The following is a 57,671-nucleotide window of genomic DNA, read 5'->3' as shown; positions in this document are numbered from 1 at the left end:
TTAAATGCAGGAGTCCGCTTTTTGGATATTAGGTGCCGGCATAAAGACAATAGCTTTTTTATCCATCATGGTGTAAAATATCAAAACTTAACTTTTGATGATGTTCTAAATATGTGCTATTCCTTTTTAAACTCAAATCCTACTGAAACAATTATCATGAGTATTAAAGAAGAGCATACAGCAGATAATAACACACGCTCATTTGAAACTACCTTGCAACAATACATCAATAAGAAGAGTAACAAATGGTATTTAAATGATTACATCCCAAAGCTAAACGAGGTGAGAGGTAAAATAATATTATTTCGACGTTTTAATGCCAACTCTAAAATGGGGATAAATGCTAATAATTGGAAAGACAATACCGTTTTTACCATAAATAATGGTAGCGCAAGTATTAAAGTTCAGGATAATTACAAGGTAAACAACAATAGTAATAAGTGGGATAAGATAAACACCTTATTAAACGAAGCAAGAACTACTAACAATAATACATTGTATTTAAATTACACTAGCGGTTATAAACCAGGGTTATTTGGCATACCAAGTATTCCTACAGTTTCGAATTACATGAACCCAAAAGTTGAAAATTATTTTAACAACACATCAAAAAACAGATTTGGCGTAGTTATTATGGATTTTGTAAACCTTAAGAGAAGTGAAAATATTGTAGCTACTAATTTTTAACAATACGGCTACAGTATCTTTAATGATAAAAAGATTAAAGCGTGCATCTATAAAGGTGCTCGTTTAGTTTTTAGTAGGCACCTCCGCTTACAATATAATTGCTAAAACTTCATTTTCAATTTAAAATCATACTTGGGTTTAATTATTCAATTATTCAAATGTATTACAGATACAATATTACTCATATCCTGGCAAAAATAAACGAGATGCGAGTTTTTTAAATTCTCTAACAAACTGATAATATAGTCGCTTTCAACAGCTTTATTCGTTGCAGTGAGTTTAGCATACAACTCTTCGAAGGAGTGGGTTTTATCTTCAAGTATTTGTAAAATTTGTATGTACTCGGGCTTACCCAATACCATGTTCTCAATCTCTTTATCGTTACAATACTCGGTATAATAAAGTACCTCGTTGTGAGTTTGTATTTTATATCTAAAGGTATTCTCTTTATAATAATCCTCAATGTCAATTAACTTATTCCACTCCTTATTATTAATAGGCACATCGGCCTTAAACCTAAATAAATGGAAGCGTTGCTCGTTATTAGAGTATTTATCAGGCATTAAATACGATAAATCATCATCGTTATAAGTGGCCACTTGATCTTGGAGCAACTCGGCATAATACTTCGACATGGAAGACAGAACCAACTCAACGTAGGTATGCGAAAAGGATACCGTGCTATCGTTATAAAAGAAACGCAGGTAATGCAAATTATCAATACACTCGCGCACATCATCTTCAGTTTCGCCGGGTACATGTTTAATTACATTTACTAAGGGAGCAATTCCATTTTTAATGGAGTGTTTCACAAAGAATAGATTATCGGCAAAATCGTTCTTCTTATTCATCTTTTTCAAGAGCGTATCCGACAAGCCATCGTAACCTATAAATATATTCTTTAATCCAGCAATGGTCATTTTCTTAAGCAGGGAAGCGCTAAACTCCTTATTGGGGATAATCTCAGCCCAAAACACATAATCCACTTCGTTTTGGTAGCGCAAATCAATAATTAAATCTAACAACTTCTCAAAATGAGCCAAGTTGCCAAAGGTGTCACTATCCACAAAGTTGTACGATGAAATACCATACTTATTGGTATAAAACTCTATTTCGTTTAGGATACATTCGGGGGTGCGCATCCGTAATTTATAACCTTTATTAAAATCGCAAAACTTGCACTTTAACCAGTGGCACGATCGAATGGTATTAATAGGAAAGTTAACCTGATCCAGTTCATCCGGCTCGGGATAACTTGCCATATAATCGCTGTAATCAGGATATAAGTACGATTTAAAATCGAGATACTCACTTTTAACCAAGCCCGACTTCTTTATCTCCGCTCCTTCTCTATAGGCTAATCGCGATACTTGAGAAAAATTGGGATGCTCCGTCTGTACCTCTTCCATAAAATTGAGCAAGGGATATTCGCCTTCGCCCCAAGTGGTAAAATCAAAATCGGCACAAAGATTCATGGCTTCCTTAGCTACCTCAAAATTTCCAAATCCACCCACTATTATTTTCGATTGCGGAGAACGCTTTTTAATTTCGGCAGCCAACACCATTCCCGGAATCCACTGATTATATTTGGCACTAAAGCCAAACACAGTAGGTTCTGATAAATCCATTTTATCTAATTCGGCATTAATTACCGCAAAAATCTCCTTTTTCTTCTCCTCCAAAAAATTGGAATAGTACTCCGGATCGTAAAACTTCTCTTCGGGTTTTAACTGATATAATAACGATTCTATTCTTTTGTTGCCTTTGGCATTTCCTTCCATATCATTTAATATGGATAAGAAAGGTAAAATCTTCACCTCTGTTTCTTCGTCAATAGCCTCTTCTTCCGATTCGATATAATCAGACATCACTGAGAGCATAAAATTCCAATACTTAAGCTCTACTTCCAAGCCCTTTTGCTGAAGAAACGATTTTAATATGGATAGCGAAATTGATGGACTTTGCGTATCTACTGGAGGTAAGCAATTTAAAAGTATCTTCATTTTTAATTATGCTATTTTGTAACTATTGAGTGTTGATTTACTCAGGATATTAACTTGGATGCGCCACAAAATTAAACTTAATTACCCTGAATGATAGTTTTTAATCCGAAAAGATGAATACTTATTTGTCCTTCTCAGTAATTACCCCCTGATACCCCATAAGCACACTAATTAACTAAGCTTTTACACCCGATTATTTTAGGGTATAAATTCTAATTTCATCTTCACTATTAAATTCAATCAATCACCAAGTAAAAATAGATATGAAGAAACTATTCCTCTTTATAATTAGCGCATTAATAATTACGAATTCAGCATTTGCACAAAATAGCAAACCCAATATACTTTGGATTATAACCGACGACCAACGTGCTGATGCTTTAGCTTGTTTTAATCAAGCCAATATTGGAACAACAGAAAGTAAACTAGGATATGTTGAATCGCCCAATATTGATGCGCTGGCTAAAGAAGGCGTTATTTTCACCAAAGCCTTCTGTAACTCCCCGGCCTGTGCCCCATCTCGCGGATCAATGCACACCGGAAAATACCCACACCACTCAGGTATTTATGGTTTTGAGCAAACGCATACCAAAGCCAAACACTATAATCCGGTAATTCCTGAAGTGATGAAAACGCAGGGCTACAATACCGCTCGTATGGGTAAAAGTGGTATTTATATTTTTGAGTGGGAAAATGGTTTAACGTGGACATCGCCCGATTTTTATAACACTGTGGTGGATGCTAAAAACAACTTAAAGCGCAAAGGGCATACCGACTTTTACAATGCCACAATTAACGGCAAAGGGGCTAATGCCGGTAAAGCCGAAGTTTGGTATTTCCCCGATGGGTCGAAAAAAACAATTTACCACGAGCGTAAGAATGCAGCTTTAACTGATGAGGATAAAGCATTAAAGAAAGAAATAGATAAAGATCAGGATGTACTGCGAGCTTACACCCGTTCACAATCTAATATGATTTTAGGAGGAGTGAGTCCGCTTACGGGCGATAAAATGCTCGATGGGCAAATCACTGCTGCTTTCCAAAATTATTTAAGCAATGCCAACAAATCATATACGGCCGTTGATGGCACAAATTTACAAGGTCCAAAAACTAACCAACCTCAATTTATTCATTTAGGTTATCACTTCCCGCATTCTCCTATCCTTCCTCCGCATTCATTCCGCGAGCGTTTTAAAGATAAAGTATATCAGATACCTGATTTTGATAAAGCTGAATTAAAGAAACTACCGGCTCAACTTCAGAAACTTTACGATAAAATGAAAGTGGATGATATGAATGATGATGAAAAGCAACAGTTAGTGAGGGACTATTACGCATTTTGTGCCTATGGCGATTCTTTAATTGGAGAATCGGTAAAATCGTTTAAGAAATACTGTGCCGATAATAAGCAAGAGTACCTTATTGTAATGGCTTGCGGCGATCATGGCTGGCATTTAGGTGAGCAAGGCATAAGTGCCAAATTTGGACCGTACGATAAGTCGAACCACACCACGGTAATTGCAGTTGCATCAGACAAAAAGAAATTCCCTGCTGGTAAAGTGGTAAATAACTATGTTGAGTTTGTTGATTTTGCGCCAACCTTCTTTGCCGCCGCAGGCATCGATGTAAATACAAAAACGTACGACTATTTAGATGGATACGATTTGGCAGAAACCGTAAACGGAAAGAAAAAACCGCGCCAATATATTCTAGGTGAGATGAACCACGTATATGGCGACAGAGCATACATACGTTGCGAAGATTTTGCCTTTTCGATGCGCGTAAAAAAAACAAATGGCAAACCCAATACTAAAACCATGGGTGTAAATTTAAAATGGGCATTAACAGCCGATGCCAAAGCTGTTGAAATGGCACTATACGATTTAAGAGTGGATGCTAACGAACAATCTAATGTGGCCTACGAAAAAGAATACAAACAACTGGCTAGTTTCTTCCGCAATAAATTGGGTAATATTGTACTGGGCGATGGCCGAGTAGAATGCGATTGGAAAAAAGAAAATCAATGGGTAAAAAGTGATTTTGCATTAGGTGCCGATGATAAAAAACTAAACATCCCAAAGAAAATCATCCCTAAAAAATAAACCCACCTAAATTAATAAATAGACTATTATGAAACGTATTTATATAGCAATCTTTACTTTATCCCTATTACTAAATGTATTAAGTGCCCAAGATAGGCCAAACATTGTATTTCTTTTATCCGATGATCAAACTAGTGCTGCCACAGGATGCTATGGTAACAATCAGGTAATTACACCTAACATCGATAAAATGGCTAGCGAAGGCGTAATGTTTAGTAATTACTATAATACCACTTCAATATGTATGGCTAGCAGGGCTTGCCTGATAACAGGTATGTATGAGTACAAAACGGGTTGTAATTTTATGCACGGCCCCTTACATAAGGATAAGTTCGAAAAATCCTTTCCTGTATTAATGCGCAAAGAAGGTTATTTTACGGGTTTTGCAGGCAAGTTTGGAATGGCAGTTTCTGATGGCGATAGTTGGGACGATAAATCGTGGGAGGTAATGCCTGTTGATGCTTATGATAGATGGGGAGGTGGCCCTGGACAAACCAATTACAAAACTGCCAAAAACGAACGTATTGCACAGTACGCTGATGAATACCCGCATAGTACTAGAGCTTATGGCGCTTGGGCAAACGATTTTATAACGGATGCCAAAAAATCAGGCAAACCCTTTTGCATGTCCATAAGTTTTAAGGCGCCACACCTTCCATTTACTCCTGATAAGTATTTTGACGATGTATATGCCAATAAGGTTTTTGAGAAACCTGCGAATTACGGTGCCGAAAATGCAACACACCTATCTCCTCAAGCTAAATCGGGGCGTCAATACAATGCTTATAATTTTTGGCGCGAATCCGAAGAATCGTATCAAAAAGCTATGCGCACCTATAATCAATTAATACATGGTGTAGATTATGCTTTAGGCATGATTAGAAAAGCCTTGGAAGAACAAGGTGTGGCTGATAATACCATAATTATTTTCACCAGCGATAATGGTTATAGCTGTGGTGCCCATAATTTTGGTGGCAAGGTTTTACCTTACGAGGAGGCTTCTAAATCGCCTTGTGTTATTTACGATCCGCGTATTCCTGAAAACAAAAGAGGTATGAAACGTGAAACGGTAGCTGCCAATATAGACATTGCTCCTACCATATTAAGCTACGCCGGCATAAAAGCTCCTGATAATATGGACGGCAAAGATTTAAACCTATTAATTAATAACCCCAATAAGTTTAAGCGCGAAACCATAACCTTAACTAACATGTGGGGCAATGATGAGATTCAATCCATGTCTGTGGTTTCAAAAGATTGGAAATACATTTACTGGCAATACGAGAGTGAAAAGATGAAACCCACCGAAGAACTCTTTTTTGTGGGCAAAGATAGACTTGAAATGAAGAATGAAGTTAAGAATCCTGAATATAAGAATCAACTTAACTCCATGCGCAAACAATACGATAAACAAGTGCAGGAAATAAGCAAGGGGGCTGTTACTTATAACGACTACCAAAAGTACAGCATCCTATTTGATAGAAATGCAAGTGCTGAAGAAAAAAAGCCCTACCTAACGGGCGATTATGAACAAGTGCTTAAAGAAGCAACTCAAAAAAGAAAAGAAAAACAGAAACAAAATAAACACTAGAAATAATAATCGATAAATATGATGCCGCACTATTACAGTGCGGCATTTGTTTTTTTAAGGCAATTTGTATTATAAATGCACTAAAAATCTTTTCGGGCTATTGCTATGTCTTTGTGGAATAAAATAGGGCTCCAAAACCCTGCATCTTTGTAATGTAATTAAAAACAACATTTAAACACAAAACATATTACGTCATGAAAAAGTTAAATTTATTATTCGCAGTTCTTATTAGCATGTTCACTCTAGGAGTAACAGCACAAGAAATTATTCACGATGCAGATCATTATGTATTATTAAAACAACATGGTGACGATTGGGAAAAGCAAGACAAAGAAATCGACAAAAAGCTAAAAGCTTTAGAGAAAAAACATGGTACTAAACCAAACATTATCCACATTATGTGGGATGACACAGGTGTTGGTGAAGTAGGTATACCAGAAATACAAAAAGTAAGAGGTTTTGAAACGCCTAACATGAACAACATGGCAAAAGAAGGTATGAACATGATGCGTATGTATACCGAACCAAGTTGTACGCCAACAAGAGCTGATGCCATGACAGGGCGTTACGCTGTTAGAACTGGGATGCACACAGTAAGTTTCCCTATAGAGAATTCAGGAATAGATGGTGATGAAGTAACCATTGCTGAAGTTTTATCAGACGCAGGTTATTCAACAGCATTCTACGGAAAATGGCACTTAGGTGATACCGAAGAGAGTTATGCTCATAATCAAGGTTTCGACGAAGCATTCTTTACTCCTTACAATCAAGTACCTAGTATGTGGGTTCGCGAAGCTGAAGCTAATAATGTAGTAACTGGGTTATATCCGGAATTATATGGTGAGGATATTTACGATATAGACAACTCGTGGCAACCAATTGGATACGTTTGGACTTTAGAAGGAACCAAAGGCGGAAAAACATATGAGTGGGGAGCTCCTCCAGCAGTACCAAACTTCTGGGATATTGATAAAGAGTGTGAAAAACGTACCATCGAATTCATCAGAAAAAATGCAGCTGAAAAGAAACCTTTTTACACAGCATATTGGCCAACAGTAACGTCATTTATTCCTGATGTAAGATCTCCAGAAAAGCTAACAGCAAACAAAAATGTATTGCAAGAAGGTTTAGTAAAAGTGGATGAATTTATTGGTGAGTTACATGAAGAGCTTGAAGCATTAGGAATTGCTGAAAACACCTTAGTTATTATAATGGCAGATAATGGCCCATTTACCCACCACGGACCTAGAGGAATGGTAGAAACATTATATACTGGAGGAAAAGGTGATTTAACTGAAGGTGGCGTAAGAGTTCCTTGTATTGCAACATGGCCAGGTATGATTGAAGAAGGACAGATTGTTGGAGATATTATTCATGTAACCGACTTATATACCACATTTGCAAGTATAGGTGGTGCTACAGATTATATACCAAGAGACCGAGTAATTGATGGTGTTGATCAAACTTCTTTATTAGTGAATGGTGATGGTTATAGCCGCAGAGATTATGTAATGATTTACCAAGGACCTAATTTAGCTGCTGGTGTAAAAGGCCGATTCAAAAAAGATTATAAAAATGCTGAACCAGGATTATCAGGAGCTGAGTTTTACGACTTATATACTGATCCAAGAGAAGATAACCCTGAAATGATTCAACAGTTCCATACTAAAAGTATGTTCCAACGTCAGAAAGAACGTCACTTAATGTTTATGGAGAAATATCCGAACAGACCTGATGCAACTAGAGGAATTCCTTTACAAGGCATAGAAAACGTAAGACCAGAAACAGAAGCATTATATCACGCTCCGTTTAATGAAAGCGATTTACCTTTCGATATTAACGAAGTAATAGAATTTGAAATGCCATATGTGGATACTAAAAAATAATAGTAGTAAGTAGTGTTAAAGTGTAGGAAGGGCCAGCTCATCAGAGCTGGCTCTTTTTGTTATTAGATTTCTAAAGCACTGATTAGTACTAATACCATTGTATGGCGAAAAACACCCTTAAATCAGCGCCTCAAACCTTAATTAAAACGCTTCTCTCAGACTCTAACCAACAAGTAAAAGTGCATATCAAAATACTCTATTAAGGTATAAACTAAACTTCTTATTATCACAAAAATGCACTAAAAATCTTTTTGGGCTATCGCTATGTCTTTGTGGAATAAAATAGGGCTTCAAAACCCTGCATCTTTGTAATGTAATTAATCACAGAGATATAATCGCAAAAATAAAACGTCATGAAAAAGTTAAATTTATTATTCGCAGTTCTTATTAGCATGTTCACTTTAGGAGTAACAGCACAAGAAATTATTCACGATGCAGATCACTATGTATTATTAAAACAACATGGTGACGATTGGGAGAAGCAAGACAAAGAAATAAACAAAAAGCTAAAAGCTTTAGAGAAAAAACATGGTACTAAACCAAACATTATACACATTATGTGGGATGACTCAGGTGTTGGTGAAGTAGGTATACCAGAAATACAAAAAGTAAGAGGTTTTGAAACGCCTAACATGAACAACATGGCAAAAGAAGGTATGAACATGATGCGCATGTATACCGAACCAAGTTGTACGCCAACAAGAGCTGATGCCATGACAGGCCGATATGCTGTTAGAACTGGGATGCACACAGTAAGTTTCCCTATAGAGAATTCAGGAATAGATGGTGATGAAGTAACCATTGCTGAAGTTTTATCAGACGCAGGTTATTCAACAGCATTCTACGGAAAATGGCACTTAGGGGATACAGAAGAGAGTTATGCACACAACCAAGGTTTTGATGAAGCATTCTTTACTCCTTACAACCAAGTTCCTAGTATGTGGGTTCGTGAAGCTGAAGCTAATAATGTAGTAACTGGATTGTATCCTGAATTATATGGTGAAGATATTTACGACATAGACAAATCGTGGCAACCAATTGGGTACGTTTGGACTTTAGAAGGAACCAAAGGCGGAAAAACATATGAGTGGGGAGCTCCTCCAGCAGTACCAAACTTCTGGGATATTGATAAAGAGTGTGAAAAACGTACCATCGAATTCATCAGAAAAAATGCAGCTGAAAAGAAACCTTTTTACACAGCATATTGGCCAACAGTAACGTCATTTATTCCTGATGTAAGATCTCCAGAAAAGCTAACAGCAAATAAAAACGTATTGCAAGAAGGACTCGTAAAAGTGGATGAGTTTGTAGGAGAGTTGTTAGAAGAACTTGAAGATTTAGGAATTGCAGATAACACATTAGTTATTGTAATGGCAGATAATGGTCCTTTTACACACCACGGACCTAGAGGAATGGTAGAAACATTATATACTGGAGGAAAAGGTGATTTAACTGAAGGTGGCGTAAGAGTTCCTTGTATTGCAACATGGCCAGGTATGATTGAAGAAGGACAGATTGTTGGAGATATTATTCATGTAACCGATTTATATACAACATTTGCAAGTATAGGTGGTGCTACAGATTATATACCAAGAGACCGAGTAATTGATGGTGTTGATCAAACTTCTTTATTAGTAAATGGTGATGGTTATAGCCGCAGAGATTATGTAATGATTTACCAAGGGCCTAATTTAGCTGCTGGTGTAAAAGGTCGATTTAAGAAAGATTATAAAAATGCTGAACCAGGATTATCAGGAGCTGAGTTTTACGACTTATACACAGACCCACGTGAGCAGAATCCTGAAATGATACAACAATTCCATACAAAAAGTATGTTCCAACGTCAGAAAGAGCGTCACTTAATGTTTATGGAGAAATATCCGAACAGACCTGATGCAACTAGAGGAATTCCTTTACAAGGCATAGAAAACGTAAGACCAGAAACAGAAGCATTATATCACGCTCCGTTCAATGAAAGCGATTTACCTTTCGATGTTAACGAAGTAATAGAATTTGAAATGCCATATGTGGATACTAAAAAATAATAGTAGTAAGTAGTGTTAAAGTGTAGGAAGGGCCAGCTCAACGGAGTTGGCTCTTCCTTTTTTTTGAGTTTTTTATAAATGAACCAAACCTTTTATATTACAAATCCTTTAGCTATTAATTCAACACTTCATTTTATGCAAAAACAGATTAAATACTACGAGAATAAGTTGGCTTTTGAAATGGACTCATCCGATTTATACCAAGCCTTTGAAAGCAGCTCTGATTATATTGCAATAGATACACGTCAGGCTTTTGGTTTTGAAAAAGAGCATATTCCAACTGCCATTAATATTCCGCACAAAGAGATGACTAAGGAGAATACCCAACATCTTGATAAATCAAAAATATATGTTTGCTATTGCGATGGAATTGGATGTAATGCCTCAACCAAAGGTGCTTTAAATATGACCAAATTAGGTTTTAAAGTAAAAGAATTAATTGGCGGCATTGAATGGTGGAAGTTTGATGGCTACGCAACCGAAGGATCCGCTCCTTCCGACGGCTCACAATTTAAATGCTCTTGTTAGCAAATGCTAAAACTATTTGAAAACAGTCAGCAATATATCACCTTAAGTGATGATGATAAAGTTTCGCTTTATAATGCCGTTGAAAAAAGAGTTTACCATCGTAATAAAACTTACTTTGTCAGCAAGCAAAGTTGAAGAGTGTTTTAATGCTGAAGTAAAAAAACAAAACACCTAATTATTAATTACTATGAAAGAATTTTGGGACGAACGTTTTAGTCAATCTGAATTTGCTTACGGAACAGATGCAAGCATATATGTACAAAAGGTATTACCACAATTAACACCCGGAAAAATATTATTCCCTGCCGAGGGCGAAGGTCGCAATTCAGTGTTTGCAGCGCAACTTGGCTGGAAAGTTTCCGCCTTCGATTTTAGTATAAAAGGCAAAGAAAAAGCGGATAAGTTTGCCCAATTAAAAGGGGTAAAAGTTGATTACACAGTTCAAAGCTTTATGCAAGAACAATATGAAACTGAAGAATTTGATGCCATATGCATGTCATCCGTTCATTTCCCACCAAACATTAAAACGGCAATGCATCAGAGGCTAAACTCCTATTTAAAAGTTGGAGGTTATTTTATTATTGATGCATTTAGTAAAGAACATCGAGAGATTAATAAACTGAACCCTGCTGCTGGTGGCCCACCGGATGCTGATATGATGTATTCGATAGAAGAAATTAAGCATGATTTCGGTAATTACGAATTCATCGAGCTAAAAATAGAGCGCCCTCATTTAAATGAAGGCTTCGGACATGTGGGCGAAAGCTCAATGATACGTTTTATAGGCAAGAAGATCAGGCTTGATTAAAAAATCATATATAGTTATTGGTTTCACATTGTGTATTCATCAATAATTATCAACTCACAATGGCTAGTGCTGTATAAAACTCCTCGGGTTTAAACTCTATTTATACCCGACTTTTAAGTTTGATAAATACTAGTTTAGTTGCAGACAATAAATCATCGTGTCAACTAAACTGTATTTACACTTATAATATTTATATGAAGAAATTACTACTGCTTATAGCACTGACCTTTTCAATTGTTGCCCACGCACAACTTGATAAAAAGTATTTCAGAAAACTACAAAGTGAACAAATAGAATCAACCGACTTAGTAGAATGGACTCAGTTTGGGCCAGGAATGTCAGGTTATTGCGAAGAGTTTTGGTGCCATCCTACCAATACCGATGTAATGTTTATGTCGCCCGATATGTATAATACTTATGGTACATGGGATAATGGTAAATCGTGGCATACCATAAAAGATGTTGATGGCACTGGGGTGGATATGCGACGGGTGCAATCCATTACATTTTCGCATCAAGATCCAAATTTTGGACTAGCCATTGATGTACGTGGCATTTTATACCAATCAAACAACCAAGGCCGCTCATGGGAAGTGATGCCATTTGAAGGTAAAGGGCGTCATTCTGAGTTAGCGGTAGATCCTACCAATGATAATATTTGGTACATGGGAGCTGGTGATTTTTGGAATGTAAAATCCAATCACCGCACTAAAGCTAGTTTAGATGATCCTGCCAAAGGGTATCAGTATAAATATGCTCAATACGGACATATTTACAAGAGTACCAACAAAGGTAAAACATGGAAGAAAATTAAAAAGGGATTACCCGAAACCTTGGATGTTGCCAAAATAATTGTAGACCCAACTAAGCCTAAAAACATTATTATGGCAGCCAATTCTGGCATCTACCTAAGTAAAGATGGTGGTTTAAGTTGGACTTTGGGCGGAAAGGGTTTGCCCAATAACTCACCTCGCGATTTAACTTCTTACTACAATGCTAAAACCAAAGATTTTGTATTGTATTTGGTAGAGCAAACTAGCTTTACTCCCGAAGGTAAAACCATAAAGTGTACTGGTGGCGTTTATAGTAGTACCGACCATGGTAAAACTTGGAAAAATATTTCGGGTAACCTGGCAGTTGACATGAATAAAATAAGCTCTTACGGAGGCCGCCAAAAATACTGGAGGTCGATAGCACATTGGCTTGGGCTAAAAAATGATAAGGAGGCAAAAAAACTTTATCCTGAATATAGCACCGAAGTATACAATGTTCTGAATCGCATTGTTGTTAACCCTTTAAATAAGGATGAAATTTATATTTCGCACAATACCAAACACGATAAAGCCTTTTTACCGGGCGATGTTTGGAAAACTAACGATGGCGGCAAAACTTGGATTGCATGTGCCCGCACAGGAAGATATTGGAGCAAAGGAAAAGATAATGCATATTGGCAATCGCGCAACAACCCAACTAAACCCAATACCTATTACGCACACTTGCAAAAAGAACAGAACGAACGTGAAGAAACCTTTGGAAATCGCTTTATGCAAATTAATGCCAAGGGCGATGTTATTATTTGCTTAGAACAACAAGTTATGCGCACCAACAATGGTGGCGATTCGTGGAATCAGATTGATGATTACGAAACGGAACCGGGCAGCAATGCATGGGTAGGTCGTGGTGGCAGTAACCTTCCCGGAAGATTTATCCTTACAGAAACAGGTATCAAAGATCGTTACTTCTTTTGCAGCGGCGAACATGGATTGTGGCAATCGGCTTCTCTTGGCAAATTTGCCGATAAAAAGGCTGTTGCCGTAACTCAAATCGAAGGACAAGTAAATCACAAAGGAGCTACTTCTATTTCGTCGGTAGCCGTACATCCTAACAACCCTGATATTATTTATATGCTGATGTTTCGTCAGGACCATAGAGGAGCATTTAGAAGATCAATGGATGGAGGTAAAACTTGGGAAGATATTGCTAAACCTTTGGCGCATGATAGTAATTATTCGATGCAGCATATTTTTCAGTACTCACTTACCATAGATCCTGAGAATCCGGATAACATCTATTTTGTTGTAATGCGCAATGCCATTACTGAGGTTAGTTCGCAACGAGCCCCCAAAGGTTTTAACAAATTTGGCGTAATGAAAAGTACCGATGGAGGTTTCACTTGGGCATTAGCAAATACAGGTTTACCCAATAATTGCAGTGTACATCGCATTGTAATGGATCCTAAAAACACTTCAACCTTATATGCTGCAGTTAATGAAGGAAAAAATGGTGAGCCAGGAGGTTTATTCATTAGCACCGACAAAGCCAATTCATGGCAAGCACTTAAAATACCAGCTCAAATAAAATCGGTAAATAATGTTTTTATCGATAGAAATACTAATGATATATTTTTAGCCTGTGGAACCCAAACAGGATTGCTTGAAGAAGGTGGTATTTGGCGAAGCAACAACAAGGGGAAATCGTGGAATAAGATATTTGATATGCCATATATTTGGCAAGTTGAAACTTCTCCGGTTAATCCGGATATCATTACCGTTTGTGTAGCTATGCCTCATGAGAAAAAAGGCGCTTGCCCAATAAATCCAGGGAACTACGTATCATTAGATGGTGGCAAAAATTGGAATAAAATAAACCACAACCTTGGTCAACCTAATACTATAGTAGATTTTAAACCCGATCCGTATCGTGAAGATGTGTTTTGGTGTGCACTAAAGGGAAGCGGTTGGTCAATCGGCTACCTAAAAGGAACAAAAAAAGGATGGAGCGAGAAATAATAAAATAAACTAATTACTAAAAAACGAGGCATGGGTTTATACCTTGCCTCGTTCTTATTTTCCAAAAAAAACTTCTAATAAATTAAACGCGAATAGTTTTATTGCACTGGTTTAAATACTCTAATCCAATCTACCTTCATGGTATTTCTATCTGGGTTTAATAAATCTTCATCCGAAGGCGTTCTTCCCGCTTTTACATGCCAATCTTGCGACTCAAGATTTACTATAATATTTAATTCTTTAGTATAACCTTTTCCTCCCTGATATTCGTATGGATCAATAATACTAACTGTTGAAACAGCATTGGCCTTTTCTAACTCTGCAAAAGAATAATGATCAAGCGTACTGAAATTGGTAATTTTCTGTTTTCCATTTTTCACGTCTAACTTCCCATCTGTCATTGTTGGATAACCATACTCCCACTTCCCATTTCGTTTTGTAGCTATCGATTTATCGTATAAAACACGATACAACTCTCCATCAATATAATGCTCGAAATGAACAGGACTTTTCCAATACACACCAGTTCGTACATATTTCCGATCGCCATTATTCCAACAATACTCGCCCCATGCTTTCACTCCTTCACGATGATACCAAGCACCCATGTCTCGTGGTTGATAATCGGTAAATGGTTTGCGAATAAATGAATGGTGGCTCACGTGTATCGATTTTGCAAAATAAGCATTACCATGTTCAGCACCACCATAACATTCCATAATGTCTATTTCTTGTGTGGCATCCGGGCTTAACAACCAAACATCAGATGCTAAAACAATGTTGGCTACGCTGGACTTCGACTCAATATATACAGGATATACTACTTTGCCAACCGAACTAATACAACCTGCATTTACGCCACCATCGGGCTTATCCATTTTTACACCTTTTGTATATACAGGTTCAAACTGCTTATCTTTATTCCAACGAGATGCTTTAATAATAAGCTCACTTCCATCTACCGATGCGTGGTTATATTTCCAATAGGTGGTACCTGGTCCATCCCACTTACTATGGTAAAAATTTAACCACTTATTTTCACCAAAAATAATTTTGGCATTGGTAGGTGCAAATTTGTAGTTGAAATCATCAGACACATCGCCCTGAAATTCCCATTTGAAATCCTGCAAATGTATTGGTAAAGGCATAGTAGCAATCTCATCCATTTTTGAACTTTTACCTTTACTGGCATCCTTACCACTCCCACACGAAAAAAGTAGTGCTCCAATGGCACATATAAGAATTTGTTTTATCATATCTATTTTATCAATTATTTTATTTCTTGTTTGCGATAGCAAGAAGTAAATAATCTAAAATATTTATGAGTGGCATTTTAAGCTTCTTACATGGGATATTTACGTTTTTGGTTTGAAACTGTACAGTTTTGATATGTACATTTTATGATTAGGATAGATTTTTAGGGAATGCATCACACACATTATATTAATATTGAAAACTGATTTTGGCAGAGATAATGAAGTAATCGTTAAGAAAATAATTAAAGGGGAGATTGCTAAAAGTAAACGAAGCATAACACAAATGAAATTTAAATTTAGTTTGACAACTCAAATAATGAGCACTTTATAATTCTCTCTGCTTTAGCAAAAACACTTATTTATAGTTCGAGATCTTGCGCTGAAAAAGAGAGTGGTAAAAGGCCAACTGTATTTTTTGATACTATTATTTTGCTTTCACTATCCATAATTACTCGTAGTGGCGTTTCAAACCTATTTTCGGTTTCGAGCATTACTTGGCGGCACGAACCACAAGGTGCTATTGGGTTGGCAACAGGCTTTCCGTTATTTAAAACACTAATGGCAATGGTTTCAACGGCAATATCAGGAAACTGAGAGTTGGCCCAAAAAATGGCAGTACGTTCGGCACACAAACCTGAAGGGTAGGCTGCGTTCTCTTGATTATTGCCTGTAATTACTTTTCCGTTTGCCAAACGAACGGCAGCGCCAACACTGAACTTAGAATAAGGAGCATAGGCATTGTGACATGCTGCGCGTGCACTTGTAATAAGTTCCTGATCTTGAGGGGTGAGCTCATTTATATCGTCTACTTCAATCAAACTGGTAACTATTTCTATCTTCTTCATGTGGTAAAATTACAAATTATTAGATACAGCATATTAGTTTTAATAGCATTATTAATTTTTATACTAATATCACGCCAAAAAAGTCAATCTCACGCAAAGGGAACCCAATCTCACGCAAGAAATGGTAAATCTCACGCTCCCAAAGTCGATCTCACGTATCGGGTAGCTAATCTCACGATAGTTTATATCTATCTCACAGGTAGTATGGTTAATCTCACACACTATATTTGCAATCTCATGTGTGAGATTGATGATTTCTAGTGTGAGATTAACTTTATTGACATGAGATTGGATAATTATAGCAAAAAAATCATCAAATGATTGATATAAATAAGAAGTTTCGAGTTAGGGCATCAACTCGAACCCGGCTGGCTTAGCGGTAGCAGCGGCATCCTTTGTGAGCCCTGTTTGGCGATACAAAGATATAGCGGATGACGCGACCCGCAGGGTAAGCCCCATATTTTAATGGCTTTAAATATAATGTGAATGGCTTTTTAAAATGAGAACCATAAAACTGAATCTTTTTTTATATTTGCTGCACTCACATAATTAATATTAGTTTGTTAACGTTATTGCAATAGAAATAAGGAAACAAACGCTAAAACAGAAAATTAATGCAGCATAAAATTCGGTTTTCAATTTTACTTTTTGTTGGCACATTGCTTTGTAATTTATCTGCGGCGCAGGAGAGATACAGCACGCCTGATTACATAAAAAAGTACTCGGACTTGGCGGTTAAAGAAATGAAAAGAACGGGGATTCCGGCAAGTATTACTATGGCTCAGGGGATATTAGAATCGGGCAACGGTAATTCTACTTTAGCACGAAAATCGAACAACCACTTTGGAATTAAGTGCCACAGTGATTGGAAGGGCAAAAAAGTGTATCATGATGATGATGCCAAAGGAGAGTGCTTTAGAAAGTATGCTAAAGTATACGATTCGTACATTGATCACTCGGAATTTTTAACAGGAAAGCAACGCTATGCCTCTTTATTTACTTTAAAGACTACCGACTATAAAGGTTGGGCGCACGGTTTAAAAAAGGCCGGATACGCAACTGACCCTAAGTATGCGCACCGATTAATTAAAATTATTGAGGATTATAATTTACATAAACTCGATGATAAAAAATACAAAGCGAAAGCTACTAGTTCTGGCGGTTCAAATACGGATAACTTTACAGTGGATGCTTTTAACAACCATACTATTGAGCGTAACAATGGCGTAAGGTATATTAGGGTTAAGGATGGTGATAGCTTTATTGATATTTGCAACGAGTTTGGACTTAAGGAGTGGGAAATTTATAGTTACAATGATTTAAGTAAAGGGGAATCTATACAGGATCATAAGTACCTTTATTTAAGTCCGAAGAAGCGCAAAGCCCACCAATCGCATAGTACGCATAAATTAAAAAATGGCGAAACATTAGAATATATTTCGCAAAAGTATGGTATTAAACTGAAATCTATTTACAAGCTAAACCGTTTAGAAGAAGGTGCTCAGCCTAAGGATGGAACGGTTATTAACTTAAGAAAGAAGAAAAAGAAATAACCTATAATATAGGAGCAAAAAGGGCGATTGGATTAACTTCCTTTCGCCCTTTGTTATTTTTATTAATGCTGTTATTGTTTCACTACTTGTGTTGTGAAAGTAGTGTGATTACCTATAAACTTAATAAAGTATATTCCGCTGGTAATTGAATTATTATTTAGAATAAACGATACTTTAGTTTGGTTGGCTGCAATAGGCTGCTGACTTACTATTTTACCTGAAATACTAATTAATTGTAGGTGATTATAGCCATGTTGCGCTTCTAACTCGATATTGATTTTATCGTTAAACGGATTAGGATATACTGAAGTAACTTGGGAATCTATATCATCAACAGCTGTTCCGATTGTAAATTTAGCCCATAGGTTAAAATCTCCTGCCGAGCCATGTTCAATTACAGTAATTTGGTCATCGGTAAAGTTCGCATTATCGTACCAGCCTTTAAAAATATACCCGTGCTTTTCGGCATTTAATAAAACCAAGTCATCATCAGCAGAATTATAACTTGGTGGATTTGTATGTGATCCACCATCGGCATTGTAGGTAATGTAATAAGTATCCGGACACCCTTCTTCAACATCTTCGCCAGTAACAATATCCTTTGATTGATACTCGAAACCAATTGATTCGGTATTAACAATTTCGTTAGGATAGGTCAACTGCCCTTCTACTATATCAGACGCAGTATTTACAACACAAGAGATAGCAGGAGCTATATAACTTTCGCCATCGGGGCCTATGTCCTCATTTATTAAACCACGTAACTCGCAAGGCATGTATTTAAAGTGCTTAGATTTTACTTGAGCTGTAGAACCATAGCTTGCTTTTACATTTTCGATATAAACATCTTCGTACTTTCCTGGTCCTACATCAATAGTATCATAACGCGTATAACCAGATGACATACGAACAGCAAAACCACAATTTACCGATTCGATATTTGAAGCCGAAACTATACCATTATGTGTTTCGTGAGGAGATACCATTAGCGATGCATTCCCATTTTCACAATAAATATTATCAGCAACAATATTAAAATTGCCACCAATTTGTTGAATATTCATTTGAGAATAACCCGTTTCTAAACGCAAGGTTACACCGCCTTCGCCCCATAAGTTTTTAAATAAAGTATTATTAAGAGCTTGCGACTGAACCAAGCCATAACCATAGGCAGCTCCATACACATTAATATCTTTTACTATGCCATTGCGCGATGAATACCAATTATCAGGCATTCCGTTGTGCACCTCAGTACCAGTTGTTATTGAAGAAAATCGGGTTAATTTATCGTAAATATTAACATCAGCAATATAAAAATTATCTACGCTGTTTAGTTGAAATACACGCACCCTTGTATTTAAAGCATCGCGCAAATCAACAGTATATTTTTCGTCAGCCTGTTTACATCTGATACTTGCATTTTTAAAATCGTAATTTTTGTAAGTAAAATAAAAGATGGTGTAGTTTTTATATTCATCAGGGTCTACTCCCACCCACTCATCTTGAGTAGGTTTAATAATAGCATCTTTATCAATTTCGATATGGATATTATTATCTAAATAAATTTTTGTGAGGTAATAGGTACCTGCTGGTATGTATATTCTTCCGCCGTTTTCGAGTTGTGTTAATTCTGAAATGGCAGTTTTTAAAGCTTGGCTGTCGTCAAGTTCATCGTTTCCATTAGCTCCATAATCCGTTACCAGATTTTTTGATACTGCTAAATCAATATAATCTGTATAAAAGTCGGCCTCATCCTGTGCCCAGATTCCACTTAAGCAAAGTGAAAAAATAATTAAAGTGTAGATTTTTTTCATGTGTGATATATTATAATTTGCTTACAAAAAAGCTAATTATTATAATTTATTGTGTGTTTAGGGATTAAGCAAAAGTTCGTATGGATACATACAAAAAGGGCACCCTATTGGATGCCCTTAAAATCAGTGTTTAATACAAAAAAACAGACTATTAATTATTATTTATGCGAGCCACTTCAAATGGAAATAATTCAGAATGCATATGTTCTTTCATAATAATTTCTTTTAAATGTTTTACCACATCAGGATGATTGGCTGCTACGTTGTTTGTTTCGCCTAAATCGGTAGATAAATCATATAATTCGAAGGTTGGATTCTTAGCCTTCTCTACTTTATATACTACACCTTTCCAATTATTCCAACGCGCTGCAACTCTTCCGCCTGCAACATTCAATTCCCAATACATATGATCGTGCTTTTTTTGCTGATCTGTATTACCTAATAATGTTGGTAAAAATGAAATTCCATCTCCTTCAGCTTCTAGCTCAATACCAGCAGCATCAGCTAATGTTGGCATTACATCCCAAAAGGCAGAAATATGATCGGATACAGAGCCTGCAGGTATTTTTGCAGGCCAACGTGTAATAAATGCTGTACGAATGCCTCCTTCATATAAATCGCGTTTCACGCCACGTAGCGGGCCATAACTATTGAAGAATGCTGGTACAGCGCCCCCTTCGGTATGCGGGCCATTATCGCTCGCAAACATGATGATTGTATTATCGTCAATACCCAAATTCTCAAGTTGCTCCATAATCTGTCCCATATAGGCATCCATGCGATATACCATTGATGCATAGGTTGCCAAAGGCTGTTCTTGCGAACAATATTTCCAGTATGCCTCTGCTTTTCCTGGTCCATAATCCATTGTGTAATTCGGATTTGTACTCAGGTCGTAAGGAACTTCATCATCGGCATACTTACCATCAAACATCGCCCAAATAGAATCTTTAGGAGATATTAATTCAGCATGTGGTAAAGTGCAGGCCACGTAAGCAAAAAATGGTTTATCCTTATTTTCTTTGATAAAGTTTAATGCGCCATTTTGCATAACATCAGCAGCATAGGTTTTCTTTTGTGTCCAATCGTTACCTTCGAGCATCAATTTTTCATCATTATGCCAAAGGTAAGGTGGATAAAATGAATGTGCCATACGCTGACAGTTAGCTCCTAAAAATTCATCAAACCCCTGGTTTAAAGGATCGCCTTCACTTCCTGGTACTCCTAATCCCCATTTACCAAAACAACCCGTTGTGTAACCTGCTGATTTTAAAACTTCAGCAATGGTTATATTTTCTGCGGTAAGAGGAGCTTGCCCTTCTATGGCATCACCGGCTTCATTATGCAACTCTTTATTTCCTCTAATGTAGGTATGTCCGGTGTGCTGCCCTGTTAATAATGATGAGCGCGATGGAGCACAAACTGCAGTACCACAATAATGCTGCGTAAATTTAATTCCTTCAGCAGCTAACTGATCTAAATTGGGGGTTTCAAACTTTGTTTGACCATAGCAACCTAAATCGCCATAACCCATATCATCAACTAAAAAGTATATGATATTTGGTTTCTGTTCTACTTTCTTTTGAGTAGGTTTAGATACGCATGATGCAAACAGACCTAAACCCATTAAGATTGCTGCACTCCATTTTATTTTCTTCATATAACTATTCATTATCGGATTTATTCTACTACTAATTCATCAATACAAAGTCCGTCGTCTTCTAATGCTTTCAAACGAATGGTGTTGGCACCACTTTGCATTTGTACATTTACTTGATATACCTCCCAAGCTTTTTTGTAGATTTTAGTGGCTGGTAATTCTATTGTTTGCACCTGCTCATTCACCTTTAATTCTACTTTGTAGGTATCTCTAATTTTATCAGAAGCGCTGTAACGTATTTTAAGTTTGAATTCTCCGTGGCTTCCATCATTCTCCTGATACCACTCAACCCAACTTCCTTTGTTACGTGTAAAGTACAAATAACCTTTTCCGTTATATCCTTTACCTGCGGTATCGAGAGTTGCCATATAATAAGTTGCATCCTCAGCTTGATCGCCACCCGGGTTTTGGGCCGATGCCACTGAATCCCAAACAAAACCTTCATCCATAGCAAATCGTTCTTCTAAAATTTCTAAGGCTTCGCCATTTACTATTATTAAGGCTTTAACTGTGGTTCCTAAAGCTACCTCAAAAGGCGATGTATAAGCTTGTGATTTCTTGCTTGGAGTACTTCCATCGGTAGTATAAAAAATCTCCACGTAAGTGGATGGCTTTTTACCTCGCAAGTTGATAAGTTGTGTATCGATACTCACCATATTTGAACTTACTTGCTTTTTTTCTCCTAATATTGATGCTGCAAATAAAGCAACATCTCCATCGCCAACAGACTCAATATATGCGCGTGTTAAACCAAAGAAGGCGATGCGATTAGTCGCTTCAAAATGCTTTTCTACATCTATCGGACTTCCGTTATCTAAAGCTCTAATTTTACCAGGTCCTAATACTTTAAAGTAAGTTCTATTTTCTCCGTATGGATAAAACTCACCATTAGCATCGGTGGTTGTAACTCGCACCTGAACCATATCATCACCTAATTTAGACATAGGTTCTCCATCAATGGATAAACTTATTTTTGACGGAGCATTTGCCGTATGAATCATTTTATTGGCAACCAACTTACCACCTTTATATGCGAATACTTTTAGTTCTCCGGGAGTATAAGGAACCATATACTGACATTGCATTTCGTCCCAATTTAGGCCTGGTTTCATCTTTCCTAATGACTGACCATTTAAAAACAGTTCTACTTCATCGCAATTGGAGTATATCCAAACAGGAATTTCAGTGCCCTCTTTTACCGTTGGGTGCGTCCAATGTGGAAGAATATGCACCATTGGTTTTGTAGTCCACTGACTTTGGTACAAATAGTACAAATCCTTTTCAAAATTCGCCATATCAATAGCTCCACCCATGAATGATTTGAAAGGCCACCCCCCATGCACATAACTTGCCTCGCCAATGTAATCATGACCAGTCCAACGAAACGAACCTGCATAATTTGGAATATCTCGCAACTGCTGCATATTTTGGCGAGAGTTTAATCGCACCATTGCATTATCATAGCTCGAATTAAAAATCTGCTTAAAGTTCTTTTTACCCGCAGCATTAGTCCAATCGTAAGTAAACACTTCTTCTTCCGTTAAATCGGGATACCAATATGGTTTTTGACGTTTATTAGGATAACCATCTCGATACCATGTTCGTGTACGGTAATAACCACGAACCTGCCAAGTATGGGTATTTTCTGTTCCGATGAAAACACGGTCGCGTTCCATTTCTTCAAACCAGCCCATTTTTTCACTGTGCCCATTTACACCTAACACATCCATATATTCAGAGCTGGAATGTCCGGAAGTCACAGGTCGTGTATCATCATATTTATGACATTGCGCAACTAAATCGGCACCAACCTCGCCACGTGTTTCGTTACCCACACTATAAATAACAATACTTGGATGATTACGGTCGCGAATAATCCAATCAGTTACATCACGCTCCCACCACTCATCGAATGAATGTGCTCCATAATCGTTGGCAGCTTTTTTCATCCAACCATCAAAAATCTCATCCATCACTAGCATGCCCATTTCATCGCACATATCGTAAAACTGTGGTGTTTGTGGATTATGTGCTGTACGGATGGTATTTACGCCCATATCCTTCAGCTGCTGAATACGAAAACGTAATATCTTATCTGGAACAGCAGCTCCTAAAGCTCCTGCATCTTGATGATTACAAATTCCTTGCATTTTAATATTTACACCATCAATCCACATTCCCGTTTCTGGAATCCATTCGATATCTCTAAACCCAAAACGAGTTTCGTTAACATCAACAACTTCCTTATTAATAATTAATTTACTAACGGCAGTATATAAATTTGGGGTTTCAATTGACCAGCGCTGGGTTTCATTCAACTCAATTACCTGAGCAATTCTTGTACTATTTTGCGAACTTGCTTTTCCATTTTCTGATAAACGAGCCACTTCCTCACCGGCAGGGTTAAGAATTACAGTGCTGAGTTTTACTTTAGAATCTTTAGCTAAAGTATTCTTAATCTCGGTATCAATACTTAATGTGTTTTTATTGGTGCGCACATAAGTACCATTATTGGGGATATAAACTGTATTGTGAACATCAATCCATGTATTTGCATAAATACCACTTCCAGTATACCAGCGTGCTGATGGCTGCTTATCATTGTCAACTCTTACGGCAAATGTAATGGTGTTTCCCGTTTCTACTTCAGGCGAGATATCATAGGCAAAGGAAATCCATCCGTAAGGACGAAAACCTAGTTTACGACCATTAGCCCACACCTCACTATTCATAAATACACCATCAAAGGCAATTTCTACATGTTTACCTTTCCACGAATTAGGAACTGTAATGGTTTTACGATACCAGCCAATTCCAGCAGGTAAATAACCGCATTGTCCTCCCATTGGCGCATCCTCACTATACTCCCCTTCAATACTCCAATCGTGTGGAACATTTAGTATGCGCCAATCCGCATCATTAAAACTCACAACATCAGCACCAGTTTGGTCGCCTAATTTAAATTTCCAATCGGAATTAAAGCTAACACGTTGCGCTTGAACAGACCACACCATTAGCATGGCCATGAATACTATTTTATATCTCATTCTTAAACTTATATCTAAAATCCCCCTCAATAATTAATCTATAATTTGCATTGGATAAACCTCACTTGGCGTATGTTCCTTTTTCATTATACTGCGCATTTTAGCAGCAATTTCAGGATACTGATTTACTACATTGTTCTCCTCAGCAATATCAACATCCAAATTGTAAAGCTCTAGTTTACCCGGCTTCTTTTTATTGGCTATATCATAGATTACAGCCTTCCATTTTCCCATGCGAACTGCTTGGCGACCAGATTTCACAGAAAACTCCCAGTACAAATATTCATGTTCTTTTTGTTTTCCTTTACCAGTTAAAGTGGGTAAAAACGAAATACCATCAATTTGACTATCCACTGTTACACCAGCAATCTCAGCACAGGTTGGTAAGAAATCCCAAAAAGCAGAAATATGATCTGAAGTTGAACCTGGCTTAATCTTATTGGGCCATCGTACCAAAAATGGAGTACGAACTCCACCTTCATATAAATCGCGTTTAATACCTTTATACGGACCATTACTGTTAAAGTACTCAGGATCTGCACCACCTGCATCGTGCGGGCCATTATCACTGGCAAACATGATGATTGTATTATCGGCTATGCCAAGTTCCTCAACTTTAGCCATTATCTGACCAACATAAACATCTAAACGATAAATCATTGAGGCAAACACTGCTCTTGGATACTCTTGAGAACAGTATTTATGCACTACAATATCAGGACCGTAATCTGATAAGTAATTGTGTTTTACGTAAGGTTTGTCTTCTGGATATTTACCTAAGAATTTTTGCAATATAGAATCATTAGGCACTAATAATTCTGCGTGAGGTTGAATTAAAGGAACGTAAGCATAAAACGGGTTATCCTTATTATCTTCAATAAACTTTAATGTCTCTTCCTGGATTACATCAGGAGCATAAGTCACTGTGTTTGTCCAATCATTACCTGGCATCATAACTTTTTCATCATTTCGCCATAAATAAGGTGGATAATAACGATGTGCCATTCGTTGACAGTTATAACCAAAAAACAAATCGAAACCTTGGTTTATGGCGTCACCTTCTGAGCCAATAAAACCCAAACCCCACTTACCAAATGCTCCTGTGGTGTAACCTGCTTTTTTTAATACATCGGCAACAGTAACAGTCGATGCAGGCATCGGATACTGGCCTTCTTGCCCCACCAACTCTTTATTGTTTCGTATTGGTGTATGACCGGTATGTTGCCCTGTCATTAAAGTTGATCGCGAAGGTGCACAAACTGCAGAACCGGTATAATGCTCTGTAAAACTCATTCCTTGGGCTGCTAACTTATCAAGATTAGGCGTAGTAAATTTCTCTTGTCCATTACAACTCAAATCTCCAAAGCCCATATCATCTGCCAAAATGTAAATAATATTAGGCTTGTTCGGTTTCTTTTTTGCTGTTGCATTTACTACAATTAGTAACGCGAATACAAATACAATAATGTGTTTCATATGTTTATTAATGGTTTATCTTTTATGATTCAATCAAATATAGCTATAGACAATTTAAGATGGAGCTGTTTAACCCGTTAAAAACGGTCAGTTAACGAGTTCTAATTATTACATATGAGGCACTTAACAAGAAGCCTTATAAAATGTACCCTTACGAGATATGAGTGTATCTATTAGTGTAATTAATCGGTCATTTTTACTCAAATATTCGTAAGAAAAGTAAATCTGATTATATTTGGAACATCAAATACTTGCACATGAATTTCTCAGAAGACCAGATTAAAAATATTAACGATGCACTTGCTCAACTAAAACAAAGTTCGATATTCGGAAACTCTGAAAGAAACTATCGCATTCTTAGCTTTTTAGTCGATTCATATTTAAAACAAGTGCATGTAAAAGAGTCAATTCTTGAGATTGAATTATTTGGCGATAAGGATAACTCAATATCCTACGATGGAAAAGTACGTGTGTACATGTATAACTTAAGAAAGAAGCTTGAGGAATACTATAGAACCGATGGCGCTAAAGCCAAGATAAAATTTATTGTAAAAAAGGGGCAATACAACCTCTCTATAGAGGAACAAAATACCAATGAAAAATCAAATTCGGCAAAAAACACGAAATTGCCTTACTATATTATTATAGCGTTAGCAATAGCCCTAATTGCTTTAATATACCCTAAGACAGAAAAATATTTTGAAGAAACATATTGTTGGACTCCATTCTTTGATAAAGAAGCCACATCGTGTTGTGTTGGCGATCATTTTATGGTGATTGGAAAAACTCCCAATGGAAAACGCTCAACTCAATATTTAAATGAGGTAAACTCAAACAAGGACTTTGATAACTTATTAAAAAGTGATAATCCGGATAGAGAAGGCTTAACGAAAGCCCCTTTTAGCTTTGTTACCAAAATGGGACCTGTTTCCACAGCTCGATTATCGCAATGGTTTACCAACCATAACAAAAAACTATCGGTGGTAATGGAATCAGAAATATCGCCAGATATTATTACCCGAAATAATGTGGTTTATATTGGTCCGTTCAGAACAATGGATTTTTTTAGCACGATGTTTTTAAACAATTCTAAAGTTTTTAGTTACGATGGAAAAGACATCATTCTAAAAAAAACAGGATCAAAAATTAGAAACATGCACGTAAAGAACTCTCGCGAAGATCATGTGATGGTATCATTTAATAAAATGGGTAACTCAGGACTAGATATCATCTATTTTGCGGGGAATAATGATATTGGTGTTATGGCAGCAGTTAAAAACTTCACCAATAAAGCATGGCTAAAAAGTTTTTACAAAGAACTACCTAATACGAAAACGTATTTTAATGCACTATTTAAAGTTGATGGTATTGGAAGAACCGAATTAAGTTGCGAATTAATAGAAATTGAATTATTGTAAGCAAATCTATTTACCGATAGAATAAAAAAGGATGTCTATATCCTAATTTATGCACTGAAATAATTAATAGTTGTACTCTTAACACTTAATATGTTTAATAAAATAACTAACCTAACCAACCACAATACACCCTAAAACACAATACAAGTAGAATCTTTACGAAGCATGTAGAGATAAACCCCTCACCAATAATCTAACATAAACACTACTTGTTCTTTAAAAATTTATAAGTTAACTTGCGTATAAACGTGTAAAACCTTAACCCCTTTCATAAGTTTTACCGCCCAATAGAAGTATATTTTTAATCAAAACCATTAAACTATGAATGATTTAATCATGGTTGAAGAACCCTACAACATTCTAAAAAATGTTATATTCAGTCCAAACGAAACAGTAAGTGCTAAAGTACAAAATGAATATTCACTTGAACTCGAAGCTGGTTCAATGGGATGTTCTGAGTTTGGAAGACATATTGCCATATTAGGCTCCATGGCAGTAGCAAAGAGCTTTGGACACAAAGAAAAATACTACTATTTAGCAACGCACGCTAATTTAAAACGTAAATCCAATTGCACTAACTACTCTAAATTCTTTCACCTAAAGGCCAAAACATTAATTACAATAAAAAGAACTGCTCGGATTTATGGTGAGATTAGAGATGATGAAAATGAATTGTTATTTGCCGGAACTGTAGAATATCAAGCAATTAGTCAGCCTGTATTTTCTAAGTTATATTCAAAACATAAAGTAGGTGATAAAAAACACGTACTTGCTAGTCCTTATATTAATAGAAAACAACTTACTAATATTAATATAAAAGATGAAAATATTATAGGAACCTATGGTAAAGTTGAACCCAGCGACTGCGAGGGTCATTTTAAGGATTTCCCAGCATTACCCGTTGCTATTATTGGCGGTTTATTTGGAGAGTTATGTATGCCATTATTCAAATACCATAATCCTCACCTAACTAAAATACTATGTAAGGAGGTAATTATTAATGCATATCGACTTGCATTTTCGGGTGAACATATAACATTGGAAGGGAGAATTGATAAGCGACTCCCGAATGATTCTGTAAAGCTTATTGCATATGCCAAAGTAGGCGATGAAATAATTGCTGATGCACATTTTGAATTACAAGCAGTATATAGCCCTGAACTTGTTGAAATGGCAACATTCTAATAAAGATATAGGTTAAAAACAAAATGGCTTTAATAATTCGTTTATTAGAGCCATTATTATATTAATCAACTCTTTATATAAAAGTAATAGAGGGTTCTACATTGCTTTTCTCATAGTTACAATAAAAATATCTTCTTCCAACAGATATATCAATGCCATTCATAATACCACAAGATCTATTAATCTAATAATCAAACACTAATTAGTAAAGTAAAACTTGTGCAACTATCTTTATACTTAGAATATGTGTTCTTATTGTGTTAAAATTTATACCATACTCTTTAAATAATAATTGATATTTCATTTTAAGCATCCATAAATCCTAGTTATGAAGACTCAAAAAATAATTGGTTTGTTTTTCTCTTTTTTACTTTGCTTCTCTTTTATAGCATGTGAAATTGAAGACCCACATGTTTGTTCTGAGAAGCTATCAGGGTACTTTGAAGTAAATGATTTAGAAAACTACCCCGCATTATTATACAAGATTGACGGCAACAAAGAAAACTATATAAAAAGAACGGCTATTAAATATGCCGATATTGACAATTTTAGAATAATAGGTCAGTTTAAAACTTCAAACTATGGAATAATTAGTTCTGATTGTATTGTGGAACATGGAGGCCTTGGCTGTGAGGAATTAACAAGTAGAATAACTATAACTGATATAGCCACTAACATATCTATAATAGGAAAGTCATTATTAAGCGAAGTATATACTTCCTCATCTATAAAGGATAGTGTTTCTTTCGATGTTTATTATCCGGAGGATAACGAAAAGTATATTTCTAATGAACTTATAAGTAACTTAAATCATGAATATTATAGAATGATGCTTCCTAATTATATCATTCAAATTAGATATGGATTAGTAAGAAAAGAATATGAATACGAATTAAAATATCAATTCGCATCTACTGAATATATTGATACCATAAGGTTTAAAATTGAATAATAAAAGAGGCACCCTATAATTAGGATGCCTCCACTATAATAATTTCGAGTGAACTAATTAATTGTAAATTTCTTCAGAGCTTATTACTGCTGCTGCTTTAAATTCTATCTCCTCGGCAGGAACAACTATACTATCCACCCTTGTATAGGATGGCCAATATTCTGTTATTGAGACTGAATCAAGAACTTCATTATCGGCGTTAAATACAGAATAAATACTATAGTCTTTATCTACTTCCAAGCGTATTGTTTCTTCTAAACTTACACCTTCAATTTCGTAAACATAAATATGACTCACACTATCTTTTACTGAAAATTGAATACTATACAAATCATTTGATTGATCAAGGTAGTTAAGCATTTCAAATGGCGCTGCTGTTACCTCATTTTGATATTGTATCAACAAAGGTTTGGTTTTATAAACCTGTAATTCGTAAGGAGCATTATCTCCATCAATATCAACTACTTTATATACCGGAACTTTAGTAATCTCTGATTCAGGCCAGATATCCGACTCACAACTAGCTAATACTAAAGCCACAATGGCTAAACTTAATATTAATATTTTCTTCATCTTTTCTGTTTTGATTTTTTGGTAATTAATGAAACCTCTTGCTTAAACAAAAAGGCAATTGATTTCAAATTGACGTATTCGCAATACCTCCAGCATGCGCCGGAGGTAATTACATTACCCTATTCTCTAACCGTAAGTGGATATAACCTTACATCATCAATATACATTGTAATATCTCCTGGATTAGTACCTTCAAAAACTCTGAAGTTAAAGCTATTTCTCACTCCTTCTAAATTAATCACATTTTCAATTAATACCCATTCACCTGTTGAGTAAGTATCTAAAGGTATACCTATTTGCTGCCAAGCCTCATTATCCCAAATTGTTTTCAACTCCACATTAGCAATATCTGAACCATCCTCTATAAAGGCATAAAAACTAAAAAGATACTGCCCTTCTGGCACACTTAAACCTGAACGTTCTGCTCGAGCATAGATATTGCTACCAGCTGTATGCTCAAATTTTAATGAAGCATTACTTCCTAAGTATCCCTTATCTTCTGACCTTGCGAAACCTGGCCAGAACCACCATTTATCGGCTCCACCATCTTGAGCTGTTGAAGGAATTTCAAAACCCCATGCATCATCTAAAAACAAACTTGGCTTTTGATACGTAATAGCCTGTTGTGCAGTAAATGCAGATAACACACGTTGATCAATAGATACTATATTACCTCCTGCATAGGCTACGCTAACTTCATCGTTATTATAAATTGGCGATTGTAGCTTTAAGTCAATTATTGTTGCATCCGAGGTATTTATTGTTGCCGAAACCACATCAATTGTTTCATCAAAACCTGTACCTGTGTTTTTAACAGTCACCGTAAAGTTTGACTCTTCATTAATGAGTTCTGTAACTTCACCTGTAACCTTAAAGCTCACTATTCCATCAATATTTTCAGTAATATCACCTGAAATTACAAAAGGCTCATTTGAAGCGGATACGTTAATCCACAATGGAATATCAAAACGTTTATAAGCTGTTGGTTGTGGATAAGCACGACTATAATCAACAAAACCTTTACTTCTTCCTAAACTATAAAATGAAACCACTGCGGCAGAATCTTCTATTGCAGATGGATTCCCTGAACCAAACACCCAGTTTCTTTTAGAAGGACGCCCTACTGTAGTAAAATCTATTAACTCTAAAGATTGACCTGCCTCTAATTCTACTTGCTTCCAATTAGCGGTATCATTAATATCAACCAAATCCTCTTCTGTAATTTTTAAAATAGTATCTGTTTTAAAAACTACAGCGTATTTAGCCTTAAACTCTCCATAAACATCCACAACAAAGGTTGTGTCAAATACATGTGCACCATCTTTCTCTACAGAGTGAACCGGAACAATAACATTATTCCCCTCTTCATCTCTTACCGTATATTGATATTTAACTGGCTCGCTAAATGTGTTGTGTAAACGTATTTTATTTAAACCTGCATTCTTAAAGAGAACATTAACCGTTGCATCACTCGTGCTTAATCCTTTCTCTTTATTGATAAAGTAATCTAAGGTATCTCCTTGCTCAAAACCATTATCTAAAAAATGATTTCCTTCTTCAATACTCCACTCGTGAGATAAGGTACCTTGAGATAAATCCATAAAGGCAACAAACTCATCAATATTCACATGCCATGTATTACCTGGCTCAAAACTTTGTGCCCACGACACATCTGAAAAACTATTTGGCGCTTCATATTCATCTGTGCATGCTGTTAAAACAAGCAAACCCAGAATAGTTGCCAATAAACTATATTTATAAATTTTTCGCATCATAACTTATCTTATTTAGAAATATCTGGATTCTTATTTATTTCGCCTTGAGGAATTGGAAACCAATCGTGAATAGTAGCATTAAAATTTAAGGCCGGGTTTTTATATTCATAATCAATTATTTTATAATCTCCTGATGGCTTATAATCAACTACTAAGGCGTATTCTTTTATAGCCTCCACCTCATTATCATCGTCATCTAATTTTGTATACTCATAATTAATAGCATAGTATACTTTATTAGCTAAATCCTTGAAACGTTCTCCTGTTTCATTCCATCTACGCAAATCTATCCATCTTGATTGATTTCCCTCAAAATACATTTCTAAAGGTTTTTCGTGATGCATTAAACGCTCCATAAGTGTTTCTTGATCATAGCTTACTTCATCATACGAATGTGAAGCATCGCCATTAGATGGACCCAAAAGCATTAAGCCCCATCTTGCTCTAACTTTATTAATTAAAGCAATTGAATTACTTACACCACCTTCTAACAATCTGCATTCAGCTTGCATCAGAATTACCTCTGAAAGGCGCATTACAACCACATTTTTTCCACTTCTCCAGGCATTCAAATTTTCACCTTCAGCTCCTGTTTCTCCAGCTTCTCTGGTATCGTGATTTTTGTATTTTTTATTACCTCCAAATCCCCATCCATTCCAGGCATACAAACCGTTTTCTGTGGCGTTATCTGTAATATAATATGGCGTTTGCTCATCGTTAACAACAGTTACACTAGCCGAACAACGAAGCGGAACATTTCTTAACCTTCTAGTTCCCTCAGTATCTGTATAATAATTACGATCATCTTTTGCATCCATTTTTTCGTTACTAAAAGCATGCAGTAACCAAACTGGTGGTAGTGAGTATCCGTTTGTCATTTGTGCCAAACGATTGTGTAAACTCTGTTCATCCCATTGACCTAACTCAGGACGATGTGCCAAAGAATAAACAATTTCAAAAATAGATTCTGAATTAAACTCCCCTGTAGCAGTCCACATGTCTTTGGGTTCTGCCAATTGGTAACCGTAATCATTTATTACTTCGTCAAATACCGGAATAGCATTTACGTAATCTCCTTCATATAAATAACTCATTCCTAATGCAGTTGCTGCTGCCCCTGGAGTAGCCCTACCCAATGAGGCAGACCCTTCATAATCTTCTAATGTTAGTAGATTTTCTTTGGCAAATTTTAAATCTTCTCTTACAAAGGCAAGAACTTCGCTTGCAGGAGACAAGCCTTTAGCTATTTCGGTATAATCTTTTGCTACCTTATCACGCAGTACTATAGATCCCCCGTTATAGCTATTGTATAACCAAAAATGCAAAATACCTCTTATAAAACGTGCTTGAGCCATTTGACTATGCCACTCCTTTTCGTTACCTCCAAAGTCACTCTCTAAACCTTGTAAACCCAGAATTACTTGGTTTGCTCTAAATATTCCTTTATAAGAAGCATTCCACTTATCTTCGACATATTGAGTACTGTTATTATAAGTTTGATTATACCAAGCCAAATCAATATCTCGAGGGTTTGCTACCGGGCGTCCATAACCTGGCCATCCAAAATCTGCACGAGCGGCCTCTTCAACCAAGCCCAATACATTGTGATCCATAAAAACAGAGTATGCCCCAATTAAGGTAGAACCCGTTTCATTTAAATTTCTCCAATAATTATCTGAAGATTGCTCATTGGGATTTACTTCTGTTAAATAATCAGTGCAAGAAGTAAACACTCCTAATGTAAGAGCTAATACTAAGAATTTATATTTTATACCTTTCATTTCTTCTTGTTTTGTTATTTAAAAATTAAGGTTTATACCCATCATATACATTGCTGTAACAGGATAATTTCCTTTATCCAAACCTCTTGAAGATAATCCACCTCCAACTTCAGGATCATAACCTGTATACTTTGTAAATGTTAGAGGATTTTGTGCGGTTAGATAAATACGACATTTTCCTAAACCAATTTTATCCAATGTGTTTGCAGAAAAGCTATACCCAAGAGTAACTTGCTTTAGTCTAAGGTATGATCCATCTTCTAACCATAGGTCTGTGTAACCTTTATAGTTTGGATGCTCTTTAATATCTCCTCTATAAGCAGGAATAGTTGATGTTGGGTTGGCCTCAGACCATTGGTATAACAAATCTTTATGACGGCCATATCCAAATGCCATGGCATTTGCTCCATTCATAATTTCATGCCCCAAAGCAGAATACCACTGCATAGAAAAATCGAAGCCTTTATAGTCGAGGTTTACATTTAAGTTAATGGTGTGCTGTGGTAAACCACTTCCTGAGTATACCCTATCCTCCTCTGAAATTTGTCCATCATTGTTTTGGTCGATATATTTTAAATCGCCCATACGCGCAGTAGGTACTAACTTCTGATAGTTGGCTAATTTTTCAGGAGTATCAAGAATACCGTCAGTACGATACAAATAAAAAGCCCCTGCCTCATATCCTTCGGCCAAAACTGTAATTTGCGAATGATCTTTAGCTCCATTTACTAAACCCCAATCATCCATATATAAAACTCCAGTTAATCCTGTAAGCTTTGTTACCTCATTTTGGTTATATGCGTAGGTAGAATTTATACCCCAACCCAATTTTCCAACTTTATCTCTATAACCCAATGAGAACTCCAATCCGCTATTGGTCATATTACCAAGATTTAATGTTACACTTTCGTTTCCAACCCCTGCTGAACCTGGAGCTTGCACGGGAAACAATAGAGATTCGTGCTGTGTATTGTAATATTCAGCCGTAAAGGTTATTCTATTATTTTTGAATGCTAAATCTAAACCTAAGTTATACTCTATTTTGGTTTCCCATCCAACGTACTCGTTGGCATAAGAAGTTTGCGCGCTACCTAAACCTAACACATCACTACCTTCAGCACCAAAGGCATAATCTAAACCTTGAGTAATGCCAGCTGCGAATGTGTAATTAGGAATATTTTGGTTTCCAACAGTACCTCTACTCACTCTTAATTTGGCACTATTAATTGTGCCTGCTATTCCTTGCCAGAAGTCTTCTTGAGAAATATTCCAACCCGCAGAAATGGAAGGAAAATAACCCCACTTCTGTTTCTTAAATTTACTTGATCCATCATATCTTCCGCTAACATTAAGAAGGTATTTTTCATCGTAATTATACATTATACGACCTAAGGTACCAATACGCTTTATTGCACCATCTGAAGCAGCAGGCCATTCGGAACCTGTATCCGGATTTAAAGTTGTTCCGTTAAGTACTTTTATAGAATTATCAATAACACCATATTTGCGTCCATAAAAACCTTCTACACTAGACTCTTCAATGGTAAATACACCCATGGCATTAATACTATGTTTGCCAAACCATTTTTTATATGTTAGCATAGTTTCTGAAGTAATTTTTTCATTTGCTCCAGAAATTTGAGTGACAGAACTACTTAAAGGATCACTTAGTAGATTCCCTTGTAAATCATAAACTTCTTGGTAAGGGTGAAATTGCTTACGATTGTTATTACCGAAATTGTAGGCAAAACGTGTATTAATATCTAAACCTTCTAAAAGATTAAAGTTAATATTGAAGTTAGTAAATGCAGAGTTAGCAGTTTGATTATCCTCATTATTAAAACTTTGAATTACCCAATTTGCCTGATTTATTAAACCATTCTCTACTTCTAAGGGCTCATTACTACCTGGTTCATAATCCATCATTGTAGGATTATAAATAATAGCTTGTGTTAATAAACCTCCAGATGCAAAAGCTGTTTTTTCAGTTTTCAAACCCACATTTGCTTGTATTCTCCAACGTCCGTTTTTATAGGTAGTGTTAGCTCTTGTGGTAAATCTATCAAAATCAGAATTTATTAAACTACCTTTCTTTCCGTAATAACCAGCAACTACACTATAGGTAATATCCTTAGTTCCTCCAGAAATGTTTACTGAATAATCTTGTACCGGAGCATTATCTACAAAAACATGTTTACTTAAATCAGTATTGTTTTGAAATGCGTAAGGTTGTTTCTGAATAGAGATAGAAGCTTGATCATCAGTTGCACCTTCTAAATTACGCAGCATCACCTTATCAAAATAAGTTTGCTCTACGGCATCCATCAGATATGTATTTGAGCGAATATTTTGAATACCATAACTTGCATTAACATTGATCTTTAAGGATCCTGCCTGACCTCCTTTTGTGGTGACTAAAATAACACCGCCTGCTCCACGAGTACCATAAATAGCACATGAGGCTGCATCTTTAAGGATATCTAGACTTGCAATTTCGTTTGGGTTAATACCCGGATCACCCTCTTGTGGAACTCCATCAACTACCCAAAGTGGACCAGACTCTCCGTTAATTGAACTGATACCTCTAATTAAAATTTCAGATTGTGCTCCTGGAGCACCAGAACTGGCGGTAACATTTACCCCAGCAACTTGACCTTGTAAGGCAGTACCTAAATCTGATGTAATTACACGTGAAAGATCTTCTGCTTTTACATGCGCTACTGCACCGGTAATTTCTTTCTTTTTAACAGAACCATAACCAATAGCCACTACTTCATCAAGCCCAATACTTTCTGATTCCATAGCAACATTTATTTGAGAACTTGTTACATTCTGTTCGTAAATTTTCATTCCTACAAAACTATAAACTAGCACATCTCCAGTTTTAGCTTTTATAGAATAAGCCCCATCTATATTGGTAATTGTTCCGTTTTGTGTGCCTTTTACCACAATGCTTACACCGGGTATAGGTAAACCATCAGCTTCGTCAGTTACAACACCGGTTACTAATAAATTTTGTGCAGAAACATTTGTATTAAAACACAGCAGCATAATAACTATACCATAGAAGCTACATAATAACTGTCGTTTCTTTTTTATTGTTTTTTTCATTTGATTTATTTTTTGTACATATCAGAAGTGAATATGAACTATATCACTTCACTCAATTCCCTCAATTCCTGTTAATAGTATCCCAGAATTAAGGAGACAAGGCTTGTTTCTTAAATGCATCTTTTTTCATACTTTATTTTTTAGTTTACTTGAATTTTATAGGGGAGGATTGCTTATCTGTTTCTAATATATTATCAGCTGTTCCTCTGTACTCATTCTCCTCAAAAACAATGTTTTTTGAAGTTTTAATTCTAATAGCTGGATTTTGCGGGTTGATTTTTGGCCAAGTACCTGATGTGCTAATTTTATTTCCTGAAAACTTAAATCCATCTGTATTAGAAATATCTAAAATGAGATTATCAAAAGTGTTGAATGTGTTATTACTAATTTCAATATTCTTAAATGCAATGTTCTGATTGTCATCATCGGTAACGAAGGAAATTACTGCTTGATCATATCCACTAAAAGAGCAATCTTTAAACTCATTATTACGGATAGTTAAATCGGTCGCACTTCCTGACTCATACCAATGTCCGCTTTCTACAGGAACTAAAATAGCCGACATCTCAGTACTAAAAATATTGTTCTCTATAACTGCCTTTTTAGGGGTCGAAATCAGTAAACCTCGGGCTCTATTATTTGTTATCACACAATTTTGAACTAGTAATTCGGGGTAGCCTTGTAGATTTTCAATTAAATCACCAGCCTTAATTTGTTTGGGCAGCTTTTCGTTAAACGTTATAATCTGATAGCGTTTATTTAGTTGTTCCAACTTTTTAACGGTAAGTTTTTTATATGGAAAAAAAGATTCGCTAAGACGAACTAAACCAATTGTATCTTGAGCTTGGGCGATAACAAAACCTAGTTGCTGGAAGTGACCCATTCGCACTCCTAAAGTGTAATCGTCTAGCACATCAACCACTTTTTGGTAAGTTCCATGTATGTTTGAGGCATCATCTAACTGGTTTTGGAAGGTACAATTCTTCAAAATAACTTTTCCACTACACCCTACAAAGTGCGTTGCATCTGCGGTAGTTGAAACCATACGACCATTTGAAGGAGTAACGTTAAAATTATCCAAACACAAATTATGACTGTTCTCGGCGATTAAACCCATTCCTCCTGCATGATGTACAGTAACGTTTAATGCATTAAAGTTTTTGGTATGTGTTACTCTAAAAGCCGGTGCAATTCTGTTTTTCCCATGTTCTCCCTTGCAAGCGAATATCATACCTACATTAGGCATTAATTTTCCATGATTATGAATGCGAACTAAACCCGGTTTAAGAGGCTCAACCTCCAAACAATATTCAAACAACTTGTGGTGATAAATAGGATCTCTAGGATCAATCTCATATTTATGCTTAATTAAATTCGTTCCGTTTTCATAAGCCGTTCGTTTAAATGCCCACAATGGCGTATAAGCCTCCGTATTATATGCAATAGCACTTCTCTCTGGATTATATAATATCCCCTCACCTACTGTATGCTCATAGCCATCTTTAATAAATACCAATTGCTTGTCTCGAATTACGTAAGGGAAATTTTCTGAAATTTTTAAGTCGAAGGTTTTGTTTTTCTCATTTCGCGCAACTACTAAGCCTTCGCTATGAAATGGTACTTCCCAATCTACGGTAACATTTTTAATCATTACCTCTTCACTTTCCTCTACTAAAAAAGGAATCATTCGCCCATGAAAAATGAATGTTGCATTATTAGCATCTACAGTTAAATTATTGGCATTTTTTAATGGAAATGCGGTTCGAACCAAAACATCGTCGTGATTTGACATGTAAACAAATTGCTCTAAAGCTTTATCTGAATAAAAATGATAAATCCCTTTTTCAAATTTTATCTCAGATATATTTTCTATTCCATTATCTAGTATAAATTTTAATACTGCTGGTGTAGCATCATCAGCAATTTTGTTAGTAAAAGTGATTGTTTTTCGTTTGCCAGAATTGCTCACGCATGATGTGATACAAATGAAAAAACATAAATACACTATCAGTGTTTTTAGAGAACTCAAAATACCATTCAGATTTATCATACAAAAAAAATTACATATTAAATTTTCAACCAACATTGGCTGATTTTCATGATGTAAAATTGATAAGAACCTAGGGTAAGGATTAAACTTTCAGTAAATGTGATGTCTGAATTAGTTAATAAATGCAAATATTAGTTATCAGTATATAATTGCTTACTGAGAGAGAAGAACTGCACACTGAGAGAGAAGTAGCCAGTTATTCAACACTTATATATACATTTACTAACTAAGCCCACAATTACTTGTGAGCTTAACTATTTAAAATTTTAATAAATATTATTCTTTGGGTGGATACTTGCTTGGCGTTACACCATAGCGTTGCTTAAATATTTTACTAAAGTGCGTTCTACTCTTAAATCCGGTTTGTTCGCAAACTTCTGTTACTGTTAAATTACCACTTATTAACAATTCTGCTGCTTTTTTTAGTCGGTATGATTTTAATAAATCAAAAGGCGTTTGATTGGTGAGTTGCTTTACTTTCTGATAAAAATGTGTTCTGTTTAAATATAACTCTCGTGCAAAACTATCTAAATCTAAATCTTGATTATCGATATTTTCAGTCATTAATGTATACAACTTTTCTAAAAACACATTATCACTAGTACCAACAAGTTTCTTTTCTAATGCCAAAGGGAAATCTGATTGATAACGTTCGCGTAAACTTTTACGCCCGCTTAATATGTTCTCAATAGTAGAAATTAGATATTTCAAATCAAATGGCTTGGTAATATATCCATCAGCTCCTGTTTTTAGTCCATCTAGTTTATCGTTACTTGCAGTGCAAGCTGTTAATAAAACAACTGGAATATGACTAGTTTTAATATCGGATTTTATGATTTTACAGAGTTCAAAACCATTCAATTCTGGCATCAACACATCGCTCAAAACTATATCAGGCCACTCAGTCTCCATAGCTTCAACACACTGTTGACCATTGACAAATGATTTTACTTTAAAATAATGAGATAATGAATCCTCAGTAAAGGATCTCATTTCATCATTATCTTCTGCAAAATAAACCAAGGCATTTTTTGACTCTTCACCTAGAACTATACTTGAGAAGTCAAACTCATCATCAATTAAAAGTGTGTTATTTGTATTTTGTCTTTCTATTTCTAAGATAAATTGTTCTGTTTGGGTAATATTCTGTTGAGGTTTTTCACTCAAAATAGGCAATTTAACCGTAAAAACACTTCCCTTTCCCAATGTGCTTTTAACATTAATAAAACCATAGTGCATTTCTACTAATCGCTTTGTGTAGGCTAACCCAATACCTGATCCTCCTATATAAGCACTATGTTTTTTCTTTGACTGATAGAAACGCTCGAAAACATAATCTATATCTTCAGGATCAATACCTTTGCCTGTATCTGTAACGCTCAATTTTAATTTGTTCTCTATAACCTCATAATTCACTTCTACAGTATCTCCTTCTGAAGTAAACTTAAAGGCATTATTTAACAGGTTATTTACAATCTTTTCAAGCATTCCTTTGTCGGCAGCAACATAATAATTGCCTTGCCCCTTTAGTATAAGTGTTTTTCCATTTTCGCTAGCTAAATGTTCAAAATCTTTTACCACATCGACTATAAACTTCTTAAACGAAAATACCTCCTTATGCATCTGAAGAAGATTTTTATCAGCCCTCTGGAAATCATGTACCTGATCTACCAACTGAGACATTTTCTTGGATTGACGTTTTACTAAATTCAATTTATCAATTGAATCTTTATCGTCCTTATACTTACGAAGTAACAAATCAATAGGACCTGATATAAGTGTTAGTGGAGTTTTAAACTCATGAGATACATTTGTGAAGAACTTAAATTTAGCATCAGAAACAGTTTTAATATTGTCCTTCTCTAGTTGATCCAACTCAATAGTATGCTTTAGGTTAAGGGTATAGAATCTTATGCGAAAAACCAGAATAACCACCAGTATTAGTACTACAATGTAAAGAGCAATGGCCCAATACGATTTCCACCAAGGCGGTATTATTTCAATACTCAATACGTGTGCTTCTGTCCAGTCTTTATATACATTTGACGCTTGAACTTTAAGTGTGTATTTACCAGGAGGCAATCCGCTATAGCTTATATTACGTTTTCTTGAGGACACGGTAACCCAATCAGAATTTACAGGTTCTAATTTATACCTTAGATAATAACTATCAGGGTTAGAATAGTGCATAGCATTCATTGATAGGGAAAAAACATTCTCATCATGAAAAAGCTTTAATTCTTTAAGTCTATTTAAACGCTCCTTAATAATTACTCTTCCATTAATGGTATCTCCTGCATTTACATCTTTATTGTTCAGCTTTAAATCAATCAACTCTAGTCGCGGAAGACTTTCCAACTCGGTAACCTTAGTTGGATCAAAATAACAAAAACCTTCTTGGCCTGATAATACAATATTTCCATTGGGTAAAACAACATGTGCAAAATCAAAAACATCAAAGGGCAGACCATCTTCTTTTCTGAAAACCCTAAAAGTCTGTGACTTTTTATCATATTTGTTTAAACCTATATTTGTTGCAACCCAAAGGTTATCTTCCTGGTCGCAAACAATACTTTTTACTACATTATTAGATAGTCCGTCATTTTCTGTATACATAGTAAAATTAACATCTTCTCCATCTTCGTTAACTCTACAAATTCCACCTTCCTCTGTACCTACCCATAATTCACCAGATTTTGTTCTAGTGACACATGTTACAAAGTTACTTGATAAACTATTTAACTTGCTTTTATCCACAGTAAATTGCTGAACATCTAATTCTGAAAAAGCTTTTGTTTTATCAACTTTTATACGAAATAAACCATGAGTATCTGTACCTACCCAAATAATATCTTTGAGAGAATCGTAATACACATAACGGCCCATTCTTACATTCTTATCTTTAAACTTTGTAATGGAATGAATGCTTTCGACCTTAACGACTTCTCTCCTATTATTCAACCTAACCCGGAAAATATTATCCAAACAAGCCATCCAAATATCTCCATTCGCATCTTCTGCAAAAGAGCGGCATGTAGTTTCTGAAAAATCAGGACTAGATTCATGTTCAATCTTATGAGCTTTCTTCGCACCTGGATTTACTCTATAAATGCCATAACTACCTGATAAGCCAAACCATTTTTCTTTGTTTTTAAGTATTTCTACTGCACTTAAAGAAGCGCTATGTCCATTATTAAAAACATAAGGAAATGGCTCAAACTTTTCGGATGTAGTATTAAAAATTCCGGCGCCTCCATAATTGGCAATTAGTAATGCTCTTCTATTATCCAAAGCTTCCATACTTAATACATTATTGGATGTAATAGAATGTTTTAAGCCCATATTTGTATGATAATAGCAGAATGGATTTTTTTCGAAACCAAAGCGAAATACACCTTTATTAAAAGTAGCTACCCAACAATCAGATTCATCATTAACATAGAAAGAAGATACTTTTACCAATTGATTTTTGGGTCTATATGTGCTTACAATCAGGGGTTCTTTATTAATAATATGGTGAATATTATTAATTTTTTTTATACCAAATCGAGTGGAACCCAACCAAATATTTTCTTTTTTATCAATAGAAACTGTATTGTATTGCTTCTCTTGATCCCTTACTGCAACTACTCTAAGATTTGACGGTTGCTTCTCTCCTTCTAAAATTGCATAACCGCTAACCAAAGTTACAACTAACAAATCATTACACTTGGCTAATGCATTTGGTAAATCAACCTGAGGGATAGAAAGTAAAGACAATTTGTTTGTTTCATAATTATAAGAAATCAGCCCTGAGTTACAAGCTAATAAAATGGTATTATCGTTCCACAACAAAGCATCTGTAAAAATATGATTTTCCTGTTGTAAATCTTTCGTTTTAATATGATCAACCAATTCATAGTTTAGGTCAAAAACTAAAATCCCCTTTTTTTCTGTAACACAATACACCAAATCGTTGCTACCTATGAGTACCTTACGAACTATGGGGCCATCTACACCTTTCCAATAAAAATGTTCTGAGTAGATATTCAAAAACTGCTCTGTGGTATAATTGTAAATTGTTACCCCTTCATCAGTGCCTAACCATAAGTTTCCATTTTTATCTTCGCTTATGGTTCTCACTCTATTACTGAGCAAAAACGAGTTCTCTGGTGTGTTTCTATATACTTTAAAGTCATATCCATTATACCTATTAAGTCCTTGATAAGTTGCCATCCACAAATAGCCTCTTGAATCTTTAAACACTTCGGTTACACCATTATGCGAAAGCCCATCGCTAATGGTAATATGAGTATTGGGGGTTAGGGTAGATAGCGCTGTTACATGTTTTATAGAAATTGAAAACAACACTACAATAACAATAAATACGCATTTAATTTCTTTTATTACTACCAACATACTTTTGATTTTCTTCTTAATTTGATTGACTTAAATAAACCAAAAATTTAACAAATATTAGGAGCTATTAGGAAACAGAACGTATTCGGCAGTAAATACTGCTTACTTAAAATAGGTACTTCATAGGCAGTAAATCATATTATGCCCTACCACGCAATAATTTATAAGGATAAACCAGTCTCCCACAACATTGAACTTCTTGTAAAATTTACTCAAATTACCTTTTACTTACTTTCGCTTTTTTGTGAATTAGTTATAATATACCCCCTATATTACCCCCATATTACTCAGAATCTTGTCGATCTTATTTTAAAAAAAGTCTGTATGCACTGCATCACTACTGCTACATTACTTAGGCTTGATACAAAAAACGAGGAGTTCATTCGCTTACAGCATGAACTCCTCGTCATTTTTTCAAATGAATACAGTAAGTTGTACTATATTTTAATGTATTTGTGTACTTGATGCTTATTACCGGAAAGTATGCTAACTAAATAAGTACCTCTTGAAACTGTACTAATATCAACCGTTGCTTCTGAAACAGCTGATACGTTTTTTTTTATGATAGTTACACCAGCCATATTTTTTACTTCAATAACTGTATCAGGTACTATACTTGTGAAGTATATATTAATTCTACCTCCTGAAGGATTTGGGTAAATACTTGAAAAATTAAAATCTTTATCTCCTCCTATACTAGGCACAGACACATTGCTTTCTTCATCAGATATTTCAACAAAATAAACTTCAAAAGGCTTAAGTGTAACTTTAGGACTTACTTCTTTTCCTGTAAACAAATCAACACATTTGGTCCCATTTTGAGGATTGTTTAGAGTCACTTTTACCGTATTATCTTCCTTTCCAAGATTTACAACCGAAAGTACTTTATTTCCATTTTCGCCATCAACAATTCGCCAAACACACCCTTTTACACCTTCAGATGATTGAGTTAGTTGAATATCGGGCATTTTACCAGCACTTTCTACTAACTCAAGTGCTTTTTCTTTTATATCTTCTACAGAAGATAATTTATATAAGCTACCTGTGCCTGCGCTTAAACTTCCATGATCTCTTCCATATTCATCCTTCAGTAAACTTCCGTTAGCTAAAATAACAGCCCCACCATTATTTAGATAGTTTTGAATAGCATCGAACTCTGAATTTGTTACAAATTCTGTATTATTAATAACGACAACTTCCCAATTTGGAGTTTGATTATTTAATATATTTTGCGTTGCAAAACCAATAGGAACACCTTCAAAAAACATTGACTCATATGTCTTAAATACCTTGTCCATATATACATCATCCAAATGTGCTGATGTTTGTGAGAAAAATACACGAATAGGCTTATCCATTGAATTCATATCTGTTAATTCCTTACCAAAACTATTAGCATCCATAAATGTAGAAGTAATAGTATGTAAAGTTTTTGGTTGATGACTTACACCTACTATTAAACTTCCATTATAGCCTCTACTTTCGTTAATGGCATTCCCATTTTCACGTGACCAAACCCATGCCTGACTTGCGTTTAAACCATGCATAAAAGCCAACCAATACATTGACCTAACATAATCTTGATTTAAATCGTACTCAGCAAAAGCAGTTTTTGCTAAGAAATGATTTTCCGAATCATAAATGACTTGATTTGGTTTAACAGACTTGAAAAAATCAAAGGTCATGAAAGCTTCTCTCCAATCAACAGCATAGTCGTGTAATATCTCTTTATCCTCGCCCCAGGCATATAAATAAGCAGCCCCAGCATCACACCCTATAATATCAGAAATTTCAGTTAATGCTTCAAAATCCATTCCGTGATCATGCTTATTTTCTGACCAACAATGTGGCATCAATTTCATGTGAACTTTTGCATCAGAATCATACTTTTTTATTTCAGCTTTAATAAATTTAAACCATTCTGTTACTCGGTACATATTAAAACTCATCCAATCGTACCATTCTGCTGTTCCCTGCATACTTTTAGGCATAGGTAGCGTTGTTGTAAGCTCTTCAAAAGATGCAAAACTTTTATCCCAAAGGTTATTTAAGGTAGTTATATCGCCATGCTTATTGCTTAACCACAACTTATATTTTTCTATAGTATAATCAGATACACAAACACCATTATCATCAGTACTGTTCCAAGAATCTTTTACTGTATAAAAACTAGGCTCATTAAATAACATGTAACCCAGGTCTCTGTACTTTTTTCCTGCCATAAGCGGGATAAACTTCTCAAAAAGTAATTGATACATTTCGCGCGATCCTGGATGATCTATATCGTATTTCCCATATTTTCTAGAACCCACTGTTATATCAGGATACTTATTCTTTGCCCACTGTGGAACAATATTATTATCTAAAAAAACATCACCAAAAGAGGTATTAGGCTTAGCTACTATACTATTATATTGATAAGTATTAGGATCACCTTGTTCATTTATAATATAATTCGGCGATATATACGAGCCGTCAAACTGCCCGTAATAGGCTGTGTATCTATCCTCGTTAGGGCGCCAATTATAATCTGCTAAAAAAACAGGCTCACCATTTACTTCAAGATGATTGTCTACTAGTTCAACATCAGCCCAGTTAAAATTACTTACATCCCTACGTTTAATATCTCCCGCTATAACGTCTGTTAATGTAACTATGCTTTGATCTAAAATTTCGATGATACCCTCTCGGATAAATGAAGGTAACTGTTGCGCCATATTTTTAGCATCGTTGTTATAGTAGGGATGATCCAAATAATAGCTTTCGTTTTTATCTACATTATCTTCATCCCATTGTGCATAGCCTAAATAAATTTCAGCTGTTTGAACAGTCATTTGTTCCTTTGTTACATCTAACCCTATAGCTTGAGCATCTTGAATTAGGCTATTTAAGGTGGAGATCTTCGCATTTACCTCTTGTTCTGTTTGCGCTTTTGCAGTAATTAAACTGGCGAAGAATATCAAAAGCATAACTATCTGCCTTTGTATTTTATTACCCTGATATTTTATCATCATAATCGTTTTTATAATTGGTATATAAAGAAGTTTTTTTAAAAAGTACTCCTCACTAAGTAGCATTACTTTAGTGCTAAAGAACGTTTTTAATAGAAGTTGTTAAGGTTGTAGGAGAATTGCGAGAGTGACAATTTGCTATGGTTAATTTCAATTAAAGAACTTAGCCCAACAACAAGACTCTTAGTACTATCTCTATAAATAATAAGAAAATACCCTAGCAATAATTTTTACCGCTTGGGTATTACAAAAAGCTAAACCATGTGCCACGTGTTTATTTAATCCATACTTTCTTAATCACTTCCGAAGAATCATTTGTAACTTTTATAATATACATCCCAGGTGTTAAATCTGATACTGAGACTGCCGTGCTAGCTGCTGCATCATTATTAGAGTATACCATAACTCCAACTGCATTATATACGCTTATTCTACTTCCTTGTGCTGCCTTTATGTTTAATACTGTAGTAGCTGGATTTGGGAATATTACGATATCACCTTCTCTCGATTGATTTAAGTTACTTGTTGTTGATATACTAAAACTTCCGGCTTGTTCTAGTTCTGCAACCTTTGACGAATAATCTAAGTCTGTTGGAACTATATAAGCTTTTACATCAATTTGTCCCAACGCAAAATCACTTGGAATTACAAAATTTACTGCCATTAATTCATCTGCTCCTGCTGAAATAGTTGTACGTTGAGTATGACGCACTGTATTATCGCTTTTTGTAGCATACTCCAAAATTAAATCACAATCAGCATTTGCAGAATAAGTAACATTCATTTGAGAAGATTCACCTCTGATATAATCTGTTTTTTCAGGTACCGAAGAAGCTATTTCAGCAATTAGCGTAGATGAACTTCCTGCTACAATAGCAAATTCATACAGTCCATCCTCTAGGTTTTCCGTTAATCTTGAATTCCAATCCCCACCAATTGTTGTTGCATGTACTTTATAAATAATATCTGCTTCAACATGATCAAATGGAACTTGCCAATTGATTGCTTGTGTTACATCTGTTCCTGCCTTAACTGTAATTTGTTCCTTACCTGACAAGCCCCAATCATTTCCTTGGGTTGCATTTATCCAGAACTGAACTACTAAATCACAACTAACATTTGAGGTATAGGTAACTGTCATATCCGTTTTTGCACCTTGCACATAAAATGCTTCTGCACTATTGTTTACTATTCCGCTAATTGACACAACAGGCTCTACTGCCGAAGGGTCATCTATTTCAATCCAAACATCAGCACCTGTAGGCACGCCACTTTGCCAATTACCACCAACTTCTACCATATAGGTTGCGGCCTTAATATTTCCTAAACTTGCAGTTTCTAAAACTGAAACTGATACCTTAACAGATTGTTGTGTACCTGCAGGAACTGTTAATTTACCTGTTCCTTGCTTACCCCATACTATTTTACCATCTTCATTCATACCATTTCCATTCATATCAATAACAATATCCATAGTAGTTGCAGAAGTATAAACAACTGTAAAATCAATTGTTTCGCCCCTATTAACCTTAGTTGCATCAGGTGTTACAGAGTGAATAGCATCGGATGCATTTATATTAAAAGCTGTAATAAAAAGTGTAATTATGAATAGGGATAACTTGAGTAATTGATTTTTCATGTTTCTTAGTTTTAAATATTAGTGTACATTTTTTAACAGTTGCAATGTTAGTACTCTAATAATATCAGGGTTTATTTCTGAGTTAGTAGTTTGTAGTTATTAGTAAAAACCCGGTTTAAAATAACAAAAACAAACCACACAAATAAAAAACAAACCGCTGACCTAAAACACCTTAAGCCACCAACCTATAGTTATTAGTTTAGTTAGTAAATACTTTTAAGAAATAGAACTTCATCCTAGGCCTTTTAAAATTAGAATTACATCTATGAGTTATTAGTATCAATATGATGCACATATTTATCCCATTTAGTTGATATAATAAAAGCTGCACTAAAAAAATGCAGCTTTATTAATCCTCATATTATCTTACATATAAATTGAATTATAAATTAACGTTTGGTTACTCAACAAATTACTTCACTAAAGTTTTTGCTTACGGTTAACAACATGATTCTTTCAACATGCTAACTATAAATAAATCATTGTTGATGGTTAAATAACGCCTAACACTAATAACAATTATTACTACACCAATTCCGATAACTAAGTAATCGATTTTATTAAATCTGTAGCTTGGGCATATTTATTTAATAACTCGGCACATCTTTGTAAGATTCCTTCTAGAGAGTCTGACTGGCCAAAATCAACAAAAATAAAAAGAACCTCTTTAGTCGTGTCGTCAATCATTGTTCTAACCGAGTCACTAGTAGGCGTACCAAACGCTCCCAACTCATCTCTGAACACAGGCAAGTTTTCAATATTCAAATGCCCCCTACCGATGCCCTCATATGGCTCACCTTCTTTGCCTTTTCCGAATGAAATATCACCTTGTATTTTACTTTTATCGTAACCACAAATTGAAAAACCAGTTTCAATAGAAACCAAATTTAATATGTCCACAACATTCGAAATCGCGTACAAGCCCTTTTTATTGGCAATTCTGCGCATTAAAGCTTCGGCAGCAGGTCGGTATCGATTGGGGTCTTTCTCCAATAACCTGTAGGCATTTTTAGTTGCTTTTACTGTATCTTTTTCCCTAATAATCTCAGGTGTTAGTATATTCTCTAGTTCACTAATTTTATCATTTAAGAGTTTTTTCAAGGCTGGATAATCTGTATCAACAGTAATTTCTGCTTCGATACAACCAAAACGGATATTAGGAAGTACAGCTAACAAGTCGGGATCAATAGTAATTGGAGTCATATATATTTTTTATTTACATAAAATTAATACAAACAAAATAAAGTCTTTTTTAAACACGATGATAGGTTTTGATGAAAAAAGATAACTTTGCCAACGAAACAACAACTACAATATGAGTGCAGCAGATATATCATCACAAATTCCTGAAAATTTAAAGTGTATAATTTTTGATATGGATGGCGTTTTATACGACTCCATGAAGAATCATGAAAAATCGTGGACTGCATGTTTTAAAAATATAGGAATTGATTTTCCTGCCTATGATGCTTATTTATATGAAGGAAAGCCTGGACATCATACCATTCAAGAAGTTATAAAGAAACACTTAAATAGAGATGCCAGTGCTGATGAAGCAGAAGCTGTTTATCAGGATAAGGTAAAATATATGAGCCAATTACCAACACCTGTATTTTGCCCTGGCATGGATAAACTATTGCCTTTATTAAGAAAAGAAGGCTTAGCTGTTTGGGTAGTAACCGGATCAAAGCAGCCTACCCTTTTAAATAAATTAGGTGCCGATTTTGGTATGGATCCGGCCCATATCATCTCTGCTAAAGATGTTATAAACGGAAAACCGCACCCCGAACCATATTTAAAAGCAGTTGCAGGATCAGGTTTTAAAGCTTCACAATGCTTGGTTGTAGAAAATGCTCCGCTTGGAGTAAAAGCATCAAAAGCTGCGGATATTTTTACAATTGCAGTCAATACAGGTATTTTAAAACCCGAAGTACTAAAAAATGCAGGAGCCGATATTGTCCTACCTGGTACTGAACCTTTGATTTCAATTTTTGAGAATTATCTAAAAATATAAATTAGCATACTAAACTTCCGACTAGGCATATAAATCACTATCAGTGAGCACTAAAACACCGCTTTTTTGCCTAGTCGAAATAAAGAAAAATTTCTTTATAAAACACATACAATCAATCCTTAACACGAATTATTCCTACACCATTATCAGCGTAGAAAAAAACATTTCAGTTTAAAAATACAATTGTAATCTTCAGATTACACTATCTATCAGATAATTGCAATCTCCACATTACACTTTTATTTATTTATAACAATTACAAATAACGTAAGTCCCTTTGCAGTAAGCCTGTAATCCTTACTTTTGTTAGCAAATCAAAAGTAAAAATGGGCTCGCAAAATAAGGTAGTTGAACATAGCGGAGTAGTTGAAGAAGTGCTGAGCAAAATTATTAAGGTTCGTATTGTGCATGAATCAGCTTGTGCTTCGTGTCATGCTAAAGGAGCTTGTAATGCTTCGGATATGCAAGAAAAAATAATTGACGTATACCCTTTAGATATTAAAAGTGTAAAAAAAGGGAATAATGTAATTATACAAGGTCAACAGTCTTTAGGCCTAAAGGCTGCATTCATTGCTTACATCTTACCTTTTATATTGGTTTCGATAACACTATTTATTAGTTACGCCCTAACTAATGACGAAGCCATTAGCGGAATTGCTTCACTAGCTATCCTTATTCCTTACTTTTTAATCATTAAATACCTCTCGCCCCGTCTTCAAAAATCGTTTGTGTTTACTTTAAAACAAATCATTGAATAAATATATAATCAAATGAATATTGTAATAATTACCATTTTAACCTTAGGTATTCTAGGTACGCTTGCAGCTGTTGTGCTCTACTTTGTAGCACAGAAGTTTAAAGTGATTGAAGATCCAAGAATTGATCAGGTTGAGGAGGTGCTTCCTGCTGCAAATTGTGGCGGATGCGGTTTTCCGGGATGTAGAGCTTTTGCTGAAGCAATGGTTAAAAGCGATGACATCTCTTCTCTTAATTGCCCGGTTGGTGGTGCTGAAACTATGAATGCAGCTGCCAGCATCCTTGGTAAAGAAGTTGCGGCTTCTGATCCGATGATTGCTGTTGTTCGTTGCTATGGTACTTGCGATAACCGACCAAAAACAAACAACTATGATGGAGCTGGCTCTTGTGCAGTTTCTGCTTCACTTTATGGTGGAGACACGGGTTGTTCATTTGGCTGTTTAGGAGAAGGTGATTGTGTGGATGCTTGTAATTTTGATGCCATGGAAATGGATCCTAAAACAGGCTTACCTACCATTAACGACAATTGTGTTGCCTGTGGTGCTTGTGTGGATGCTTGTCCGAAAAACATTATCGAACTTCGCAAAAAAGGGCCTAAAGGTCGTCGTATTTTTGTATCGTGTATTAACGAAGACAAAGGTGGCGCTGCAAAGAAAGCTTGTTCTGCTGCTTGTATCGGATGTAAAAAATGTCAGAAAGAATGTCCGTTTGAGGCCATTACAGTTGAAAACAACTTGGCATACATCGATTACAGCAAATGTAAATTATGCAGAAAGTGCGTAAGCGTTTGTCCTACAAATGCCATTCACGAGATCAACTTTCCACCAAAGAAGGTAAAGCCCGTTGCTGTTAAAAAACCAGTAGCTCCTGTAGGTGATGCTCCCAAAACGGCAGCACCAAAGGCTGAAGCAACTAAGAAAGAAAATAATCCATCAGTGGAATCAAAAAATAAGGAGGAATAGACGTGTTAAAAACATTTTCATTGGGAGGTATTCATCCTCCGGAAAACAAATTCTCGGCAGGTCAAAAAATTGAATCTATGCCGATTCCTTCGCAGGTAACCATTCCTGTTGGACAACACATTGGCGCTCCGGCTGCCGCTGTGGTAAAAAAGGGAGATACTGTTAAAGTGGGTACATTATTGGCTAAAGCAGCCGGTTTTGTATCGGCAAACATTCACTCTCCAGTATCAGGTACTGTATTCAAAATTGATAAAGTAGCAGATGCCAGTGGTCTTAAAAAAGAATCCATCATTATTAATGTAGAAGGTGATGAATGGGAAGAGAGCATTGATCGCTCAAGCGACTTGGTTACTGAAATCAATATGGCACCGCAAGACATTGTGAAAAGAATTGCCGATTGCGGAATTGTAGGTTTAGGAGGAGCAACATTTCCTGCTCACGTTAAACTATCGGTTCCTACCGGAAAAACTTGCGATGTATTGATATTAAATGCTGTGGAATGCGAACCTTACCTTACATCTGACCATCAGTTAATGATGGAAAAGGGTGAAGAAATTATGGTTGGTACTTCAATTTTAATGGCTGCACTTAAAGTGGATAGAGCTGTTATTGGCATTGAAAACAATAAGAAGGATGCCATTGATCATTTAACAAATTTAGCGAGCAAATACCCTGGTATTCAAATTGAAGCTTTAAAAGTTCAATATCCTCAAGGGGGAGAAAAACAACTGATTGATGCCTGCATCAAACGTCAGATTCCTTCAGGAAAATTGCCTATAGAAGTTGGTGCTGTTGTTCAAAACGTAGGAACCACTTTTGCAGTATATGAGGCAGTACAAAAAAACAAGCCATTGTTTGAACGTATTGTTACAGTTACCGGAAAATCAGTTTCTAAACCATCAAACTTTTTAGCACGCGTAGGAACGCCAATCAGTCAATTAATTGATCAAGCTGGCGGTTTACCTGCAGATACTGAAAAGGTAATTGGCGGTGGCCCAATGATGGGTAAAGCCATAGTATCAACAGATGCGCCTATTACCAAAGGTAGTTCTGGTATTTTAATCGTGAAAGGCGAAGAAGCCAAACGCGAAAAAATGCAACCTTGTATTAAGTGTAGTAAATGTATCTCAGTTTGCCCAATGGGATTAGAGCCTTATTTATTAATGACGGTATCGCAAAAAGCCATTTGGGATAGAGCTGAAGAGGAACAGATAATGGATTGTATCGAATGTGGTTCATGCAGCTACACTTGTCCTTCAACCCGACCACTATTGGATTACATCCGATTAGGAAAAGGAAAAGTTGGACAAATAATGAGAAGTAGAACAAAATAACTGGTGCATCCAGATCTATTTATTTAGAATATAAAAATATTATAATATGAATACATTTACCGTTTCACCATCACCACACATCCATAGTGGCGATAGCGTGAAAAAGAATATGTACGGCGTAATTATAGCATTGCTTCCAACATTGGCCATATCCATTTACAATTTTGGATTAGGTGCTTTGGTGGTAACAGCTACTGCAATTGCTGCCTGTTTGCTTTTTGAGCATCTCATTCAAAAGTTTCTATTAAAACAAGAAACTACCATTTGGGATGGTTCTGCAATTATCACAGGAATGCTTTTGGCATTTAACATCCCTAGTAATCTTCCTATTTGGATTATTGTTATTGGTGCTTTAGTGGCCATCGGAATTGGTAAAATGTCGTTTGGTGGTTTGGGTAATAACCCATTTAACCCAGCATTGGTAGGTCGAGTATTCTTACTCATCTCCTTCCCAGTTCAAATGACATCGTGGCCAACAATTAAGAATACCTTCTTAAGTTATACCGATGTACAAACAGGCGCTACACCTCTTTCTGTAATGAAAGAAGCTTTGGCAAATGGCGAGTTACCAACCGATGTATTGGGGCAAATACCAAGCTATCGCGATATGTTCCTCGGACTTCAGGGTGGTAGTGCTGGTGAAATGGCAGGTATTGCCATTCTTATTGGTTTGGCATTTATGCTTTTCCGTAAAATCATCACTTGGCATATACCTGTAGCCGTATTAGGTTCTGTGTTTGCCTTTGCCGGCATACTACATTGGATTGACCCAATGATGTACGCGCCACCAATGTTCCACATTCTATCGGGAGGTTTATTTTTAGGAGCTGTATTTATGGCTACCGATTATGCGAGTTCTCCTATGAGTAACAAAGGAGGTATAATTTTCGGTATTGGTATTGGAGTTATCACAGTTGCCATTCGTGTATTTGGTGCTTATCCTGAAGGAATCTCGTTTGCTATTCTTATCATGAATGCATTTGTTCCGTTAATTGATAAATACATTAAGCCAAAACGTTTTGGCGAAGTAGCTAAAAAGAAATAAAGTAAATCATGGCAAAAACAGAATCAAATTTAATAAATATGGTGCTTGCCTTACTAATTATCACCCTTGTTGCGGGAGGTACTTTAGGAATGGTTTACAAAGTTACCAAAGAGCCAATTGCTACAGCAAAGCTTGCGAAGCAAAAAGCGGCTATAGAAAGTGTGGTACCCGGGTTTGACAATAACCCAACCGATGAAACTTACGAATTAACTTCTGCCGAAGGCTATCAACTTGAAGTTTTCCCTTGTAAAAAAGGAAGTGAGCTTTTAGGAGTTGCTATCTCAAGCAAGACGATGAAAGGCTTTAGTGGAGAAATAAAATTAATGGTTGGTTTAAAGCCAGATGGCTCTATCATTAACTATTCAGTTTTAGAACACAAAGAAACACCAGGTTTAGGATCTAAAATGCAAGAGTGGTTTAACTCAACTGAGAAACCAAGTCAATCGGTATTAGGTAAAAACCCCGGTGCTGATAACTTAACCGTTTCAAAAGATGGCGGTGATGTTGATGCTATTACAGCAGCAACCATCAGTTCAAGAGCATTTTTAGATGCCATAACAATTGCCTACAATACATACACTAAGGAAGGAGGCCAGAAATGAATCAGAAAGAAAACTTTTTAAAGGGATTTTTTAAGGAAAATGCCGTATTCACACTACTACTGGGGATGTGTCCTACACTGGGAGTAACCTCTTCTGCCATTAATGGTTTGGGTATGGGCTTAGCCACCACATTTGTGTTGGTGATGAGTAACATTGTAGTTTCGTTAGTTAAAGATATGATTCCGGATAAGGTTCGTATTCCTGCTTTTATTGTAATTATTGCCTCGTTTGTAACGGTGGTTGAATTATTGATGCAAGCTTACCTTCCTTCTTTATTCGAATCGCTAGGATTGTTTATTCCACTTATCGTGGTAAACTGTGTTGTATTAGGAAGAGCAGAAGCTTTTGCCTCTAAAAACAACCCTCTTTCATCAATGATTGATGGTTTAGGAATGGGACTTGGTTTTGCCATGGCATTAACTATGCTAGGTAGTGTTAGAGAATTTTTAGGAAGCGGTAAAATATTCGACATGGTAGTGTTCCCTGAACAATACGGTATGTTGGTATTTGTTTTGGCTCCGGGTGCATTTATTGCCCTCGCCTACCTTATTGCTATTATCGACAAACTTAAAAAAGCCTAGTATTATGGAATATGTATTAATATTTATATCGGCCATATTTGTTAACAACATTGTACTGGCTCAGTTTTTAGGGATTTGTCCGTTTTTAGGCGTTTCTAAAAAAATATCAACCGGAATAGGTATGACGGGTGCTGTAACCTTTGTAATGGTTATTGCTACTATTGTTACCTATTTAATTCAGAAATTTGTACTAGATGCCTTTAACGTAGGCTTCTTGCAAACCATTACGTTTATTCTGGTAATTGCATCATTAGTACAGTTGGTAGAAATTATATTAAAAAAGGTAAGTCCTCCACTTTATCAAGCATTGGGGGTGTTTTTACCATTAATTACTACAAACTGTGCCATATTAGGGGTTGCTATTATGACGATTCAGAAAGATTTTAACCTGTTAGAATCGGTTGCTTTTGCTGCTGCAAATGCCATTGGTTTTGGATTAGCCCTAATTATTTTTGCAGGTATCAGAGAGCAACTTGAACTTGCCGACTTACCAAAAGGGATGAAAGGAACACCTATTGCTCTATTGGTAGCAGGTATATTAGCGCTAGCCTTTATGGGTTTTGCGGGTATGGTATAGAACCACATTACAAATACAAAATAAACAAGAAATCCCCTTCCGATAAATCAGAAGGGGATTTTTATTTTAGATTAATATTAATTAAATACTTCTATACACGGTGAATTCACCTGAGTAATTAAAATTTGAAGATCACTATTACCATTGTAGAATGCAATTACCTTATACTCACCATAACCTGGAGAATAAGTTGCATCAGTTGCAACAGCACTCACAATTGCAGAGATATCGGCATTATTATTAGCTCCACATATTTTCCAAATGATTTTTTGTATTAATTGACCTTGACCGGAAACAGGCACTCCATTAGAAAACAAATTACTATTATTAACAAACCATGCAACACGGTCAATCATTAGGTTAGTGATATTATTTACAGCAACAGGCCCAAAATCATCAACCACATAAAACTTAATTCCTGATGTTGTTCCACTAGGAAAAGCATCACCATAATTTATACACCATCCGTTGTAATAAGTATTATTAAGAACACTATAACCACTAGGGATACCTGTGAACATAAATTTGGCAAAATAATTATTCGAATAATTCGTTTTCATAGCCGTCATTTGAATACCTTGAACACTATGATCCGGTAGGTTTAAATGTGCAGGTAAAACCCAATCTGCACTTTCATGACAATCACCTATAACGAAATCAAGCATATCATCATCTTCACCAAAGTCTGTACTTGCATCAGCCGTAATAACTTTAACAGATACCCAATCAAGCACATTACCTACAGGTAATAACACTTTCAATTCCATGGTAACATCTTCGCTTTCTTCATCCAAATCTGACCAATAAACTGCTAAACATTCATTTAACGGATCTTCAAGATTTGAGAATTCTCTTACAGTACCATCAGCTTGAGTGATAATTACTTTTACTTTTGCGATAACATCAAATAATGAACCTCCTTGAACTTGATCGTAATACGTGAAGACTTGATCATCACCATATAGATACTCAGCCATGTACGATTCTGGTTCACAAATACAAATATCACCAAACACACAAATACTTCGTACTGTAATTGGTCGAATATTAAACCAAATAAAACCGAAATAATCATAGGTTAAATCATCGTAACAAATTACATCTATAACAAACTCCGTTTTTGCAAATTTCTCAACAGTAATAGTTCTTAATCCATTAGCTGGATTTATGAATTGAAAGAAATCAGAACCAGAGTGCGGTGTAGCCTTTAAAGCATTTCCTAACTCATCTTTAACAATAAATTCACTAATAGCGATATCCATAGTGCTAAGACTGCCTAACAACACTTTTATTGGTTGAGTAACAAACTTACCATCAACATAAAAAACAGGTATATCTACTGTCTGAGGACCCGCATCAGGATCATCACCAACAATATCGTACACAATAGTTGCATGATCGTATGCCTCTGCATAATTAAGGTCAGGATCACACATCGGCAACATATCATCCATTAGTGGAGCATTTTTTAAGGTCACTAAATCAGCATCATTCGCAACAACGGCAAATTCAGCATACGCTTCCTCTGCAGGTGCTTTTGTTTCTTCCTTACAACTTGCCATAATCAGTGCGAAAACAGCAAAAACTAAAAGTAACTTTTTCATGATCGTAATTTTTAGATTATTTAATTATGATCTTAAAATATGGGAGGCCAGATGTGCCGTCAATAGCGATAAAGCCTTAGTAATTTTCTTAAATCTACAACACACACACGTTCATAATCACTAAAAAAATATTCGTTAAAGAATTATCGTAATTCATCAACATGCAAAATATTTATTATTTATAACCATTCTAAATAACAAACAATTAGACAC

General features: G+C 35.7%; 37 protein-coding genes (1 of these 37 running past the window's edge). 20 read left to right on the top strand and 17 right to left on the bottom strand.

Translation table 11 applies throughout. From position 1 onward, the window contains the following. A protein-coding gene (locus A8B35_RS01585; protein WP_083634263.1) for a phosphatidylinositol-specific phospholipase C crosses the window boundary here: on the top strand, positions 1-687 show its 3' portion. It extends 276 nt beyond the left edge of the window; 687 of the gene's 963 nt are visible here — the last part of the coding sequence; the start codon falls outside the window, past its left edge; its stop codon occupies positions 685-687. A 146-nt stretch (positions 688-833) separates the two neighbouring features. Here the strand turns inward: A8B35_RS01585 and A8B35_RS01580 are convergent, their stop codons facing one another. After that, positions 834-2,690 carry a B12-binding domain-containing radical SAM protein gene (locus A8B35_RS01580; protein WP_068471551.1) on the bottom strand — a complete coding sequence of 619 codons (1,857 nt, stop codon included), beginning with the start codon at positions 2,688-2,690 and terminating at the stop codon, positions 834-836. A gap of 263 nt (positions 2,691-2,953) precedes the next feature. On the opposite strand from A8B35_RS01580, the gene A8B35_RS01575 reads away from it, so the two are divergent. The 7 genes from A8B35_RS01575 (at position 2,954) to A8B35_RS01545 (ending at position 14,439) form a co-directional block, all read left to right on the top strand. Continuing rightward, a complete protein-coding gene (locus tag A8B35_RS01575; protein ID WP_068471550.1) occupies positions 2,954-4,792 on the top strand; it encodes a sulfatase-like hydrolase/transferase in 1,839 nt (612 codons plus the stop codon). A 28-nt stretch (positions 4,793-4,820) separates the two neighbouring features. Further along, entirely contained in the window at positions 4,821-6,383 is a 1,563-nt protein-coding gene (locus A8B35_RS01570) for a sulfatase family protein (protein ID WP_068471549.1), read from the top strand. Positions 6,384-6,577: 194 nt separating this feature from the next. Then, positions 6,578-8,269 carry a sulfatase-like hydrolase/transferase gene (locus A8B35_RS01565; protein WP_068471548.1) on the top strand — a complete coding sequence of 564 codons (1,692 nt, stop codon included), beginning with the start codon at positions 6,578-6,580 and terminating at the stop codon, positions 8,267-8,269. Between the two features lie 353 nt (positions 8,270-8,622). Then, entirely contained in the window at positions 8,623-10,314 is a 1,692-nt protein-coding gene (locus A8B35_RS01560; RefSeq protein WP_068471547.1) for a sulfatase-like hydrolase/transferase, read from the top strand. Positions 10,315-10,449: 135 nt separating this feature from the next. Next, on the top strand, positions 10,450-10,842 hold the full coding sequence (locus A8B35_RS01555) for a rhodanese-like domain-containing protein (protein WP_068471685.1): 393 nt from the start codon (positions 10,450-10,452) through the stop codon (positions 10,840-10,842). 187 nt (positions 10,843-11,029) lie between these two features. Beyond that, positions 11,030-11,650 (top strand): class I SAM-dependent methyltransferase, encoded by a 621-nt coding sequence (locus tag A8B35_RS01550; RefSeq protein ID WP_068471546.1) that lies wholly within the window; start codon positions 11,030-11,032, stop codon positions 11,648-11,650. Between the two features lie 194 nt (positions 11,651-11,844). Then, positions 11,845-14,439 (top strand): WD40/YVTN/BNR-like repeat-containing protein, encoded by a 2,595-nt coding sequence (locus A8B35_RS01545; protein WP_068471545.1) that lies wholly within the window; start codon positions 11,845-11,847, stop codon positions 14,437-14,439. A 98-nt stretch (positions 14,440-14,537) separates the two neighbouring features. Here A8B35_RS01545 and A8B35_RS01540 read toward each other — a convergent pair whose 3' ends face one another. Together A8B35_RS01540 and cdd are read right to left on the bottom strand one after the other, a co-directional pair. Then, positions 14,538-15,695, bottom strand: a complete 1,158-nt coding sequence (locus tag A8B35_RS01540; protein WP_068471684.1) for a LamG domain-containing protein — start codon at positions 15,693-15,695, stop codon at positions 14,538-14,540. 359 nt (positions 15,696-16,054) lie between these two features. Then, a complete protein-coding gene (gene cdd / locus A8B35_RS01535; RefSeq protein WP_068471544.1) occupies positions 16,055-16,540 on the bottom strand; it encodes a cytidine deaminase in 486 nt (161 codons plus the stop codon). 614 nt (positions 16,541-17,154) lie between these two features. On the opposite strand from cdd, the gene A8B35_RS01530 reads away from it, so the two are divergent. After that, entirely contained in the window at positions 17,155-18,093 is a 939-nt protein-coding gene (locus tag A8B35_RS01530; protein ID WP_068471543.1) for a glucosaminidase domain-containing protein, read from the top strand. A 71-nt stretch (positions 18,094-18,164) separates the two neighbouring features. On the opposite strand, the gene A8B35_RS01525 is transcribed toward A8B35_RS01530, so the two are convergent. From A8B35_RS01525 to A8B35_RS01510, 4 genes are all read right to left on the bottom strand, one after another. After that, the gene (locus A8B35_RS01525) at positions 18,165-19,907 is read right to left on the bottom strand and encodes a T9SS type A sorting domain-containing protein (protein WP_068471542.1); all 1,743 of its coding nucleotides are present in this window, start codon (positions 19,905-19,907) and stop codon (positions 18,165-18,167) included. 151 nt (positions 19,908-20,058) lie between these two features. Continuing rightward, positions 20,059-21,567, bottom strand: a complete 1,509-nt coding sequence (locus A8B35_RS01520; RefSeq protein ID WP_068471683.1) for an arylsulfatase — start codon at positions 21,565-21,567, stop codon at positions 20,059-20,061. A gap of 20 nt (positions 21,568-21,587) precedes the next feature. Continuing rightward, positions 21,588-24,614, bottom strand: a complete 3,027-nt coding sequence (locus A8B35_RS01515) for a glycoside hydrolase family 2 TIM barrel-domain containing protein (protein ID WP_068471541.1) — start codon at positions 24,612-24,614, stop codon at positions 21,588-21,590. 33 nt (positions 24,615-24,647) lie between these two features. Next, complete coding sequence (locus A8B35_RS01510) at positions 24,648-26,090, bottom strand: arylsulfatase (protein WP_068471540.1); 1,443 nt, start codon at positions 26,088-26,090, stop codon at positions 24,648-24,650. Positions 26,091-26,347: 257 nt separating this feature from the next. Between A8B35_RS01510 and A8B35_RS01505 the strand changes: the two genes are divergently transcribed. The 3 genes from A8B35_RS01505 (at position 26,348) to A8B35_RS01495 (ending at position 29,645) form a co-directional block, all read left to right on the top strand. Next, the gene (locus A8B35_RS01505) at positions 26,348-27,508 is read left to right on the top strand and encodes a helix-turn-helix domain-containing protein (protein WP_068471539.1); all 1,161 of its coding nucleotides are present in this window, start codon (positions 26,348-26,350) and stop codon (positions 27,506-27,508) included. A gap of 321 nt (positions 27,509-27,829) precedes the next feature. Further along, positions 27,830-28,693: a hypothetical protein gene (locus tag A8B35_RS01500; RefSeq protein WP_068471538.1), complete on the top strand. Its 864-nt coding sequence runs from the start codon at positions 27,830-27,832 to the stop codon at positions 28,691-28,693. A gap of 328 nt (positions 28,694-29,021) precedes the next feature. Beyond that, a complete protein-coding gene (locus tag A8B35_RS01495) occupies positions 29,022-29,645 on the top strand; it encodes a hypothetical protein (RefSeq protein ID WP_068471537.1) in 624 nt (207 codons plus the stop codon). Positions 29,646-29,702: 57 nt separating this feature from the next. Here A8B35_RS01495 and A8B35_RS01490 read toward each other — a convergent pair whose 3' ends face one another. The 9 genes from A8B35_RS01490 to A8B35_RS01450 form a co-directional block, all read right to left on the bottom strand. Beyond that, on the bottom strand, positions 29,703-30,218 hold the full coding sequence (locus tag A8B35_RS01490) for a hypothetical protein (protein WP_068471536.1): 516 nt from the start codon (positions 30,216-30,218) through the stop codon (positions 29,703-29,705). Positions 30,219-30,337: 119 nt separating this feature from the next. Continuing rightward, entirely contained in the window at positions 30,338-31,993 is a 1,656-nt protein-coding gene (locus tag A8B35_RS01485) for a hypothetical protein (RefSeq protein ID WP_068471535.1), read from the bottom strand. A gap of 8 nt (positions 31,994-32,001) precedes the next feature. Beyond that, positions 32,002-33,774, bottom strand: coding sequence for a RagB/SusD family nutrient uptake outer membrane protein (locus A8B35_RS01480; RefSeq protein WP_068471534.1), 1,773 nt, complete (start codon positions 33,772-33,774; stop codon positions 32,002-32,004). 18 nt (positions 33,775-33,792) lie between these two features. Next, positions 33,793-36,885: a SusC/RagA family TonB-linked outer membrane protein gene (locus tag A8B35_RS01475; protein WP_068471533.1), complete on the bottom strand. Its 3,093-nt coding sequence runs from the start codon at positions 36,883-36,885 to the stop codon at positions 33,793-33,795. Positions 36,886-37,030: 145 nt separating this feature from the next. Beyond that, a complete protein-coding gene (locus A8B35_RS01470) occupies positions 37,031-38,854 on the bottom strand; it encodes a right-handed parallel beta-helix repeat-containing protein (RefSeq protein WP_222844080.1) in 1,824 nt (607 codons plus the stop codon). Between the two features lie 357 nt (positions 38,855-39,211). Next, positions 39,212-43,333, bottom strand: a complete 4,122-nt coding sequence (locus tag A8B35_RS01465; RefSeq protein WP_068471532.1) for a hybrid sensor histidine kinase/response regulator transcription factor — start codon at positions 43,331-43,333, stop codon at positions 39,212-39,214. A gap of 437 nt (positions 43,334-43,770) precedes the next feature. Continuing rightward, positions 43,771-46,347, bottom strand: a complete 2,577-nt coding sequence (locus A8B35_RS01460; protein WP_171973132.1) for a beta-galactosidase — start codon at positions 46,345-46,347, stop codon at positions 43,771-43,773. Between the two features lie 271 nt (positions 46,348-46,618). Next, positions 46,619-47,983, bottom strand: coding sequence for a T9SS type A sorting domain-containing protein (locus A8B35_RS01455; RefSeq protein WP_068471530.1), 1,365 nt, complete (start codon positions 47,981-47,983; stop codon positions 46,619-46,621). 543 nt (positions 47,984-48,526) lie between these two features. Continuing rightward, positions 48,527-49,186, bottom strand: a complete 660-nt coding sequence (locus A8B35_RS01450; RefSeq protein ID WP_068471529.1) for a B3/B4 domain-containing protein — start codon at positions 49,184-49,186, stop codon at positions 48,527-48,529. Positions 49,187-49,298: 112 nt separating this feature from the next. Here A8B35_RS01450 and A8B35_RS01445 point away from each other — a divergent pair, with 112 nt between their 5' ends. From A8B35_RS01445 to rsxA, 8 genes are all read left to right on the top strand, one after another. Continuing rightward, positions 49,299-49,997, top strand: a complete 699-nt coding sequence (locus tag A8B35_RS01445; protein ID WP_083634261.1) for an HAD family hydrolase — start codon at positions 49,299-49,301, stop codon at positions 49,995-49,997. A 326-nt stretch (positions 49,998-50,323) separates the two neighbouring features. Beyond that, entirely contained in the window at positions 50,324-50,755 is a 432-nt protein-coding gene (locus A8B35_RS01440; protein WP_068471528.1) for a SoxR reducing system RseC family protein, read from the top strand. Between the two features lie 12 nt (positions 50,756-50,767). After that, complete coding sequence (locus A8B35_RS01435; protein WP_068471527.1) at positions 50,768-51,715, top strand: Fe-S cluster domain-containing protein; 948 nt, start codon at positions 50,768-50,770, stop codon at positions 51,713-51,715. A 2-nt stretch (positions 51,716-51,717) separates the two neighbouring features. Further along, entirely contained in the window at positions 51,718-53,049 is a 1,332-nt protein-coding gene (rsxC, locus tag A8B35_RS01430; RefSeq protein ID WP_068471526.1) for an electron transport complex subunit RsxC, read from the top strand. A gap of 46 nt (positions 53,050-53,095) precedes the next feature. After that, complete coding sequence (locus A8B35_RS01425; protein ID WP_068471525.1) at positions 53,096-54,094, top strand: RnfABCDGE type electron transport complex subunit D; 999 nt, start codon at positions 53,096-53,098, stop codon at positions 54,092-54,094. 8 nt (positions 54,095-54,102) lie between these two features. Beyond that, entirely contained in the window at positions 54,103-54,696 is a 594-nt protein-coding gene (locus A8B35_RS01420; RefSeq protein ID WP_068471524.1) for an RnfABCDGE type electron transport complex subunit G, read from the top strand. Further along, entirely contained in the window at positions 54,693-55,277 is a 585-nt protein-coding gene (gene rsxE / locus A8B35_RS01415) for an electron transport complex subunit RsxE (protein ID WP_068471523.1), read from the top strand. Before A8B35_RS01420 ends, rsxE begins: the two co-directional genes overlap by 4 nt. Before the next feature lie 4 nt (positions 55,278-55,281). Then, positions 55,282-55,854 (top strand): electron transport complex subunit RsxA, encoded by a 573-nt coding sequence (rsxA, locus tag A8B35_RS01410; protein WP_068471522.1) that lies wholly within the window; start codon positions 55,282-55,284, stop codon positions 55,852-55,854. Positions 55,855-55,931: 77 nt separating this feature from the next. On the opposite strand, the gene A8B35_RS01405 is transcribed toward rsxA, so the two are convergent. After that, positions 55,932-57,458, bottom strand: coding sequence for a hypothetical protein (locus A8B35_RS01405; RefSeq protein WP_075601816.1), 1,527 nt, complete (start codon positions 57,456-57,458; stop codon positions 55,932-55,934). Between the last annotated feature and the right edge of the window lie 213 nt (positions 57,459-57,671).

Origin of the sequence: Saccharicrinis aurantiacus (assembly GCF_001660705.2) — a bacterium.
Lineage (GTDB): Bacteria > Bacteroidota > Bacteroidia > Bacteroidales > Marinilabiliaceae > Saccharicrinis > Saccharicrinis aurantiacus.
This window is presented reverse-complemented; position numbering and strand designations above follow the sequence as displayed.

Excerpts from the sequence above, each read along its gene's own strand:
- A8B35_RS01480 (WP_068471534.1), bottom strand. The coding sequence starts at position 33,774 with ATGAAAGGTATAAAATATAAATTCTTAGTATTAGCTCTTACATTAGGA.
- A8B35_RS01545 (WP_068471545.1), top strand. The coding sequence starts at position 11,845 with ATGAAGAAATTACTACTGCTTATAGCACTGACCTTTTCAATTGTTGCC.
- A8B35_RS01510 (WP_068471540.1), bottom strand. The coding sequence starts at position 26,090 with ATGAAACACATTATTGTATTTGTATTCGCGTTACTAATTGTAGTAAAT.
- A8B35_RS01580 (WP_068471551.1), bottom strand. The coding sequence starts at position 2,690 with ATGAAGATACTTTTAAATTGCTTACCTCCAGTAGATACGCAAAGTCCA.
- rsxE (WP_068471523.1), top strand. The coding sequence starts at position 54,693 with ATGAATCAGAAAGAAAACTTTTTAAAGGGATTTTTTAAGGAAAATGCC.
- A8B35_RS01560 (WP_068471547.1), top strand. The coding sequence starts at position 8,623 with ATGAAAAAGTTAAATTTATTATTCGCAGTTCTTATTAGCATGTTCACT.
- A8B35_RS01420 (WP_068471524.1), top strand. The coding sequence starts at position 54,103 with ATGGCAAAAACAGAATCAAATTTAATAAATATGGTGCTTGCCTTACTA.
- A8B35_RS01505 (WP_068471539.1), top strand. The coding sequence starts at position 26,348 with ATGAATTTCTCAGAAGACCAGATTAAAAATATTAACGATGCACTTGCT.
- A8B35_RS01465 (WP_068471532.1), bottom strand. The coding sequence starts at position 43,333 with ATGTTGGTAGTAATAAAAGAAATTAAATGCGTATTTATTGTTATTGTA.
- A8B35_RS01565 (WP_068471548.1), top strand. The coding sequence starts at position 6,578 with ATGAAAAAGTTAAATTTATTATTCGCAGTTCTTATTAGCATGTTCACT.
- A8B35_RS01495 (WP_068471537.1), top strand. The coding sequence starts at position 29,022 with ATGAAGACTCAAAAAATAATTGGTTTGTTTTTCTCTTTTTTACTTTGC.
- A8B35_RS01445 (WP_083634261.1), top strand. The coding sequence starts at position 49,299 with ATGAGTGCAGCAGATATATCATCACAAATTCCTGAAAATTTAAAGTGT.
- A8B35_RS01425 (WP_068471525.1), top strand. The coding sequence starts at position 53,096 with ATGAATACATTTACCGTTTCACCATCACCACACATCCATAGTGGCGAT.
- A8B35_RS01450 (WP_068471529.1), bottom strand. The coding sequence starts at position 49,186 with ATGACTCCAATTACTATTGATCCCGACTTGTTAGCTGTACTTCCTAAT.
- A8B35_RS01525 (WP_068471542.1), bottom strand. The coding sequence starts at position 19,907 with ATGAAAAAAATCTACACTTTAATTATTTTTTCACTTTGCTTAAGTGGA.
- A8B35_RS01485 (WP_068471535.1), bottom strand. The coding sequence starts at position 31,993 with ATGATGCGAAAAATTTATAAATATAGTTTATTGGCAACTATTCTGGGT.
- cdd (WP_068471544.1), bottom strand. The coding sequence starts at position 16,540 with ATGAAGAAGATAGAAATAGTTACCAGTTTGATTGAAGTAGACGATATA.
- A8B35_RS01520 (WP_068471683.1), bottom strand. The coding sequence starts at position 21,567 with ATGAAGAAAATAAAATGGAGTGCAGCAATCTTAATGGGTTTAGGTCTG.
- A8B35_RS01490 (WP_068471536.1), bottom strand. The coding sequence starts at position 30,218 with ATGAAGAAAATATTAATATTAAGTTTAGCCATTGTGGCTTTAGTATTA.
- A8B35_RS01455 (WP_068471530.1), bottom strand. The coding sequence starts at position 47,983 with ATGAAAAATCAATTACTCAAGTTATCCCTATTCATAATTACACTTTTT.
- A8B35_RS01435 (WP_068471527.1), top strand. The coding sequence starts at position 50,768 with ATGAATATTGTAATAATTACCATTTTAACCTTAGGTATTCTAGGTACG.
- A8B35_RS01405 (WP_075601816.1), bottom strand. The coding sequence starts at position 57,458 with ATGAAAAAGTTACTTTTAGTTTTTGCTGTTTTCGCACTGATTATGGCA.
- rsxA (WP_068471522.1), top strand. The coding sequence starts at position 55,282 with ATGGAATATGTATTAATATTTATATCGGCCATATTTGTTAACAACATT.
- A8B35_RS01460 (WP_171973132.1), bottom strand. The coding sequence starts at position 46,347 with ATGATGATAAAATATCAGGGTAATAAAATACAAAGGCAGATAGTTATG.
- A8B35_RS01555 (WP_068471685.1), top strand. The coding sequence starts at position 10,450 with ATGCAAAAACAGATTAAATACTACGAGAATAAGTTGGCTTTTGAAATG.
- A8B35_RS01530 (WP_068471543.1), top strand. The coding sequence starts at position 17,155 with ATGCAGCATAAAATTCGGTTTTCAATTTTACTTTTTGTTGGCACATTG.
- A8B35_RS01475 (WP_068471533.1), bottom strand. The coding sequence starts at position 36,885 with ATGAAAAAAACAATAAAAAAGAAACGACAGTTATTATGTAGCTTCTAT.
- A8B35_RS01440 (WP_068471528.1), top strand. The coding sequence starts at position 50,324 with ATGGGCTCGCAAAATAAGGTAGTTGAACATAGCGGAGTAGTTGAAGAA.
- A8B35_RS01550 (WP_068471546.1), top strand. The coding sequence starts at position 11,030 with ATGAAAGAATTTTGGGACGAACGTTTTAGTCAATCTGAATTTGCTTAC.
- A8B35_RS01515 (WP_068471541.1), bottom strand. The coding sequence starts at position 24,614 with ATGAGATATAAAATAGTATTCATGGCCATGCTAATGGTGTGGTCTGTT.
- A8B35_RS01570 (WP_068471549.1), top strand. The coding sequence starts at position 4,821 with ATGAAACGTATTTATATAGCAATCTTTACTTTATCCCTATTACTAAAT.
- A8B35_RS01500 (WP_068471538.1), top strand. The coding sequence starts at position 27,830 with ATGAATGATTTAATCATGGTTGAAGAACCCTACAACATTCTAAAAAAT.
- A8B35_RS01575 (WP_068471550.1), top strand. The coding sequence starts at position 2,954 with ATGAAGAAACTATTCCTCTTTATAATTAGCGCATTAATAATTACGAAT.
- A8B35_RS01540 (WP_068471684.1), bottom strand. The coding sequence starts at position 15,695 with ATGATAAAACAAATTCTTATATGTGCCATTGGAGCACTACTTTTTTCG.